This window comes from Burkholderia sola (genome assembly GCF_905400185.1).
Classification (GTDB): Bacteria; Pseudomonadota; Gammaproteobacteria; order Burkholderiales; family Burkholderiaceae; genus Burkholderia; species Burkholderia sola.
The window spans coordinates 3,021,034-3,077,818 of record NZ_FR989675.1 but is presented as its reverse complement, the minus strand read 5'-3'; the positions used below and the strand labels follow the sequence as shown (position 1 = coordinate 3,077,818).

Sequence of the window (56,785 nt, the reverse complement as noted above, 5' to 3'; positions counted from 1 at the left end):
AAGTACCTGCACGACGAGCTCGACCTGATGCGCGAGGCCGCGAACGGCAGCCAGCTGCGCCGCAACTTCGCGGGCCTCGACCTGCTGCTCGTGCCCGAGATGTTCTGGGATTTCTCGACGTCGCAGGTGCTCGTGATGGAGCGCATGACCGGCGTGCCGATCAGCCAGGTCGAGACACTGCGCTCGGCCGGCGTCGACATCAAGAAGCTCGCGCGCGAAGGCGTCGAGATCTTCTTCACGCAGGTGTTCCGCGACGGTTTCTTCCATGCGGACATGCACCCCGGCAACATCCAGGTGAGCCTCGACCCGAACACGTTCGGCCGCTATATCGCGCTCGATTTCGGGATCGTCGGCGCGCTGTCCGATTTCGACAAGAACTACCTCGCGCAGAACTTCCTCGCGTTCTTCAAGCGCGACTACCACCGCGTCGCGACGCTTCACCTCGAATCGGGCTGGGTGCCGCCCGAGACGCGCGTCGAGGAGCTCGAAAGCGCGATCCGCGCGGTGTGCGAGCCGTATTTCGATCGCGCGCTGAAGGACATCTCGCTCGGCCAGGTGCTGATGCGCCTGTTCTCGACGTCGCGCCGCTTCAACGTCGAGATCCAGCCGCAGCTCGTGCTGCTGCAGAAGACGATGCTGAACGTCGAGGGGCTCGGCCGCTCGCTCGACCCCGAACTCGACCTGTGGAAGACCGCGAAGCCGTATCTCGAGCGCTGGATGACCGAGCAGATCGGCCTGCGCGGCTGGTACGAGCGGTTCAAGGTCGAGGCGCCGCAGTGGAGCAAGACGCTGCCGCAACTGCCGCGCCTGATCCACCATGCGATGGCCGCGCGCCACGACGCGCCGCGCGCCGCGAGCGAGGAGCTGATGCGTCAGGTCCTCGTCGAGCAGAAACGGACGAACCGGCTGCTGCAGGCGTTGCTGATCTTCGGCCTGGCCGTCGGCGTCGGGGCGCTCGTCGCGCGCGTGCTGCTCGCGCTCGCGTACGGCGCCTGACCGAAAGGAGCCACGCGATGTCCGAACCGAAACAGCCGTCCGCGTCGAGCGCCGCCGATTTCGCGACGCGCGACCCCGGCAGCGCGTCGTTCTGGGACGAGCGCTTCGAGCGAGGCGTGACGCCGTGGGAATTCGGCGGTGTGCCGGACGGGTTTCGCGCGTTCGCGCAGCGGCGCGACCCGTGTGCGGTGCTGATCCCGGGCTGCGGCAGTGCGCAGGAGGCCGGATGGCTCGCGCAGGCCGGCTGGCCGGTGCGCGCGATCGATTTCGCCGCGCAGGCGGTCGCTGCGGCGAAGGCGCAGCTCGGTGCGCATGCGGACGTCGTCGAGCAGGCCGATTTTTTCCAGTACCAGCCGCCGTTCGATGTGCAGTGGGTGTACGAGCGCGCGTTCCTGTGCGCGCTGCCGCCGAGCCTGCGCGCGAGCTATGCGGCGCGGATGGCCGAGCTGCTGCCCGCGGGCGGATTGCTGGCCGGTTATTTCTTCGTGGTGGCGAAACCGAAAGGGCCGCCGTTCGGGATCGAGCGAGCCGAACTCGACGCGCTGCTCGCGCCGCACTTCGAGCTGATCGAGGATCTGCCCGTGACCGATTCGCTGGCCGTGTTCGACGGGCACGAGCGCTGGCTCACGTGGCGTCGCCGCTGATGCGCGCGCGTCGCGGCCGTTGCCGGAGCGGGCCGGGGTTTCGGCTATAATTCAAGGTTTTGCAAGCCGTTTCCAGTTTCTGCGGGAAAAATATCATGCCGATCTACGCCTATCGATGCGAAGCGTGCGGTTTCGCGAAGGACGTGCTCCAGAAGATGAGCGACGCGCCGCTGTCGCAATGCCCTGAATGCGGGAAGGATGCTTTTCGCAAACAGGTGACTGCCGCCGGTTTCCAGCTGAAGGGCTCGGGGTGGTATGTCACCGATTTTCGCGGCGGCTCGGGCGGCGCCAGCGCACCGGCGACCGCGTCGGGCGACGCGGCGCCGGCGGCACCCGCGGCGGAAGCCGCACCGGCCGCGGCCGCGCCGGCTGCGACGAGCAGTTCGGGCAGTGCGGGCAGCACCACGACGACGAGCGCCGCGCCGGCACCGGCTGCGGCGCCCGCCGCCGGCACTTGATCGTCGCGGCCCGGCCGGGTCGCGACCAACCCGCGCTTCCGGCGCGGTTCATTGACGGCAGATGATGAAAAAGACGACCCTGAAAACGGTGTTCCTGACCGGCTTGCTGGTTCTCGTCCCGCTCGCGATCACGCTGTGGGTGCTCGGCCTCATCATCGGCACGATGGACCAGACGCTGCTCCTGCTGCCCGAATCGTGGCAGCCCGAGCGGATGCTCGGCTTCCATCTGCCGGGGATCGGCGCGGTGCTGACGCTCGCGTTCATCTTCGTCGTCGGACTGGCCACGCAGAACTTCATCGGCCAGAAGCTCGTCACGTGGTGGAACGCGGTCGTGCGTCACATCCCGGTCGTCGGGCCGATCTACACGAGCGTCAAGCAGGTATCGGACACGCTGCTGTCGAGTAGCGGCAACGCATTCCGCAAGGCGCTGCTGATCGAATACCCGCGCCGCGGCTCGTATACGATCGCGTTTCTGACCGGCACGCCCGGCGGCGACGTGGTCAACCATCTGACGGAAGAGTACGTGAGCGTGTACGTGCCCACGACGCCGAACCCGACGTCGGGCTTCTTCCTGATGTTGCCGAAGAGCGAAGTCATCGAACTCGACATGTCGGTCGATGCCGCGCTCAAGTACATCGTCTCGATGGGCGTCGTGGCGCCTTCGGCGCCGGCTCCGGCGCCCGCCCGTCGTCCCGTCGAGCCGCCGCTGTAAGTAAAGAATCATCGCCCGGGCCGCGCGTTGCGGCGCCCGTTGATCAAACCGAACGAAAGCAAACATCATGTCGATGCGTACTGAATACTGCGGTCTCGTGACCGAACACCTGCTGGGCCAAACCGTGTCGCTGTGCGGCTGGGTGCAGCGCCGCCGCGATCACGGCGGTGTGATCTTCATCGACCTGCGCGATCGTGAAGGCCTCGTGCAGGTGGTGTGCGACCCGGATCGCGCGGAAATGTTCGCGACCGCCGAAGGCGTGCGCAACGAGTTCTGCGTGCAGATCAAGGGCCTCGTGCGCAACCGTCCGGAAGGCACGGTCAACGCCGGCCTGAAGAGCGGCAAGATCGAAGTGCTGTGCCACGAACTGAACGTGCTGAACGCGTCGGTCACGCCGCCGTTCCAGCTCGACGACGACAACCTGTCGGAAACGACGCGCCTCACGCACCGCGTGCTCGACCTGCGCCGCCCGCAGATGCAGCACAACCTGCGCCTGCGCTACCGCGTCGCGATCGAGGCGCGCAAGTATCTCGACGAGCAGGGCTTCATCGACATCGAAACACCGATGCTGACGAAGAGCACGCCGGAAGGCGCGCGCGACTACCTCGTGCCGTCGCGCGTGAACGCCGGCCAGTTCTTCGCGCTGCCGCAGTCGCCGCAGCTGTTCAAGCAGCTGCTGATGGTCGCGAACTTCGACCGTTACTACCAGATCACCAAGTGCTTCCGCGACGAGGATCTCCGCGCCGACCGTCAGCCGGAATTCACGCAGATCGACTGCGAAACGTCGTTCCTCGGCGAGCAGGAAATCCGCGATCTGTTCGAAGACATGATCCGTCACATCTTCAAGACGACGATCGACGTCGAACTCGACGCGACATTCCCGGTGATGCCGTACTCGGAAGCGATGGCGCGTTTCGGTTCGGACAAGCCGGACCTGCGCGTGCAGCTCGAATTCACCGAGCTGACCGACGCGATGAAGGACGTCGATTTCAAGGTATTCAGCACGCCGGCCAACGCGAAGGACGGCCGCGTCGCGGCGCTGCGCGTGCCGAAGGGCGGCGAGCTGTCGCGCGGCGACATCGACGGCTACACGGAATTCGTGCGCATCTACGGCGCGAAGGGCCTCGCCTGGATCAAGGTCAACGAGAAGGCGAAGGGCCGCGACGGCCTGCAAAGCCCGATCGTGAAGAACCTGCACGACGCGTCGATCGCGGCGATCCTCGAGCGTACCGGCGCTGAAGACGGCGACATCATCTTCTTCGCGGCCGATCGCGCGAAGGTCGTCAACGACAGCCTCGGCGCGCTGCGCTTGAAGATCGGCCATTCGGAATTCGGCAAGGCGAACGGCCTCGTCCAGGCCGGCTGGAAGCCGCTGTGGGTCGTCGACTTCCCGATGTTCGAATACGACGACGAAGACGCGCGCTACGTCGCCGCGCACCACCCGTTCACGAGCCCGAAGGACGAGCACCTCGAGTATCTCGAGACCGACCCGGGCCGCTGCCTCGCGAAGGCGTACGACATGGTGCTGAACGGCTGGGAAATCGGCGGCGGCTCGGTGCGTATCCACCGCGAGGAAGTGCAGAGCAAGGTGTTCCGCGCACTGAAGATCGGCGCGGAAGAGGCGCAACTGAAGTTCGGCTTCCTGCTGGACGCGCTGCAGTACGGCGCGCCGCCGCACGGCGGTATCGCATTCGGTCTCGACCGCATCGTCACGATGATGGCCGGCGCCGATTCGATCCGCGACGTGATCGCATTCCCGAAGACCCAGCGTGCGCAGGATCTGCTCACGCAGGCGCCGAGCCCGGTCGACGAGCGTCAGCTGCGCGAGCTGCACATCCGTCTGCGTCAGCCGGAGCAGCCGAAGGCGTAACGCGTTTTCGCACCCGGTCGTGCGCGCGGCGACGCGCGCGCGACATCCAACGAAAAGGCGCCGTGGTGCGCCTTTTTCGTTTTTTGCGGTACAGTCGCAGCACTTGCCGCACGTTCGGGCACAGGCCCCGCGCACGGCCCTGTGCCGCATGAAACCAAGATGACGAAGCCGCCGAAAATCCCCGAATCCGTTCTCGTCGTGATCTACACGCCCGAACTCGACGTGCTCGTGATCAAGCGTGCCGACCAGCCCGATTTCTGGCAATCGGTCACCGGCTCGAAGGACGCGCTCGACGAGCCGCTCACGCTCACCGCCGCACGCGAAGTGGCCGAGGAAACCGGCATCGCGGTCGGCACGCCGGACGTGCCGGCCACCGCGCTCGTCGACTGGCATCACCGGATCGAATACACGATCTATCCGCAATACCTGCATCGCTATGCGCCGGGCGTCACGCGCAACGTCGAGCACTGGTTCGGCCTGTGCGTGCCGCATCGCGTCGACGTGACGCTGTCGCCGCGCGAGCATGTCGACCATGCGTGGCTGCCGTTCCGCGAGGCGGCCGCGCGCTGCTTCTCGCCGTCGAACGCCGAGGCGATCCTGCAATTGCCCGCGCGCGTGGCCCTCATGCGTGCGCCGCACGGTTCGTCCGCATGAATGCGGAGACCCGCAAGCGCTTCGCGCAATTGCGGCAGATGTTCCTGCAGGAGCGCGGCTCCGCGTCGCGGCTCGCGTTTACGGCCGGCAACACCGTGCGGCTGTGCGAAACCGGCGGTGAATTCTTCCACGCGCTGATCGATCGGATCGACGCCGCCCGCGAGCAGGTGATGCTCGAAACCTACATCTTCTGCGACGACGAGGCCGGCCGCCCGGTGTCGGACGCGCTGATCCGCGCGGCGCAGCGCGGCGTGCGCGTGCGCGTGATCACCGACGGCATCGGCACCGCCCGCCTGCCGCTGTTCGACACATGGGCCGAGGCCGGCGTCGAGCACTGCATCTACAACCGCTTCCTGTTCGGCCGCTTCGGCTTCTCGCGCACGCACCGCAAGCTCGCGGTGATCGATCACGCGGTCGCGTTCTGCGGCGGCATCAACATCGTCGACGACTACACGCAGGGCAGCGCGACGCTGCCGTTCCCGCGCTGGGATTTCGCGGTCGAGATGGCCGGGCCCGCGGTGTCCGACGTGCGCGCCGCGTTCGAGCTGCAGTGGCACCGGATCCGGTTCGGCCACAAGCCGTATGCGCAGTACGCGGCCGGGCTGCATGGCGGCGAAGCGTTCCCGGACATGTTCCGGCGCTGGATGCGCAGCCACCGGTGGATCAAGGCCGGCGCGCTCCGGGTCGTGACCGAGCCGAGCGTCGCGTTCGTCGCGCGCGACAACGTCGTGAATCGCCGTGCGATCGAGAAAGCCTACCTCGCGGCGATCGGCCAGGCGCGCCAGCGGATCCTGCTCGCGAATCCGTACTTCATGCCGGGCCGCAAGCTGCGCCGCGCGCTGACGGGCGCGGCCCGCCGCGGCGTCGACGTGCAGGTGCTGATCGGCCGCAAGGAATTCACGGCGCTCGATACGGCCGTACCGTTCCTGTATCACGCGCTGTTGCGCGCAGGCGTGCGCGTCGCCGAATACGACAAGACGATCCTGCACGGCAAGGTCGCCGTGATCGACGACAACTGGGCGACGGTCGGCTCGTCGAATCTGGACGCGCTGAGCCTGATGCTGAACAATGAAGCGAACGTCGTGCTGGTGCGCTACGATGCAGTGACGAACCAGTTGCGCGACGCGATCGCCACCGCGTTCGCCGAAGGCCGGGAAATCGACGCCGCGCACTACGCCGCGCGCCCGCGCGTCGAGCGGCTGCTGAACTGGCTGGCGTACAACACGTACCGCCTCGTGATGAAGGCGCTGACGGTCGGCGGTTACGACTGACGCAGACTAAGTATTCGCTTCAAAAAATCTGTCCGCACGTTCGTGCGGAAAAGCCGCTCCGGTCCCGCCGGAATCGCGCAAAATAGCGGCTCGGTTAGACACCGGTTTCTAATAATTTCCTTGTTTCGCGAGCGGCCGCACTCAATAATAGTACGGCCGTTCGATTTTATTCGAACCCCCGAACGGTTACAGAAATAGCTATGCGAAAAGGCGAACAGACGCGTGCCGCGATACTCGAAGCTGCTTTGGACCTCGCCAGCCGTGACGGGCTGGAGGGGCTGACGATCGGCCTGCTGGCCGAGCGCATGCAGATGAGCAAGAGCGGCGTGTTCGCGCACTTCGGATCGCGCGAAGACCTTCAGGTGGAGGTCGTCCGCGAGTACCACCATCGTTTCGAGAACGAGGTGTTCTTTCCGAGCCTGCGCGAGTCGCGCGGTCTGCCGCGTCTTCGGGCGATGCTGGCGCGCTGGATCGAGAAGCGCATCCAGGAGGTGACGACCGGGTGCATCTACATCAGCGGCGCAGTGGAGTACGACGACCGGCCGGACAGCCCCGTGCGCGAGCAGTTGATCGCGAGCGTGACCGCCTGGCGTGCCGCGTTGCTGCGCGCCATTTCGCAGGCGATGGAAGAAGGGCATCTGCGCGCGGATACGGATCCGGACCTGATGCTCTTCGAGTTGTACAGCTTCACGCTCGGCCTGCATCACGACGCACGCTTCCTGCATTCGCCGGACGCCGTGCGCCTTACGTGGGCCGCGCTGGAAAAGACGATTGTTTCGTATCAGAGCGAGAGCCGTTAGCGGCGCGTGACCCGCCCGCCAGGAGCTCGAGCCGTTGCCCACCTTTGGAGAGAGTCATGGGACAGTACGCCGCGCCGCTGCGCGACATGCAATTCGTGTTGCACGAGCTTCTGAACGTCGAAGCCGAAGTCAAGCAAATGCCCAAGCATGCGGACCTCGACGCCGACACGATCAACCAGGTCCTCGAGGAAGCGGGCAAGTTCTGCTCCGAGGTACTGTTCCCGCTGAACCAGGTCGGCGACCGCGAAGGCTGCACGTATGAAGGCGACGGCGTCGTGAAAACCCCGACCGGCTTCAAGGAAGCGTATCGGCAGTACGTCGAGGCCGGCTGGCCGGCGCTCGGCTGCGATCCGGACTACGGCGGCCAGGGGCTGCCCGCGTTCGTGAACAACGCGCTCTACGAAATGCTGAACTCGGCGAACCAGGCATGGACGATGTATCCGGGCCTGTCGCACGGCGCGTACGAATGCCTGCACGCGCACGGCGCGCCGGAACTGCAGCAGCAATACCTGCCGAAGCTCGTGTCGGGCGAATGGACGGGCACGATGTGCCTGACCGAGCCGCACTGCGGCACCGACCTCGGCATCCTGCGCACCAAGGCCGAACCGAACGGCGACGGCTCGTACTCGATCAGTGGCACGAAGATCTTCATCTCGAGCGGCGAGCACGACATGTCGAAGAACATCGTCCACCTCGTGCTCGCGCGCCTGCCGGACGCGCCGCAAGGCACGAAGGGGATCTCGCTGTTCATCGTGCCGAAGTTCATTCCGGACGCGTCGGGCGAGCCGGGCGAGCGCAACGGCATCAAGTGCGGGTCGATCGAACACAAGATGGGCATCCACGGCAACTCGACGTGCGTGATGAACCTCGACGGCGCGAAGGGCTGGATGGTCGGCGAGCCGAACAAGGGCTTGAACGCGATGTTCGTGATGATGAATGCCGCGCGCCTCGGCGTCGGCATGCAGGGCCTCGGCCTCACGGAAGTCGCGTACCAGAACTCGCTGACGTACGCGAAGGAACGCCTGCAGATGCGTTCGCTCACGGGCCCGAAGGCACCGGACAAGCCGGCCGATCCGATCATCGTGCACCCGGACGTGCGCCGCATGCTGCTCACGCAGAAGGCGTACGCGGAAGGCGCGCGTGCATTCACGTACTGGTCCGCGCTGCAGATCGACAAGGAACTGTCGCACGCCGACGAAGCCGTGCGCAAGGAAGCAGCCGACCTCGTCGCGCTGCTCACGCCGATCATCAAGGCGTTCCTGACCGACAACGCGTTCGAGTGCACGAACCACGCGATGCAGATCTACGGCGGCCACGGCTTCATCTCCGAATGGGGCATGGAGCAGTACGTGCGCGACGCACGGATCAACATGATCTACGAAGGCACGAACTCGATCCAGTCGCTCGACCTGCTGGGACGCAAGGTGCTCGGCGACATGGGCGCGAAGCTGAAGAAGTTCGGCAAGCTCGTGACCGAATTCGCGGAAGCCGAAGGCGTGAAGCCCGAGATGGCCGAGTTCATCAACCCGCTCGCCGACATCGGCGACAAGGTACAGAAGCTGACGATGGAAATCGGCATGAAGGCGATGCAGAACCCGGACGAAGTCGGCGCGGCCGCCGTGCCGTACCTGCGTACCGTCGGCCATCTGGTGTTCTCGTACTTCTGGGCGCGCATGGCGCGTCTCGCGCTCGACAAGGAAGCGTCGGGCGACCGTAGCGGAGACCCGTTCTACAAGTCGAAGCTCGCGACGGCCCGCTTCTACTTCGCGCGCCTCCTGCCCGAGACGGCGGCGACGATCCGCGCCGCGCGCGCCGGTTCGAAGACGATGATGGAAGTCGACGAATCGCTGTTCTGACGCGAGTCCGGGCGGTGCGCGCCGCGCGCCGCGCCGCCCGAACGCAACGGTTCCTGGTACTCACTTCGCCGTGCAGCCCTCACATTCCGCGCTGCACGACACTATCCGGAGACATCCCGTGAGCAATTTCCTGATTCGCAAGGTCGCCGTGCTGGGCGCCGGCGTGATGGGCGCGCAGATCGCCGCGCACCTCGTCAACGCGCGCGTGCCGGTGCTGCTGTTCGACCTGCCGGCCAAGGAAGGCCCGAAAAACGCGATCGCGCTGAAGGCGATCGAGAACCTGAAGAAGCTGTCGCCCGCGCCGTTCGGCGTGAAGGACGACGCGAAATACCTCGAAGCGGCGAACTACGAAGACGACATCGCGAAGCTCGCCGAATGCGACGTCGTGATCGAGGCGATCGCCGAGCGGATGGACTGGAAGCACGACCTGTACAAGAAGGTCGCACCGCACATCGCGCCGAACGCGATCTTCGCGACCAACACGTCGGGCCTGTCGATCACGAAGCTGTCCGAAGGATTCTCGGACGAGCTGAAGGCGCGCTTCTGCGGCGTGCACTTCTTCAACCCGCCGCGCTACATGCACCTCGTCGAGCTGATCCCGACCGCGCATACGCGCCCGGAGATCCTCGACCAGCTCGAAACCTTCCTGACGAGCGTCGTCGGCAAGGGCGTCGTGCGCGCGAAGGACACGCCGAACTTCATCGCGAACCGCGTCGGCATCTTCTCGATCCTCGCGGTGATCACCGAGGCCGCGAAGTTCGGCCTGCGTTTCGACGAAGTCGACGACCTGACGGGCAGCCGCCTCGGCCGCGCGAAGTCGGCGACGTTCCGCACCGCGGACGTGGTCGGCCTCGACACGATGGCGCACGTGATCAAGACGATGCAGGACAACCTCGCCGACGATCCGTTCTTCCCGGTCTACCAGACGCCTGCCGTGCTCGCCGAACTGGTGAAGCAGGGCGCGCTCGGCCAGAAGACGGGCGGCGGGTTCTACAAGAAGGAAGGCAAGGCGATCAAGGTGCTCGACGCGAAGACGGGCAGCTACGTCGATTCGGGCGCGAAGGCGGACGAAACCGTCGGCCGCATCCTGAAGCGCCCGCCGGCGGAACGCCTGAAGCTGCTGCGCGAGACGGATCATCCGCATGCGCAGTTCCTGTGGTCGATCTTCCGCGACGTGTTCCACTACATCGGCGTGCATCTCGAGTCGATCGCCGACAACGCGCGCGACGTCGACCTCGCGATCCGCTGGGGCTTCGGCTGGAACGAAGGCCCGTTCGAAGGCTGGCAGGCTGCCGGCTGGAAGCAGGTCGCCGAGTGGGTGCAGGAAGACATCGCGGCCGGCAAGGCGCTCGCGAACGTGCCGCTGCCGTCGTGGGTGCTCGAAGGCCCGGTCGCCGAGCAGGGCGGCGTGCACACGGCCGAAGGCTCGTGGGCGCCGGCATCGAAGCGCTTCGTGCCGCGTTCGGACCTGGCCGTGTACCGCAAGCAGGTGTTCCGCGCGCCGCTGCTGGGCGAAGCCGGCGCCGATCCGAAGACGTACGGCAAGACGCTGTTCGAGACCGACGCGGTGCGCGCGTGGGTCGACGACCGTGCCGGTGAGGACGACGTCGTGATCGTGTCGTTCAAGTCGAAGATGAACACGATCGGACCGAGCGTGATCGACGGCCTCGTGCAGGCGATCGAACTCGCGGAGCAGGACTACAAGGGCGTGGTGATCTGGCAGCCGACGTCGCTGAAGCTCGGCACGCCGGGCGGCCCGTTCTCGGCCGGCGCGAACCTCGAAGAGGCGATGCCCGCGTTCATGATGGGCGGCGCGAAGGGCATCGAGCCGTTCGTGAAGAAGTTCCAGGAAGGCATGCTGCGCGTGAAGTACGCGAACGTGCCGGTCGTCGCGGCCGTGTCGGGCATCGCGCTCGGCGGCGGGTGCGAACTGATGCTGCACAGCGCGAAGCGCGTCGTGCACGTCGAGAGCTACATCGGTCTCGTCGAAGTGGGCGTCGGCCTCGTGCCGGCCGGCGGCGGCCTGAAGGAAGCGGCGCTGCGCGCAGCGGACGCCGCGGCGGCCGCGAACGCGACCACCGACATCCTGAAGTTCGTCACGAAGTCGTTCGAGAACGCGGCGATGGCGAAGGTGTCGGCGTCCGCGCACGACGCGCGTGCGATGGGCTACGTGAAGCCGTCCGACACGATCGTGTTCAACGTGTTCGAACTGCTCGACACCGCGAAGAAGGAAGCGCGTGCGCTGGCCGACACCGGCTACCGCGCACCGCTGCGCGCGAAGGACGTGCCGGTTGCGGGCCGTTCGGCGATCGCGACGATCAAGGCATCGCTCGTCAACATGCGTGACGGCCGCTTCATCAGCGACCACGACTACCTGATCGCGAGCCGCATCGCCGAAGCCGTGTGCGGCGGCGACGTCGAAGCCGGCAGCCTCGTCGACGAGGAATGGCTGCTTGCGCTCGAGCGCCGCGCGTTCGTCGAGCTGCTCGGCACGCAGAAGACGCAGGAACGGATCATGGGCATGTTGCAGACCGGCAAGCCGGTGCGTAACTGAGCGAGCAGACAAGGAGTCTGAAATGAGCAAACAACTGCAAGACGCATACATCGTCGCCGCCAGCCGCACCCCGATCGGCAAGGCCCCGCGCGGTGTCTTCAAGAACACGCGCCCCGACGAGCTGCTGGTTCACGCGATCAGGTCGGCGGTCGCGCAGGTGCCCGGTCTCGACACGAAGGTGATCGAGGACGCGATCATCGGCTGCGCGATTCCGGAAGCCGAGCAGGGGCTGAACGTCGCGCGCATGGGCGCGCTGCTCGCGGGCCTGCCGCAGACGGTCGGCGGCGTGACGGTCAACCGCTTCTGCGCGTCGGGCATCACCGCGCTCGCGATGGCGGCCGACCGCATCCGCGTCGGCGAATCGGACGCGATCTTCGCGGGCGGCTGCGAATCGATGAGCATGGTGCCGATGATGGGCAACAAGCCGTCGATGTCGCCGCACATCTTCGATCGCAGCGAAGACTTCGGCATCGCGTACGGGATGGGCCTGACGGCCGAGCGCGTCGCCGAACAGTGGAAGGTGAGCCGCGACGACCAGGACGCGTTCTCGGTCGAATCGCACCGCAAGGCGCTCGCCGCGCAGCAGGCCGGCGAATTCGGCGACGAAATCGCTGCGTACACGCTCACCGAGCGGTTCCCGAACCTCGCGACCGGCGAAGTCGACGTGAAGACGCGCGAGATCAAGCTCGACGAAGGTCCGCGCGCGGATACGTCGCTCGAAGGCCTCGCGAAGCTGCGCACGGTATTCGCGAACAAGGGCTCGGTCACGGCCGGCAACAGCTCGCAGACGTCGGACGGTGCGGGCGCGCTGCTCGTCGTGTCGGAGAAGGTGCTGAAGGAGTTCAACCTGACGCCGCTCGCGCGCTTCGTGAGCTTCGCGGTGCGCGGCGTGCCGCCGGAAATCATGGGGATCGGCCCGAAGGAAGCGATTCCGGCTGCGCTGAAGGCCGCCGGCCTGAAGCAGGACGATCTCGACTGGATCGAGCTGAACGAGGCGTTCGCCGCGCAGTCGCTGGCGGTGATGCGCGATCTCGGCCTCGATCCGTCGAAGGTCAACCCGATGGGCGGCGCGATCGCACTGGGCCACCCGCTCGGCGCGACCGGCGCGATCCGCGCGGCGACCGTCGTGCACGGCCTGCGCCGCCGCAACCTGAAGTACGGGATGGTCACGATGTGCGTCGGCACCGGCATGGGCGCCGCGGGCATCATCGAACGCCTGTAAGCAGGACGCGACGACAAGCGACGACGGTGCGCGGGCCACGAGCTCGCGCACCGTTTTTTTCATTCCGGTAGAGACAGTCAAAGGAGACGGTTGTGGCCGACATTCAAGTGGAACGCGCCGACGGCGTGATGACGATCACGATCGCGCGCCCGGCGAAGAAGAACGCGCTGACGGCGGCGATGTACCAGACGATGGCCGATGCGCTCGCCGACGCGCAGGAAGACAAGGCGACGCGCGTGATCCTGCTGCGCGGCAGCGACGGTAATTTCAGCGCGGGCAACGATCTCGAGGATTTCCTGAAGTCGCCGCCGAAGGACGACACCGCATCGGTGTTCCAGTTTCTGGCGCGGATCAGCAGCGCGAGCAAGCCGGTCGTGGCGGCGGTGCCCGGCATCGCGGTTGGGGTCGGCGTGACGATGCTGCTGCACTGCGATCTGGTTTATGCGGCCGACACCGCGACGTTCTCGCTGCCGTTCGTGCAGCTCGGGCTGTGCCCGGAAGCCGCGTCCAGCGCACTGCTGCCGCGCCTGGCCGGCCATCAGGTCGCCGCCGAGAAGCTGCTGCTGGGCGAGGCGTTCGACGCGCTGGAAGCGCACCGGATCGGTATCGTCAACCGCGTGCTGCCGGCGGCCGAGCTCGACGCGTTCGCGGCGAAGCAGGCGGCGAAGCTGGCGGCGCTGCCGGCGGCATCGCTGCGTGTGACGAAGGCGCTGCTCAAGGAGACGGGCGGCGTGGCGACGCCCGCGCGGATGGCCGAGGAAGCGCGCCATTTCGCCGAGATGCTGCGCGCGCCGGAGGCCCGCGAGGCGATGACGGCGTTCTTCGAGAAGCGCAAGCCGGATTTCCGTCAGTTCGACTGACGGAACGGGTCGCGCCGGCGGTGGCTCGCCGGTGCGCGGTTGGGAGAGCGATCAGGCCGTGCCGTAGTCGACGTGGCCCGTTTCGCGGCAGAAGCTGACGAGCCGCAAGCCGGCCGCCTTCGCGATTTCGATCGCGAGCGACGACGGCGCGGAGATGGTCGCGACCAGCGGGATGCCGACCCGCGCGGCCTTGCGCACGAGCTCGTAGCTCGCGCGGCTCGACAGGAACACGAAGCCGTCGGTGGTATCGGCGCGCGCCAGCACGAGCGAGCCGATCAGCTTGTCGAGCGCGTTGTGGCGGCCGACGTCCTCGAATGCCGTGCGGATCGCGCCTGTTGCATCGCACCACGCGGCCGCATGCAGGCCGCCGGTCAGTTTCGTCAGCGCCTGATGCGACGGTAACGCATGCGCGGCGCGCGCCAGCGCGTCGGGCGCGAGGCGCGCGAGAAAACCGGTATCGGGCACGCGTTCGGGCGCGAGGTCGAGCAGGTCGATGCTCTCGATGCCGCAGACGCCGCAGCCCGTGCGCCCCGCGAGCGCGCGGCGCCGGTCCTTCAGCGCGGCGAACGCCTGCTGGACGACTTCCAGATGAACTTCCGCATGCGGCAGCGGCGCGTCGGCGTGCAGGATCACCTCGATGTCCTTGATGTCGCTGCCGCGCGCGACGATCCCTTCCGAGATCGCGAAGCCGACCGCGAACGCTTCGAGCTCGCATGGCGTGCACATCATCACCGCGTGCGAGATGCCGTTGAAGACGAGTGCGACCGGCCATTCCTGGCCGACGAAGTCGTGCGCGGGTTCGACCGCGCCGCCGCGCGTGCGGCTCACGGGCAGCTCGATCGCGCCGCGCGGTTCGTCGCGCAACGCGTCGCGCAGTTCGTCTGATTGGGTCGGATTCACGAGCACTCCCGTTGATTCGAGGCACGGCCGGCGACGATCGTGCCGCCGGCCGCGCGCAGAGGTTCTAAAATACCCCAGGCAAGCCGGCCGCGCCGGCATCCGCCACGTCAGGTAACGACCATGGGACTCAGCGACGCTCCGTTGCTCTTCAACTTCGAACACGATTCGTCGGAAAACTTCACGTACATCCCGATGATCGTGCGTTTCAATCTCGACCGCTTCGGCCTGCGGATTTCGCTCGACCAGTGGCAACTGCTGCCGCTCGAGGACCGCAAGCTGCTCGCGCGCTTTCCGGCCGACGACGACACCGCGATCGAGCCCAACTTCGATCACGCGCTGTTCGAAATGCTGCGCACGCACGCCGATCTGGAGCCGTCATGGTTCCAGCCGGACGAGCAGCCGGCCTGGCGCGCCGTCGACGCGGTACCGGAGTCGCTGGTACAGCAGAGCGCGCTGGCCGGGCTGCCGGCACCCGCGCTCGCGCACTGGCAGCGGCTCGCGCCGTTCCAGCGCTACGTGCTGGTCAAGCTGTCGCGCAAGCCGACGCTGAATCACGATTTCGTGCCCGCGATGCGGGAGTTCGGGCTGACGGCCACGCACTGACGGCCACGCACTGACGGCCGCCTGCCGCACCGCGGCGCTTGCCCGCCGTCAGAGCGGCGGCAGTTGCCGCGGCTTGCGGTCAGGGCCGGTCGCGACGTAGGTGAGCGTCGCTTCGGTGACTTTCACGACTTCGCCCATCAGGCGCATGCGCTGCGCGTACACCTCGACGTCGACCGTGATCGACGTGTTGCCGGTGCGCATGATGGTGGCGTAGAAGCTCAGCAGATCGCCGACGAATACCGGCTGCTTGAACACGAACGAATTGACCGCGACCGTCGCGACGCGGCCGTTCGCGCGCTGGCTCGCGGGAATCGAGCCGGCGATGTCGACCTGCGACATGATCCAGCCGCCGAACACGTCGCCGTGAACGTTCGCATCGTGCGGTTGCGGGACGACGCGCAGCGCGGGCTGCTTCTGCGGGAGTTCGAGGGTCGAATCGGTCATGGCGGGGGCTTTCATCCTGTAATAAACGAGCCGCCGCGCGCAGGCTGGCCGGCGAGGCCGCCGGCAGCGGCGCGAAGCGGCTTCTGCGACAATACAACGTTCGCAAATTGTACGAGAAAGCGCGCGAGCCGGCCGCCGATACGCGCGTCCCGCATTGCCGCAGGACCTTTCCCCATGCGCCGATTTCCCGCTTCCGGCGAGCCCGCGCCGGCTTCGACCGGGCCTCGCAACGACTGGCAGACCATCCGGTCGCTGCTGCCGTACCTGACCACCTACAAATGGCGCGTCGCGCTCGCGCTCGGCTGCCTGATCGGGGCGAAGGTCGCGAACCTCGGCGTGCCGGTCGTGATGAAGCGCATCGTCGATCACCTGTCCGCCGTGCAGCAGCTCACCGCGCTCGGCCGTGCCGAGCAGTCGGCCGGCATCGTGCTCGCGGGCGGCGTCGGGCTGCTGGTCGTCGCGTATGCGCTCGTGCGGCTGTCGACGTCGCTGTTCACCGAACTGCGCGAAATCCTGTTCTCGAAGGTCACCGAGAGCGCGGTGCGCCAGCTCGCGCTGCAGGTGTTCCGGCATCTGCACGGGCTGTCGCTGCGGTTTCATCTCGAGCGCCAGACGGGCGGCATGTCGCGCGACATCGAGCGCGGCACGCGCGGCATCCAGCAACTGATTTCGTATTCGCTGTACAGCATCCTGCCGACGCTCGTCGAGGTCGGGCTCGTGCTCGGCTTCTTCGTGGTCAAGTACGAGGCCTACTACGCGTACGTGACGTTCGCGGCGCTGGTCACGTACATCGTGTTCACCGTGAAGGTCACCAACTGGCGCACGCATTTTCGCCGCACGATGAACGAGCTCGATTCGCGCGCGAACTCGCGGGCGATCGATTCGCTGATCAACTACGAGACGGTGAAGTACTTCGGCAACGAGGCGTGGGAAGCGCAGCGCTACGACGAGAACCTGAAGCGCTACCGGAAGGCCGCGATCCGCTCGCAGAACTCGCTGTCGGTGCTGAACTTCGGCCAGCAGGCGATCATCGGCACGGGGCTCGTGTTCATCCTGTGGCGCGCGACGCAGGGCGTGCTCGCGGGCAAGCTGACGCTTGGCGATCTCGTGCTGATCAACACGTTCATGCTGCAGCTGTACATTCCGCTGAATTTCCTCGGCGTCGTCTATCGCGAGCTGAAGCAGAGCCTGACCGACATGGACCGGATGTTCGGGTTGCTGTCGGCGCCGAAGGAAGTGGCCGACCGGCCCGATGCGCCGCCGCTCGCGGTGGCCGGCGCGCAGGTGCGCTTCGAGCACGTGAACTTCGCGTACGAGCCGTCGCGGCAGATCCTGCACGACGTGACGTTCACGATCGAGGCCGGCACGACGACCGCGGTGGTCGGCCACAGCGGGTCGGGGAAATCGACGCTGTCGCGGCTGCTGTTCCGCTTCTACGATCTCGACCGGCAGGCGGGCGGCGCGATCCGGATCGACGGGCAGGACATTCGCGACGTCACGCAGGAATCGCTGCGCGCGTCGATCGGGATCGTGCCGCAGGACACCGTGCTGTTCAACGACTCGATCTACTACAACATCGCGTACGGTCGGCCGACGGCGACGCGCGACGAGGTGGTCGCGGCCGCGCGCGCCGCGCACATCCACGATTTCATCGAAGGGTTGCCGAAGGGCTATGACACGCCGGTCGGCGAGCGCGGGCTGAAGCTGTCGGGCGGCGAGAAGCAGCGCGTCGCGATCGCGCGCACGCTGTTGAAGGACCCGCCGGTGCTGCTGTTCGACGAAGCGACGTCGGCGCTCGATTCCCGCTCGGAACGCGCGATCCAGCGCGAGCTCGATCAGATCGCGCGGCATCGCACGACGCTCGTGATCGCGCACCGTCTGTCGACGGTCGTGCACGCGCAGCAGATCCTCGTGATGGACCACGGGCGGATCGTCGAGCGCGGCACGCACGACGAACTCGTGCGCGCGGACGGGCTGTATGCGCAGATGTGGGCGCTGCAGCAGCAGCGCGCGGCGGCGGGCGGGGAAGAGGCCGAGGCCGCGTAACGGGGCGTGGCGGCCTGGCGGCGTGCCGCGTGCCGTGGCGCGCAGCGCAAGGGCGGCGCGACGGGGGCGTCGCCGCCCGTCGTCCGATCAGCCCGCGGCGGCGCGCAGCCGTGCGTCGAGTTCGCCGAGCTGCGCGGGCGTACCGACGTTCTCCCAGATCCCTTCGTACAGTTCGCCGGTCGCGCGGCCGGCTTCGATCGTCGCGCGATAGTACGGCGTCAGCGCGCGCCGCGTGCCGGGTGCGACGTCGCGGAACATCCGCGTGTCGTACAGGCCGATGTTGCCGAACGTGAAGCGCGCGGCGCCGTCGAGCGCGAGACGGCCGTCGTCGCCGAGCGCGAAGTCGCCGGCCGGATGGAACGGCGGGTTCGGCACCATCACGAGGTGCATCGCCGGCGTGTCGAGCGCGGCCATCCGGGCGGCGCGCGGCGCGAGCGTCCGGTAGTCGAACGCGCAGTATACGTCGCCGCTGACCGCCGCGAACACCGTCGGCTGCCCGTCGCGTTCCAGCAGCGGCAGCGCCTGCGCGATGCCGCCGGCGGTTTCGAGTGCGTCGCCCTCGGCCGAATACGCGAGCCGCACGCCCCAGCGCGAACCGTCGCCGAGCGCGGCCTCGATCTGCTCGCCGAGCCACGCGTGGTTGATCACGATCGTGTCGATGCCCGCCCGCGCGAGCGCCTCGATCTGCCACACGATCAGCGGCTTGCCGCCGGCTTCGAGCAGCGGCTTCGGGCGGGCGTCGGTCAGCGGACGCATCCGTTCGCCGCGTCCGGCGGCGAAGATCATCGCCGTGGTGAGGGTAGTGCTCATGTTCGACTGGGTGTGGGGACGGTCAGAACGTGTAGCCGACGTCGGCCGGCGCGTTGCCCTCGAGCTCGTCGAGCAGCTTCGCGAACGGCACGAGCGGGCGATAGCGCAGCGCGACCTTGCGTGCATACGCGAGGAAGCGCGGCAGGTCGTTCAGGTAGTGCGGCTTGCCGTCGCGGTAGTTGATGCGCGCGAACAGGCCGAGGATCTTGATGTGGCGCTGCAGCCCCATCCATTCGAGCTGGCGGTAGAACTCGCCGAAATCCGCGTCGACCGGCAGGCCGGCCTTCTTCGCCTTTTCCCAGTAGTACGCGAAGCAGTCGAGCTCGAACTCCTCGTCCCAACTGATGAACGCGTCGCGCAGCAGCGACACGACGTCGTACGTCAGCGGCCCGTAGACGGCGTCCTGGAAGTCGAGCACGCCCGGGTTCGGCTCGCAGACCATCAGGTTGCGCGGCATGAAGTCGCGCAGCATGAAGCCTTGCGGCTGCGCGTGCGCGCTCGCGACCAGCAGCGCGAACGTGCGGTCGAGCGTGCCGCGCATCGCGTCGGTGACCGGCTTGCCGAGGTGGCGGCCGACGAACCATTCGGGCAGCAGCTCCATTTCGCGGCGCAGGAACGCTTCGTCGAACGGCGGCAGCACGTCGGGTGTCGACGCGAGCTGGAAGCGGATCAGCGCGTCGAGGGCGTCACGCATCAGCGGACGGGCCGCGCCCGGATCGGCCGGATCGAGCACCGAGATGTACGACGTGCGGCCGAGATCGGTCACGAGCATGAAGCCCGCGTCGAAATCGTGGGCCAGCACGTCCGGCACGTGATCGCCGGCCCCGGCGAGCAGCCGCGCGACCTGGACGAACTCGCGGCACTTCTCGGGCGGCGGCGCGTCGACCGCGATCAGCGTGCCGCCGGGGCGCGTGGCCGACGCGACGCGGAAATAGCGGCGGAAACTGGCGTCCGACGACGCGGGCGCGAGGGTCGACAGATCGAGCGCGTAGCGCTCGGCGAGCGGGTGCAGCCACGCGGTGAGCGCGTCGAGGCGGGCGTCGGGCTGGGATGCGGCGGATGGGGGCGTCATGAAACTCGGCGGAGGGGGGAACGTCTTGCCATATAATACCCCACGACTTTTTTGACGCGCCCCGCGTCAGCTTCCGCCGTGCAGGCCCGCGGCCTGTCGCGCCGTCCGCCCGATCGCCTCCCCGGTTTGCGAAGAGCCGCAGTCGCGGCTCGACGGCGCGGCCCGCCGCGCGTGAAGGTGCCGTGCAGGCGCGGTTGACAAGGGGCGATTCGCCAAACGATAGATGCCGCCCAAACCGCTATTCCCGAATGTTTTCCCCGGTGACGGGGCGCCGCGCAAACGGCGGCTCGCGCTCGCGCTCCTGGCCGTGCCCGGCCTCGTGCCGGCCGTGTCGTACGCGCAGCTGTCGGGCGCGGCTGCGCAGCCGCAGCCGCTCGACTCGCCGTGGGATCTGCGTCTCGCGCCCCAGCTCGAGGATCATCCGCTGAAGGACGGCGCGAAGCCGGCCGCCTTCGTCATTGCCGACCATACGAGCGGCACCGCCGAGCAGGACCTCGCCGCGAAGGGTTCGGCCGAGCTGCGGCGCGGCGACGCCGTCGTGAAGGCCGACGCGATCCACTACGATCAGGATACCGACATGGCCGATGCGTACGGCCAGGTCAAGGTGGTCAATGGCGGCACGTCGTTCGCCGGCCCCGAGGCGCACCTGAAGATCGAGGCGAACCAGGGCTTCATGACCGCGCCGAAGTATCACTTCAACGTGACGGGCGGGTCGGGCAGCGCGGAGCGCGTCGACATGGTCGACAACGAGCGCTCGGTGTTCGTCAACGGTACGTACACCGCGTGCCAGTGCTCGACGAACCCCGCGTGGTACATCAAGGGCAGCCGCTTCGACTTCGATACGGGCGCCGACGAGGGCACCGCGCGCAACGGCGTGCTGTTCTTCCAGGGCGTGCCGATCTTCGCGAGCCCGTGGATGACGTTCCCGCTGTCGGGCGAGCGGCGCAGCGGCCTGCTGCCGCCGACGTTCTCGGTGAACTCGAACAACGGCTTCGAGCTGTCGCTGCCGTACTACTTCAACATCGCGCCGAACCGCGACCTGACGCTCACGCCGCGCATCATCTCGCGGCGCGGCGTGATGACCGAAGCGACGTTCCGCTATCTGTCGCCGTCGTATTCGGGTACGTTTACGGCCAATTACCTGCCGGACGACCGGCTCGCGCATCGCAACCGCTACGCGATCTACTGGCAGCACCAGCAGAACTTCGGCGGCGGCTTCGGCGGCTACGTCTACTTCAACAAGGTCTCGGACAACACGTATCCCGAAGACCTCGGGTCGGCGAACCAGTTCATCAACGGTACGCAGACGCTGTACCAGCAGGAAGCCGGCCTCACGTACAACAACGGCCCGTGGTCGGTGCTCGCGCGCTACCAGCACTGGCAGACGCTGCCGCCGTCGATCGCGCCGTACAGCCGCGAGCCGCAGTTGAACGTGAAGTACACGAAGTACAACGTCGGCGGGTTCGACTTCGGCGCGGAAGCCGACTATTCGCGGTTCCGCATCACGACCGCCGATGCGACCCAGGGCGACCGGGTCGTCTTCAACCCGTACATTTCGTACGGCGTGTACGGTCCCGGCTATTTCGCGGTGCCGAAGGTCCAGTACCACCTGGCGTCGTACGACCTGAACTACCTGTCGTCCGCCACGCCGAACAGCCCGAAGCGCTTCACCGAGTCGATCCCGACCGTGAGCTTCGATTCGGGCCTGATCTTCGACCGTTCGGTGCGCCTGTTCGGCCAGGACTTCATCCAGACCCTCGAGCCGCGCCTGTACTACGTGTACACGCCGTATCGCGATCAGTCGAACGCGCCGCTGTTCGACACCGCGGAATCGGACTTCGGCCTCGCGGAGATCTACCAGCCGAACACGTTCGTCGGTAACGACCGGATCGCCGATGCGAACCGGATCACGGCCGGCCTGACGTCGCGCTTCATCGACCCGCGCACCGGCGACGAGCGCGCGCGGTTCGTGATCGCGCAGCAGTACTACTTCGCCGATCAGCGCGTCACGCTGAACCCGGGGCAGAGCGCCGTGCTGGCGCGCCACTCGGACCTGATCGTCGGCGCCGCGCTGAAGCTCGGCTCGGGCTTCATGTCGGAAACGGCGTTCCAGTACAACCAGAACAACAACCAGCTCGTGAAGTCGAGTATCGGTTTCGGCTACAGCCCGGGCGAGCGCCGCGTGATCAACGTCGGCTACCGCTATACGCGCACGAATACCACGCTCGACAACCAGCCGATCAACCAGTTCCTGGTGTCCGCGCAGTGGCCGCTCACGCGCCGCCTGTATGCGATCGGCCGGTTCAACTACGACTTCGCCGGAGATCGCGTGGTCGACGGTCTGGTCGGCTTACAATACGACGCGGATTGCTGGGCGCTCGGGGTCGGGGTGCAGCGGGCCGCGAACGGCATCAATTCGTCGGGACAGCAGAACTCGTCGACGCGCTTCATGATGCAGCTGACGCTCAAGGGCTTGTCGACCATCGACAACGGCCTCGTGTCCGCATTCCGCGCCGGGGTGCCGGGCTACACGCCGTTGCCGCCGCCGCCGCCGCCGATGTCCCGCTTCAGCAACTACGAGTAACGCCGGCATGTCTGCACCGGTCAGCACGATTTCAATGGAGTTTCAGTGGCAATGAAGAAAACCCTTCGTTTCGCGGCAGTCGTGTCCAGCCTCGCCGCGTCCGCCGCGCTGCTCGCCGCCGCGCCGGCCGCGGCGCAGGCACTCGGTTCGCAAGGTGCGCAGCTCGCCGACGAAGTCGTCGCCGTGGTCAACAACGACGTGATCACGGGCCGCGAACTCGACCAGCGCGCCGGCCTGATCGCACGCCGCCTGCAGCAGCAGAACGCGCCGGTGCCGCCGGCCGACCAGCTGCGCGCGCAGGTGCTGAACCAGATGGTGCTCGAACGTATCCAGGTGCAGAAGGCCAAGGACGACGGGATCCGCATCGACGACGCGACCGTGCAGGCCACGCTGCAGCGTCTCGCGCAGGCGAACGGGATGACGCTCGACCAGTATCGCGCGCGCCTCGAGGCGCAGGGCGTGCCCTGGAGCATCTTCACGAGCGACGCGCGCACCGAACTGATGCTGTCGAAGCTGCGCGAGCGCGAGGTCGACGGCAAGATCACGGTGTCGGACGCCGAGGTCGCGAACTACATCGCGAGCCAGCGCGGGCCGAACGCATCGCAGCAGCAGGACCTGCGCTTCCAGCACATCTTCATCAAGGCGCCCACCAACGCGCCGCAGGCTGACATCGAAGCCGCGCAGAAGAAGGCCGAAGCGCTGCTGCAGCAGGCGAAGTCGGGCGCCGATTTCGAGCGCCTCGCGAAGAACAACTCCGAAGCGAACGACGCGAAGAAGGGCGGCGATCTCGGCTTCAAGGCGCCGAGCGCGCTGCCGCCCGACGTCGTCGACGCCGCGTCGAAGCTGCGCCCGGGCGAGGTCAACCCGACGCTGATCCGCGTGCCGGACGGCTTCGAAATCGTGCGCCTCGTCGATCGCCGCCAAAGCCAGGGCGCGAGCGCCGCGGCGCCGAAGATCGTCCAGACGCACGTGCGCCACATCCTGCTGCGCGTCGGCGAAGGCAAGTCGGAAGGCCAGGCGCGCCAGCAACTGGCCGACATCCGCAAGCAGGTCGAGGCCGGCGGCGATTTCGCGAAATTCGCGCGCACCTACTCGCAGGACGGTTCCGCGTCGCAGGGCGGCGATCTCGGCTGGATCAGCCCGGGCGAGACCGTGCCGGAATTCGAGCGCGCGATGAACAACCTGCAGGACGGCCAGATCAGCCAGCCGATCCGTACCGAATACGGCTATCACCTGATCCAGGTGCTGAACCGCCGCGAGGCGGAAGGGTCGGTGCAGCAGCAGATGGACATCGCCCGTCAGGCGATCGGCCAGCGCAAGGCCGAGCAGGCGTATGCCGACTGGCTGCGCGAGTTGCGCGATTCGTCGTACGTGCAGTACAAGATCGGCGGCGTCGGCCCGGCGAACTGAGCGAGCCTCGGATGACCACGCCCGCGCTGCAGATCGCGATCACGACCGGCGAACCCGCGGGGGTCGGCCCGGAGCTGACCGTGCAGGCGCTGCGTGACGCCGCGCAGCGCTGGCCCGATGCGCATTTCACCGTGCTCGGCGATGCCGCACTGCTCGACGCGCGTGCGGCCGCGGTCGGCGTCGACGCGGCCACACTGGCCGGCGGCGTGCAGGTGTCGGTCGCGCATCACGCACTGGCGGCGCCCGCGCAGGCGGGCAAGCTGGACGCGGCGAACGGCCGCTACGTGCTCGGGCTGCTCGACGCGGCGATCGACGGTGCGCTGGCCGGCCGGTACGACGCGATCGTTACCGCGCCGCTGCAGAAGAGCACGATCAACGACGCGGGCGTGCGGTTCACCGGCCATACCGAATACCTGGCCGAACGCACGCACACGCCGCGCGTCGTGATGATGCTGGCCGGCACCGGCCACCGGCCGCTGCGCGTCGCGCTCGCGACCACGCACCTGCCGCTGAAGGACGTATCGGCCGCGCTGACGATCGACGGGCTCGTCGAGACGCTCGCGATCATCGATCGCGACCTGCGGCGCGATTTCGGTCTCGCCGCGCCGCGCATTCTCGTGACGGGCCTGAACCCGCACGCGGGCGAGAACGGTTATCTCGGCCGCGAGGAGATCGACGTGATCTCGCCGGCGCTGGCCCGCGCGAACGCGCAACACATCGACGCACGCGGCCCGTATCCGGCCGACACGCTGTTCCAGCCGCGCCATCTGGCCGATGCCGATTGCGTGCTCGCGATGTTCCATGACCAGGGTCTGCCCGTGCTGAAGTACGCGACGTTCGGCGAGGGCATCAACGTGACGCTCGGGCTGCCGATCATCCGCACGTCGGTCGATCACGGCACCGCGCTCGATCTGGCCGGCACGGGCCGCGCGGATCCGGGCAGCATGATCGCCGCGCTCGATACGGCCGTCACGATGGCGCGCCATCGCCGCGCAGCCTGACGCTGCCGGTTTACCCCATTCGTCGTATTTTTCGTTTTACTCAGTCGATGTCGAACAGCAGACAGCACCAAGGCCATTTCGCGCGCAAGCGCTTCGGGCAGAACTTCCTCGTCGATCACGGCGTGATCGACTCGATCGTCGCGACGATCGGCCCTGCACGCGGCCAGCGGATGGTCGAGATCGGCCCCGGGCTCGGCGCGCTGACCGGGCCGCTGATCGAGCGGCTCGCGACGCCGGAGTCGCCGCTGCACGCGGTCGAGCTCGACCGCGATCTGATCGGGCGCCTGCAGCAACGCTTCGGCGCGCTGCTGGAGCTGCACGCGGGCGACGCGCTCGCGTTCGACTTCCGCTCGCTCGCGATGCCCGGCGACAAGCCGTCGCTGCGGATCGTCGGCAATCTGCCGTACAACATCTCCAGTCCGCTGCTGTTTCACCTGATGACGTTCGCCGATGCGGTGATCGACCAGCATTTCATGCTGCAGAACGAGGTCGTCGAGCGGATGGTCGCGGAGCCGGGCACGAAGGCGTTTTCGCGGCTGTCGGTGATGCTGCAGTACCGCTACGTGATGGAAAAGATGCTCGACGTGCCGCCGGAATCGTTCCAGCCGCCGCCGAAGGTCGATTCGGCGATCGTCCGGATGATTCCGTACGAGCCGCACGAACTGCCGGACGTCGATCCGGCGCTGCTCGGCGAAATCGTCACCGCCGCGTTCTCGCAGCGCCGCAAGATGCTGCGTAACACGCTGGGCGACTACCGCGAGACGATCGATTTCGATGCGCTCGACTTCGATCTCGCGCGCCGTGCGGAGGACGTGAGCGTGGCCGAATATGTCGGCGTGGCGCAGGCGCTGGCGGCGGTGCGCAAGGCCGGATGACGTGCGTGGCGCGAGCCGCCCACCCGCTGTATCGAAGAGAGCTGCCCGACGGGCAGCTTTTTTGTTGCCCGCGTGTATTTGCGCCGGTCGTCACATCCGCCGGCGCGGCGGCGCGTTGACGAGCGCGATGCCGGTCAGCACGAGCGCGGCCGCGGACATGAAGCGCCAGCCGACCGATTCGCCGAGCAGCAGCACGCCGAACGCGACGCCGAACAGCGGCGACAGGAACGTGAACACGGACAGCCGCGACGCGCTGTAGCGCGTCAGCAGCCAGAACCACGACAGGTAGCTGACGAGCGCGACGATCACCGACTGATACGCGAGGCTCGCGAGCGCGACCGGTGTGATCCGCGCGAACGACATCTGGCCGAACAGCGCGGCGAGCGCGACCAGCACGACCGCCGATACCGCGAGCTGGTAGAACAGCGTCTTGCTCGCGCTGGCCCGCGCAAGCGCCGTCGAGCGCACGACGACCGTCGTCGCGGCCCACATCGCGCCGCCGAGGATCCCGAGCGCGTCGCCGGCGAGCCCTGCCAGCACCGATGCGCCGGGCGCGCGCGGCTTCAGGAAGCCGTCCGCGAACGCGAGCGCGATGCCGGCGAATGCGAGGCCGACGCCGGCCCATTGCGTGCGCTGCAGCCGCTCGCCGGGTGCGAACAGGTGCAGGCCGAGCGCGGTGAAGCACGGCGCCGTGTACAGGAAGATCGCCATGTGCGACGCGCTCGTCAGCGTCAGCCCGAAGAACACGCAGATGAATTCTCCGGCGAACAGCGCGCCGGCCGCGAGGCCCGCACCGAATGTGCCGTCCGCCTGAAACAGCGGCGTGCCGCGCGTGCGGGCCCAGCCCCACAGCAGCACCGCGGCGATCACCGAGCGCAGCCCGGCCTGGAACATCGGCGCGATCGCGGCGTTCGTGCTCTTGATCGCGACCTGCTGGAAGCCCCAGATCGCGCACAGCAGCATCATCAGGCCGACGGCGCGCGTATCGAGTGCGCGGCGCACGCGGGCGGCGGCAAGCGCGGTCATCGGCGCGCCTCGCTGGTCGGGCCTTGCGGCACGGAGGTCAGGCGGGCGGCGCGTCCGGCGCGCTCGAATCGACGGTTTCGCACGGCAGTGGGGCGGCAAGAAAAAATGGGTGGTCGCGGTCGGGCGGCGGCGCGCATGCCCGCTTTTGGTGCGAAGTGGAAGGATGTTACCCGATCGACGCGGTGCCCGGGCGAGCCGGATCGTGCCGCTTTCAGTCGTTGCGCGCTTGCTCGCGCCGAGGCAGCCGATACGCGGCATCGGCCGCGTGCTTGTTGGGCCGTTCCCGGCTAGGCGCCCCCGGCTAGGCGCCCCCGGCGAATTTCACCCGACTCCGGTAGAATTTCCGGCTCTGGAAAGTCCCCACAGGAGTACAACACATGCGTTTGCTGCATACGATGCTGCGAGTCGGCGATCTCGACCGCTCGATCAAGTTCTACACCGAATTGCTCGGCATGAAGCTGCTGCGTCGCGAGGATTATCCGGAAGGCAAGTTCACGCTCGCGTTCGTCGGCTACGAAGACGAAAGCACGGGCACCGTGATCGAGCTGACCCACAACTGGGAGACGCCGTCCTACGATCTCGGCAATGGCTTCGGCCATCTGGCGGTGGCGGTCGACGATGCGTACGCGGCCTGCGAGAAGATCAAGGCGCAAGGCGGCAAGGTCACGCGCGAGGCAGGCCCGATGAAGCACGGCACGACCGTGATCGCGTTCGTCGAGGATCCGGACGGCTACAAGATCGAGTTCATCCAGAAGAAGGCGCACTGAACGCCGGATGAGCGGTTCGCGGCGCGTGGCGCGTCGCGGGCAACGAAAACGGGCGATGCGGCGTGATCCGCATCGCCCGTTTGGCGTTTACGTCGTGACCGATCGCATCAAAGCGACGGCAGTAGCTCGGGCGGGTGATGCTTGAGCGTGTGCCGCGCTTCGCGGAACTCGGGGAAGATCGATTCGACGGTCTGCCAGAAGGCCGGGCTGTGGTTCATCTCGCGCAGGTGCGACAGCTCGTGCGCGACGACGTAGTCGATGATCGACATCGGGAAATGGATCAGCCGCCAGTTCAGGCGGATCTTGCCGTCGCTCGAGCAACTGCCCCAACGCGTCGCGGCCGACGACAGCGCGACCATCGAATACGTGACGCCGAGCTTTTCCGCGTAGACCACGAGGCGTTCGCCGAAGATGCGTTTCGCTTCGCCCTGCAGCCAGCCCTGCACGCGATCCTTGATCTGCTGCATGTCGGCCTGCACGGGCAGCGGCAGCGACAGCCGCAGCGCGTCGGCATCGAACGCGACGGCGCCCGCGCCGAGCGCGATCGTCACAGTCTTGCCGAGATACGGCAGTTGCGCGCCGTCGCGCCAGTCGATCTGCGGCAGCGCGCGCTGCTCGGTGCGCGTCTTCCATTCCGCGAGCTTCGCGAAGATCCAGCGTTGCTTTTCGGCGATCGCCGCTTCGATGTCGGCGAGCGTGACCCAGCGCGGCGCGGTGATCGACAGCCCGCTGCCGTCGATCGTGAAGCCGATCGTGCGGCGCGCCGAGCGCTTCAGCCGGTATTCGAGCACGCGGCTGTCGAGCGCGAACGTGCGCACGCGCGAGCGATCGGGCGCCGGGCCCGGATCGAGCGGCGCGGCGGGGGCGGCTTCGGGCGGCGCCGGCGGGGCGGCAGGCGCCGACGGCGCGGCGGCCGGCCCGTCGAAGAGCGGCAGATCCATCTGGCGATGATCGAGGGCCACGACGGCAGGCCGTGGCCGCGGACGCTGTTTCATCAGTTCGCTTCTTTTTGTCGTACGCAACGGCTGCAATCCGGGGCGTCAGGCGCGCGCGGCATCGCGCGTGCCGGCGTTGCCCGCCTGGCGATACGCGTCGGGATCGATGCGGCGCATTTCCGCTTCGATCCATGCTTCGACCTGCGAGTTCAATGCATCGGGCGTCAGCCCTTCGCTGGGGATCGGCTTGCCGATCGACACCGTGACGACGCCCGGGAATTTCGTGAACGAGTTGCGCGGCCACACACGACCTGCATTGTGCGCGATCGGCACGACCGGCGTGCCGGTTTCGATCGCGAAGCGCGCGCCGCCCGTCTTGTACTTGCCCTGCTTGCCCACCGGCGTGCGCGTGCCTTCGGGGAACATGATCATCCATGCGCCTTCCGACAGGCGCTTCTTGCCCTGGCGGATCACCGAATTGAACGCGTTCTTGCCTTCCTTGCGGTTGATGTTGACCATGTGCAGCAGCCCGAGCGCCCAGCCGAAGAACGGCACGTACAGCAGCTCGCGCTTGAACACGTAGCACAGCGGCTTCGGCATCAGCGCCGGAAACGCAAGCGTCTCCCACGCGGACTGGTGCTTCGACAGCAGCACGGCCGGGCCGTCGGGCAGGTTCTCGAACCCTTCGATCCGATAGCGGATGCCGTTCAGCCAGCGCACGACCCACAGCGTCGACTTGCACCAGCCGGCCGCCATCCAGTAGCGCGCGTCGGGGCGCATGAACGGGAACGCGATGAAGCACGCGGTGGCGTACGGCACCGTGTACAGGATGAAGTAGATCAGCAGCAGCAGGGAGCGGACGAAGCGCATCGGCGTGAGTCTGGTGTTGGGGAGGATGCGCGCGGCAGCCGCATCACTCGTGTTCGTGTGAAAGAAAATCGAGCGCGAACGCGCGCAGGTCGTCGTGGACTTTCGTGCCGTCCGGCAGATTGCCTGCGGCGAGCGTTTTCTTGCCCTTGCCGGTCAGCACGAGATGCGGCTGGAAGCCGACCGCGACGCCGGCCTGCAGGTCGCGCAGCGAATCGCCGACGACCGGCGTGTGAGCGGGATCGATCTCGAAGCGCTCGGCGATCATCTGCATCATGCCGGGTTTCGGCTTGCGGCAGTCGCAGTGATCCTCGGCCGTGTGCGGGCAGAAGAATACCGCGTCGATGCGCGCGCCGACCGCGGCTGCCGCGCGATGCATTTTCAGGTGCATCTCGTTCAACGCGGCCATGTCGAACAGCCCGCGGCCGATACCGGACTGGTTGGTCGAGACGACCACGCGATAGCCCGCGTGGTTGAGCCGGGCGATCGCCTCGAAGCTGCCGGGCAGCGCGATCCATTCGTCGGGCGTCTTGATGAACGCATCCGAATCGACGTTGATCACGCCGTCCCGGTCGAGGACGACGAGCTTTCGGTTGGGGCTGGTCGGCATCGTGCGGCCCTTATGCGGCGAGCTTCGAGATGTCGGCGACGCAGTTCATCTGCTGGTGCAGCGCGGACAGCAGTGCGAGACGGTTCGCGCGCAGCGCCGGATCTTCCGCGTTCACCATCACGTCGTTGAAGAACGTGTCGACCGGCGCGCGCAGCGCGGCGAGCGCCGACAGCGCGCCCGTGTACGCACGCGCCTCGAGCTGCGACTGCACGTGCGGCGTGACGGCCGCGAGCTGTTCGTGCAGCGCCTTCTCGGCCGCCTCGACGAGCAGCGTCGGCTGCACCGCGCCGTTCGCGCCGCCTTCCGATTTCTTCAGGATGTTCGAGATCCGCTTGTTCGCGGCCGCGAGCGCTTCGGCTTCCGCGAGGCGCGTGAATTCGCGCACCGCGTCGAGGCGCGCGACGAGGTCGTCGATGCGCGTCGGGTTCAGGCTCAGCACCGCGTCGATTTCGCCGGCCGAATAGCCGCGCTCGCGCAGCAGGCCGCGCAGGCGATCCATGAAGAACGCGAAGATCGCGTCGGTCGATTCGGCGACGCCCGGCACGCCTTCGAAGCGTGCGTGCGCCGTGCGCAGCAGCGATACGAGATCGAGCGGCAGTTGCTTCTCGAGCAGCAGGCGCAGCACGCCGAGCGCGTGACGGCGCAGCGCGAACGGATCCTTCTCGCCGGTCGGCGCGAGGCCGATGCCCCAGATGCCGACGATCGTTTCGAGCTTGTCGGCGAGCGCGACGGCGGTCGACACCGGCGTGGTCGGCAGCGCGTCGCCGGAGAAGCGCGGCTGGTAGTGCTCGGCGCACGCGAGCGCGACGTCGTCGGCTTCGCCGTCGTGGCGCGCGTAGTACGTGCCCATCGTGCCCTGCAGCTCCGGAAACTCGCCGACCATGTCGGTCAGCAGGTCGGCCTTCGCGAGGCGCGCGGCGCGCTTCGCGTGCGCGGTATCGGCGCCGATCGCCGGGGCGATCTCGCCCGCCAGCGCCTCGAGGCGCTCGACGCGTGCGAGCGCCGAACCGAGCTTGTTGTGATAGACGACGTTCGCGAGCTGCGGCACGCGCTCGGCGAGCGGCTTCTTCTTGTCCTGCTCGAAGAAGAACTTCGCATCGGCGAGGCGCGGGCGCACGACGCGCTCGTTGCCTTCGATGATCTCGCCCGGCGTCTTCGTGTCGATGTTCGACACGATCAGGAAGCGCGAGCGCAGCTTGCCCGCGACGTCGGTCAGCGCGAAATACTTCTGGTTCGTCTGCATCGTGAGGATCAGGCATTCCTGCGGCACCTGCAGGAATTCGTCCTCGAAGCGGCACGGGTAGACGACCGGCCATTCGACCAGCGACGTCACTTCGTCGAGCAGCGACTCGGGCATCACGACCGTGTCGCCGTTCGCATGTTCGTTCAGCTGCGTGCGGATCGTTTCGCGGCGATCGGCGAAGTGCGCGATCACGCGGCCCTTGTCGCGCAGCGTGTCGGCGTATGCGCGCGCATGCTGGATCGCGACCAGGCCGTCCGACAGGAAGCGGTGGCCGAGCGTGGTGTCGCCGGCGTCGACGCCGAACGCGGTGACGGGCACGACGCGATCGTCGTGCAGCACCGTCAGCCGATGCACAGGGCGCACGAACTTCACGTCCGAGCCGTCCGGGCGCTGGTACGTCATGAATTTCGGGATCGGCAGCTTCGCGAGCGCTTCGTCGAGCGCGGCCTGCAGGCCGTCGGCGAGCGTGGCGCCGGCCGCCGAGTAGTTGATGAAGAATGCTTCGGCCTTGCCGTCCTGCGCGCGCTCGAGATCGGCGATCGACGCGTTCGGGTGGCCGAGCGCCGCGAGCTTCTTCGCGAGCGGCGCCGTCGGCTTGCCTTCGGCGTCGAGCGCGACCGACACGGGCAGGACCTTTTCGCGGACCTGTCTGTCGGGTGCGACGGCGCGCACGTTCTGCACGACGACCGCGAGGCGGCGCGGCGTCGCGTAGCGTTCGAACACGAGTTCGCCTTCGATGAGGTCGCGCGCGGCGAGGCGTTGTGCGATACCTTCGGCGAATGCGTCGCCGAGGCGTGCGAGGGCCTTCGGCGGCAGCTCTTCGGTCAGCAGTTCGACGAGCAGGGGGGCGGGATGATTGTGCGTCATATCTGGAATAAATCTCGTCTCGTCAGTCCTGATCGATCTTGCGTTCGACCTTGAGCGGCGGCGCCCACGCCGGCTGCGCGGCGTCCTGGGCGTCGGTGGTGAGGCCCGGCACGCCCGGCGGGTTGCCGAGCATCGGGAAGCCGAGCTTCTCGCGCGAGTCGTAGTAAGCCTGCGCGACGAGACGCGACAGTGCGCGGATGCGGCCGATGTACGCGGCCCGCTCGGTGACCGAGATCGCGCCGCGCGCGTCGAGCAGGTTGAACGTGTGACCGGCCTTCAGCACGAGCTCGTACGCGGGCAGCGCGAGCTGCGCGTCGATCATCTTCTTCGCTTCCGCTTCGTAGCTGTTGAAGAACGTGAACAGCAGGTCGACGTTCGCGTGCTCGAAGTTGTAGGTCGACTGCTCGACCTCGTTCTGGTGGTACACGTCGCCATACGACAGGCGGCGCAGTTCGGGGCCGTTCGGGCCTTGCTCTTCCCACTCGGTCCACACGAGGTCGTACACGTTCTCGACCTTCTGCAGGTACATCGCGAGGCGCTCGAGGCCGTACGTGATCTCGCCGAGCACCGGCTTGCATTCGAGGCCGCCGACTTCCTGGAAATACGTGAACTGCGTGACCTCCATCCCGTTCAGCCACACTTCCCAGCCGAGGCCCCACGCGCCGAGCGTCGGGTTTTCCCAGTCGTCCTCGACGAAGCGCACGTCGTTCTGCTTCAGGTCGAAGCCGAGCGCTTCCAGCGAGCCGAGGTACAGGTCGAGGATGTTTTCCGGCGCCGGCTTGAGCACGACCTGGTACTGGTAGTAGTGCTGCAGGCGGTTCGGGTTCTCGCCGTAGCGGCCGTCCTTCGGGCGGCGCGACGGCTGCACGTACGCGGCGCGCCACGGCTCGGGGCCGACCGCGCGCAGGAACGTGTGGACGTGCGACGTGCCCGCGCCGACTTCCATGTCGATGGGCTGGAGCAGGGCGCAACCCTGCTTGTCCCAGTAGGACTGCAGCGTCAGGATGATTTGCTGAAACGTAAGCATGAAGAGCCTTCGTGGCGCTGGCGCTCCGTTGCGGGCGGCGCTCCGGGCGGGCCCGGAGGGTCGGCTCGCGCGGCGGCGCGGCTTGTTAGTGTGCTGAAACGCGTAATTTTACCGGATCGGCGACCGGATGCGGCCGGAAGGCCGATGCGGGCACCGCCGGCCTGTTTCCGGCGGCCTGCGCACCCATCGCCCGCATGCGTCGCGCAGCCGCGTGCGGGCCGCCGCGACGCGCATGCCGCGGCGCTTCGCGCGGGCGGTAAGATGCGCGTATTGCGGCGCGCGCGATGCGTGCCGCGTCACCGCTTGCCGACGCTCACCGCATGGACGAACCGACCGACATCCTGATTCCGCTGCTTCCGCCGTTCCTCGTGCTGCTCGGACAGGCCGCCGACGCGCAGGCGCGCGGCGAGCATGCCGCGCACGAACTGTGGCTTGCCGCCGCCGCGCATCTGCATGCGGTCGATGCGTCGGCGATCGCGCAGCTCACGGCCACGCTCGTCGCGCGGCAGCGCACGGACGACGCGATTGCGCTCGCCGAATGCGCGGCGCGCGCGCAGCCGGGCGCGGACGCGTACTTCAACCACGGCTACGCGCTGCAGATGGCCGGCCGTCACGCGGATGCGGTCGCGCCGTACCGCGCGGCGCTAGCAATCGATGCCGGCTGGCCGTCGCTGCGCAACAACCTCGCGATCGCGCTGCGCTTGTCGGGCGGCGAGCGCGCGGAAGAGATCGCGCTGCTCGACGCGGCCGTGAAGCACGATCCGCAGGACGTGCAGGCATGGATCAATCTCGTCGTCGCGCGAATCGCGATGCAGGACCTCGACGGTGCGCTCGCGAGCGCCGCGCGGCTCGCCGATCTCGCGGCCGACAACGCGCTCGCGATGAACAACGTCGCGATGGCGATGAAGGAGGCGCAGCGCTGGGACGACGCCGAGCGCCATGCGGCGCGTGCGTGCGAGCTGGCGCCCGACGACGCGTCGTTCCGCTTCAATCTCGCGATCATCCAGCTCGTGCGCGGCAATTACGCAGCCGGCTGGCGCGGCCACGAGGCACGCTGGGACGGCGCCGGCGAATTGCGCGGCCGCCGGCCGGCGCTGCCTGGCCCGCGCTGGCAGGGCGAGCCGCTCGCCGGCAAGACGCTGCTGGTATGGGGCGAGCAGGGGCTCGGCGACGTGCTGCAGTTCTGTCGCTTCGTCGCGCCGCTCGCCGAACGCGTGCATCGCGAGGGCGGCCGGCTCGCGTGGAATACGTTTCCGGCGCTCGGCACGCTGATGCAGCGCAGCCTCGGCGCGCACGCGGACGTGTTCGGCGCGGGCGGCGGCGTCGACGCGCTGCCGGCATTCGATTACGAAGTGCCGCTGATCGGCCTGCCGCTGATGCTCGGCATGGAGGCGTCGACGCTCGCCGCGTCGGTGCCGTACCTGCGGGCCGAGCCGGCCGCACGAGACGCATGGCGCGCGCGGCTCGCGGGCGACGGCCGGTTGAAGGTCGGGCTCGTGTGGACGGGCAGTGCGGGCCACCAGCGCAATCCGTTCCGGCGCGTCGGGCTCGAGCGCTACACCGATGCATTTCGCGGGATCGACGGCGTCACGTTCTATTCACTGCAGCCGGGGGCGGACGCGGATGTCGCCGCCGCGCGCGCGGCCGGTTTCACGATCGAAGACCACACGGCCGAATTGACGAGTTTCGACGATACGGCCGCATTCATCGGCGCGCTGGATCTCGTGATCACGGTGTGCACGTCGGTCGCGCACCTGGCCGGCGCGCTCGGCGCGCGCACCTGGGTGTTGCTCGACGTGAATCCGCACTGGCCGTGGCTGCTCGATCGCCGGGACAGCCCGTGGTATCCGACCGCGACGTTGTACCGGCAGCCCACGTTCGGCGCGTGGGCGCCGGTGATGGAGGAGGTGCGCCGCGACCTGCGGAGCCTCGCCGCGCAGCCCGAGCAATCGGATCGATCGTCCCGGCAGGCCTGAACGGCCGGCCGGTTCGCGGTCACGCGCGGCCGCCGGGCGCGACGGCGGCCCGCCGCGTCACGCCGCTTCGTCGCCGCCGGGTTGCCGGCCGTTGCGCCGGCGCAGCCCGGGCCCTAACGTGAAGCCGAACGCGAGCAGCACGAACGACACCGCGAGCACGATGTTGTTGCCGCTCGTCACGTACGGCGTGAAGCCGCTCGTGCCTTCGATCCGCACGTCGAGCGAGCCGATCGTGAACGGCTTCAGCTGGCCAAGCACGCGCCCGTGCGCGTCGATCGCGGCCGTCATCCCCGTATTGGTCGAACGCAGCATCGGCCGGCCCGTCTCGAGCGAGCGCATCCGCGCGATCTGCAGATGCTGGTCGAGCGCGATCGTGTCGCCGAACCACGCGAGGTTCGTCACGTTGACGAGCACGCCGGGCGGCTGCGGGTTGTCGCGGATCGTCGCGGCGATTTCCTCGCCGAACAAGTCCTCGTAGCAGATATCGGCCATCACCGGCTGGTTGTGCACGAGGAACGGCTTCTGCACCGGCGCGCCGCGCGCGAAGTCGCCGAGCGGCATCTTCATCAGGTTGACGAACCACCGGAAGCCCCACGGAATGAATTCGCCGAAGGGCACGAGGTGGTGCTTGTCGTAGTGATAGATGTCGCGCGAATTCGGCGTCACGCCGTACAGGCTGTTCGTGTAGTCGACGTAGTGGCCGTCCTCGGTCACCGACGCGCCGACCGCGCCGAACAGCACGGCCGACCCGGTCGTGTCGCTGAATTTTCGGATCGCGACGGCGAACGGCTCGGGCAATTCCTGGATCATCACCGCGATCGCGGTCTCGGGCGTGACGATCAGGTCGGCCGGTTTCTCGACGATCATCTGTGTGTACATCTTGATCGCCGCGTCGATGCCTTCCTGCTCGAACTTGATGTCCTGCTTCACGTTGCCCTGCAGCAGCCGCACGGTGAGCGGCGCGTTCGCGGGCACGGTCCACGTGACCTGCGACAGCCCGAGGCCGGCCGCGACGAGGGCGACGGCGATGCCGGCCGGCGCGGCGATGCGCACGCGGGCGTTGCCGCCGGATGCGCCGGCTTCGCCGTCACGCACCAGCGACGGCCGCGCGGCGGCGAGCGCCTGCACGACGAGTGCGGCGAACAGCGCGAGCACCCACGCGATCCCGTACACGCCCACCACCGGCGCGAAGCCCGCGAACGGGCCGTCGACCTGCGGGTAGCCGCTGCCGAGCCACGGAAAGCCGGTGAACACGGTGCCGCGCAGCCATTCGCCGAGCGCCCACGCGCTCGCGAACGCAAACGCGCCGTGCCAGGTCGGCGAGAACGGCCGCGGGTCGGCCTCGCGGCGATGCCATGCATGGCCCGCGCAGAACGACCACAGCCCGGCCGAAAACGCCGGGTACAGCGACAGGTAGAGCGCGAACAGCACGAGCGCGCCGCCCGCGAGCGGCGCGGCCATCTCGCCGTACACGTGCATGCTGATGTAGAGCCACCAGACGCCGCTGATGAAGTTGCCGAAGCCGAACGCGCCGCCGGTGAGCGCGGCGCTGCGCCAGTTCGACGTGCGCGTCAGCTGCGCGAAAAACCAGACGAATACGACGAGCTGCAGCCAGCCGCCGTGCGGCGTGGGCGCGAAGCTGAGCGTATTGGCCGCGCCGGCGAGCAGCGCGGCCGGATAGTGCCAGCGCGGCAGCGCGCGGCCGGGCGCCGGCGCGAGAAGGCCGCCAGCCGGGCGGGACGGAATCGGATCGTCCATGTGAAGCGGAAGAGGGCGAGCGGTTGAAGGAGGCGCGGCTGGCGCGGAGCGGTCAGTCTTCGTGCGAGGTTTCGGCGCGACGGCTGGCGAGCGGGTTGCGGCGCACCAGCAGCACGTGAACCTGGCGCGCATCGCCGCGCTGGATTTCGAACACGAGGTTGCCGAGCTGCAGCTTCTCGCCGCGGTGCGGCACGCGTCCGAAATGATGGGTGATCAGGCCGCCGATCGTGTCGACCTCGTCGTCGGGGAAATCGGTGCCGAACGTCTCGTTGAACTGCTCGATCTCGGTGAGCGCGCGCACGCGGTAGCGGCCGTCCGGCCCCGAGATGATGTTGCCGGCTTCCTCGTCGAAGTCGTATTCGTCCTCGATGTCGCCGACGATCTGTTCGAGCACGTCCTCGATCGTGATCAGGCCCGCGACGCCGCCGTATTCGTCGACGACGATCGCCAGGTGGTTGCGGTTCACGCGGAAGTCGTGCAGCAGCACGTTCAGGCGCTTCGATTCCGGAATGAACACGGCCGGGCGCAGCATTCCGCGCACGTCGAATTCTTCCTCGGCATAGAAGCGCAGCAGATCCTTCGCGAGCAGCACGCCGATCACGTTGTCGCGGTTCTCCTCGTACACCGGGTAGCGCGAGTGCGCCTTTTCGAGGACGAACGGGATGAAATCCTCGGGCTTGTCGGCGATGTTGATCGCGTCCATCTGCGCGCGCGGCACCATGATGTCGCGGGCGCACAGATCGGAGACCTGGAACACGCCTTCGATCATCGACAGCGAATCCGCGTCGATCAGGTTGCGTTCGTGGGCGTCCTGGAGGATTTCCAGCAACTCGCCGCGGGATTCGGGCTCGGGCGAGATGAAGTCGGTCAGGCGCTCGAGCAGCGAGCGCTTTTCTTGCGGTTTGTCGGTTGGCTTACGACTGGGATACGAATCGTTCATGGTGGTGCGCCCGGGTCATGCCGGGGCGCGCGGTCACGGAGTAGGCAAGGATACACCAAGGGCACGACGCGACCGTGTCACCCGGCCGTACGGCCAGGGTGGACGGCTCGCGCGGGCCCCGCTCGCGGACGGCCGCGCCGGGCGCGACGTCGTCGTCGGGTCCATCCTATCGCAGAAAGCGTCGGCGGGGCGCGGCGGCAAAAAAATGGCGGCGGGCAGGGCGGCGCGGCCGGACGCGGGCAACGGCCGGCGACGGCGGCATTCCGTCGCAGGCGGCGCACGCGTCGCGCGCCGTTCAGAACCGCATGCCGGCCGAGCAGCCGCCGGCGGCCGCGCCGTTGGTCGCGGCGCCGCCGCAGCCGAGTATGCCGCAGCCGGACAGCGCGACGCTCGCGGCGACGAGCAGCACGGCGATCCTGCAACGCGACCGGCGTGACGATTTCATCGGGCGTGTCCTCGTGTGGATGCGCGGGCGGCGCGGGGTCGCATGGCGGCCGCCCGCGCGGTGTGCCGGATCATCGGCATCGCGCCAGCAACCCTTCGAGCGCGCGGTCGGGGATGCCGCTCGCGCGCAGTGCGTCCACCGTGCGGCTCACGTAGTCGAGCGTCGTGCCGTAGCGGCCGGCCGCGCAGCGGAACACTTCCTTGACGACGGGGTCGGTCAGCTTGCCCGTATAGGTCGGTGCGTCGCGGCGCATCACGAACGCGAGCGCGTTCACGCGTTCGCCGGTCTCGAGCGAGCACGGCAGCCACGCGGGCCGGTACGAGCCCATCGGCATTTCGCGCTTCCACAATGTCTCGAGATGCGGCTGCGCGGTCGGGCCGGAGAGCCGGAATGCGATGCCCGAGCACGAGCCGCCGCGATCGAGCGCGAGCACGAGGCCCGGCCGTTCGGGGGTGCCGCGATTCACGCGCGACCACAGGTAGAGCCCGCGATGGTAGCCGTGCACCTTGCCGCGTACGGCGGCGACGGTCGGCAGCCCGGGATTCCAGATCAGCGAGCCATAGCCGAACAGCCAGAGATCCTGCCGGCCGTCCCAGTCGCGCATCGTCTGCGCGAGCGACGCCGCGAGCTCGTCTTCCGTCAGCAGGCGTCCTTCGCCGATCGACGGCGGGTAGGCGGGCGGCAGCATCGCGGCGTGGCGCATCGGGCGGACGGCTTACTGGTACGGGTTCGGGAAACCCAGTTTCGCGAGGATGTCGATTTCGAGCGCTTCCATTTCGGCCGCGTCCTCGTCGCTCGTCTCGTGGTCGTAGCCCTGCGCGTGCAGCGCGCCGTGTACCAGCAGGTGCGCGTAATGGGCCGCGAGCGGCTTGCCTTGCTCGTGCGCTTCCTTCTCGACGACCGGGCAGCACAGCACGAGGTCGCCGATCACGGTGCCGTCGGGCGCCGCGTCGTACGCGAAGGTCAGCACGTTGGTCGGATAGTCCTTGTGGCGGTAGCCGGCGTTCAGCGTACGGCCTTCGTTCTCGCCGACGAAGCGCACGGTGAGCTGCGCGCTCGCGAACAGCGCCGGCTCGATCCATTCGGCGATCAGCTTGCGCTTCGGCAGCGTCTTGCGCACGTCGCTCGTGATCTCGTCGCCGTACTGCACGGACAGGTCGAATTCCAGCGCGCGCGGCTCGTCTTCGGGGTCGTCCTCGCGCGGCGCGAACTCGGCGCCGACGTGCAGCGTCACGCTGTCGTAGTGCTCGGGCTGCAGCGCGAGCTTCGCACGCATCGCCGGATCGTTGTGCTGCGCGACGATCGCGACGGCCGCGTCGCCCGAGCTGCCCGACAGGTCGAACATCAGGCTGCGGCCGTCCGGGAAGTCGATCCGCAGCCCTTGCGCGTTGACGGTCCGGGCTTTGCCCTTCGCGTCGAACAGCGAAAGGCGGGGGGATTCGGACGCGGCGGACGGGGCGCGGCCGGACTTGCGGGAACGAGAGGATTTCATGACGCGTGCGGCGATTGGGACGCGTTGAGGATACACCAAACGGCCGATCGCGCCCGAATTCGGACCGGGCGGCGCCCGGGCAAAAGAAAGCCCGGCGCGCCGTCTGGCGGGCCGGGCCGGGCAGCGCTCGGGCGCCGCCGCTCAGCCGTCCTGGTGCTGCGCGTGGAACTCGTCGTACGCCTCGACGATGCGTGCGACGAGCGGATGGCGCACGACGTCCGCGCTCGTGAAGCGCGTAAGCGCGATGCCGCGCACGCCGCCGAGCACTTGCTGCGCCTCGACGAGGCCGCTCTTGTGGCCGCGCGGCAGGTCGACCTGGCTCGTGTCGCCGGTCACGACCGCCTTCGAGCCGAAGCCGATCCGCGTGAGGAACATCTTCATCTGCTCGGGCGTGGTGTTCTGCGCCTCGTCGAGGATGATGAACGCGTGGTTCAGCGTGCGGCCGCGCATGTACGCGAGCGGCGCGATCTCGATCATCTGGCGCTCGAACATCTTGGCCGTCTTGTCGAAGCCGAGCAGGTCGTACAGCGCGTCGTACAGCGGCCGCAGGTACGGGTCGACCTTCTGCGCGAGATCGCCCGGCAGGAAGCCGAGCCGCTCGCCGGCCTCGACGGCCGGGCGCGTCAGCACGATCCGCTTGACCTGGTCGCGCTCGAGCGCGTCGACCGCGCACGCGACCGCGAGGTAGGTCTTGCCGGTGCCGGCCGGCCCGATGCCGAACGTCACGTCGTGCTGCAGGATCTGCTTCAGGTATTCGCGCTGGGCGGGCGTGCGGCCGCGCAGGTCGGCGCGCCGCGTGTAGAGCTTCGGCCCCGGCTCTTCCTCCGGTTCGCTGGCGTCGAGCTGCGCGACGGGCTCGTCGAACGGATGATCGGGGTCGCCGCGAAAGCGCACGTCGAGCGTGTCCTGGCGGCCGTTGCCGGCCGTGTGGCGCACTTCGACCAGCGCAAGCTGGATGTCGTCGACCGACAGCGGATCGCGCGCGCGGTTGTAGAAGTTTTCGAGCGCGGCGAGCGCGAGCTTGGCGCCGCGCCCGCGGATCGTGATCCGGTGGCCGCGCCGCGCGAGCGTGACGTCGAGCGCCTGTTCGATCTGCCGCAGGTTCTCGTCGAGCGGGCCGCAGAGGTTGGCGAGGCGCGCGTTGTCGTCGCGCGGGGCGGTGAATTCCAGTGCTTGGACGGTCTTCAAAGTAGCGTCGGGCTCCTGTCGGGCGTCGGTCGGTCAGTGGGTGGCCGCGCTCGCGTCGTCGCTGACGAGCACGAGCTCGCCGCGCAGCGAGTGCGGGTACGCATGGTTGATCTTCACGTCGATCATCTGGCCGATCAGGCGCGGGTGCGACGCGAGCGGCGCCGGGAAATTCACCACACGGTTGTTCTCGGTGCGGCCCGCGAGCTCGTTCGGGTCCTTGCGCGACGGGCCCTCGACGAGGATCCGCTCGACCTTCCCGACCATCGACTGGCTGATGCGCGCGACGTTCTCCTCGATCGTCGCCTGCAGATGTTGCAGGCGTTTGAGCTTCACTTCGCGCGGCGTGTCGTCGGCGAGGTTCGCGGCCGGCGTGCCGGGGCGCGGGCTGTAGATGAACGAGAAGCTCGTGTCGTAGCGCATCTCGTGCACGAGCGCCATCATCTTGTCGAAATCGTCCTCGGTCTCGCCGGGGAAGCCGACGATCATGTCGGTCGACAGCGACAGGTCCGGGCGGATCGCGCGCAGCTTGCGGATCACCGACTTGTATTCGAGCACCGTATAGCCGCGCTTCATCGCCATCAGGATGCGGTCGGAGCCGTGCTGCACCGGCAGGTGCAGGTGGCTCACGAGCTTCGGCACCTTCGCGTACGTGTCGATCAGGCGCTGCGTGAATTCCTTCGGGTGCGACGTCGTGTAGCGGATCCGCTCGATGCCGGGGATGTCGGCGACGTATTCGATCAGCGTCGCGAAATCGGCGATGTCGGACGAGCCGGCGGTCAGTGCGCCACGATAAGCGTTCACGTTCTGGCCGAGCAGCGTGACTTCGCGCACGCCCTGGTCGGCGAGGCCGGCCACTTCGGTCAGCACGTCGTCGAGCGGGCGCGACACTTCATCGCCGCGCGTGTACGGCACCACGCAGTAGCTGCAGTATTTCGAGCAGCCTTCCATGATCGACACGAACGCGCTCGGTCCCTCGACGCGCGCGGGCGGCAAGTGATCGAACTTCTCGATTTCGGGGAACGTGATGTCGACCTGCGCGCGGCCGCTCGCGCGGCGCGCGTCGATCATCTGCGGCAGGCGGTGCAGCGTTTGCGGGCCGAACACGAGGTCGACGTACGGCGCGCGCGACACGATCGACGCGCCTTCCTGGCTCGCGACGCAGCCGCCGACGCCGATCAAGAGGCCCGGCTTCGCTTCCTTCAGCTCGCGCACGCGGCCGAGATCGGAAAACACCTTTTCCTGCGCCTTTTCGCGCACCGAGCAGGTGTTGAACAGGATGATGTCCGCGTCTTCCGGCGTGTCGGTCTTTTCGAGGCCTTCGGCCGCATTGAGCACGTCCACCATCTTGTCCGAGTCGTACTCGTTCATCTGGCAGCCGAAGGTCTTTACGTAAACTTTCTTGGTCATGGGGATTCGCCGTTCGCAGTGGTTGACCTGGGGGCGTCGTCAAGGGTGAATCGGGACGGCCGTGCGCGGCACGCGAATGGCGCGCATCGGACAGGAAAGGCCGTCGGGAAAGCCTTCCATTATAGCTTTTCATGCCACGACGGACGGGCGGCCGGTTGCGGGCGCGCGACGCCGGTTTTCACGTTCCGACCCCGGAGTGGTGGCGAGGCGGCCGTCAGCGGCACGCGTTCAGCAGGTCGTCGAGCGCGGCTTCCTCGCGCGCGAAGCGCTCGGCGAGAAAATCGAGCAGCACGCGCACGCGCGGCGCCATGTAGCGCTTGCTGTGATAGATCGCGTGCAGCGGCGCGTCCTGGTGCCGCCAGTCGGGCAGCAGCACGCGCAGCCGGCCCGCGCGGACGTCGTCGGCGATGTCCCACAGCGACTTCAGCGCAATGCCGTGGCCGCGCAGTGTCCATTCGCGGGTGAGGCCGCCATCGTTGGTCTCGAATGCGGTCGACACCGGCACCGTGTGAACCTGCACTTCGTCGCCGCGCGTGAAGTGCCAGGTGTTCATCGGGCCGGACGCGATCGTGATCACGTTGCACGGAAAGCGGGCCAGATCGTGCGGATCGGCCGGCACGCCATGGCGTTCGACGAACGACGGCGCCGCGCACAGCACGCGCCGGTTGGTCGCGAGCCGGCGGGCGATCAGCGCGCCGTCGGGCGGCGCGGCGAAGCGGATCGCGAGGTCGATCTCGTCCTGCCACAGGTTCGACGACGAATCGGACGCTGTCAGCGAGAACGTGACGCCCGGATGCAGCGTCGTGAATTCGTGGAGCCAGTCGAGCAACTGGTGGCGGCCGAAATCGGACGTCGACGACAGCCGCACCTTGCCGCTCACGACGTTGCGGCCTTCCTGCAGCATCGCGTCCGCGTCGTCGAGCGCCTGCAGCGCCTGGCGGCAGCAGTTCAGGTACAGCTTGCCTTCGTCGGTGAGCCGCAATTGCCGTGTCGAGCGTTCGAACAGGCGCGTCGCGATCTTTGCCTCGAGCTTCGCGAGCCGCGCGCTCGCGGCGGCTGGCGTGAGGTTCAGCTTGCGCCCGGCGGCGGACAGGCTGCCGAGTTCGGCAGCCTCGACGAACAGCCGGATGTCGCCTAGTCGGTCCATGCGATTTTCCAGAAATATTTGAAAATGGTTCAAATGCCACGCCAATTATCAAATATAGGCGTCTTCGGGACAATGCGCGCACATCCCGCTTTCTTGTGCGGTGCGGCACCGACCGGGCGCCGCAGCCGCCGTCTTCCGGAGAACGTCATGCCCATTCCGCTCCTGGCGCTCGCGATCAGCGCCTTCGCCATCGGCACCACCGAATTCATCATCATGGGCCTCTTGCCCGAAGTCGCGCACGACCTCGCCGTGTCGCTGCCGTCGGCCGGCCTGCTCGTCACCGGCTACGCGCTCGGCGTCGCGGTCGGCGCGCCGCTGCTCGCGGTGCTGACGAGCCGCATGCCGCGCAAGGCCGCGCTGCAACTGCTGATGGCGATCTTCATCGTCGGCAACGTGCTGTGCGCGACCGCGTCCGGCTACGCGATGCTGATGGTCGCGCGCGTCGTCACGTCGTTCGCGCACGGGTCGTTCTTCGGCATCGGCGCGGTGGTCGCCGCGTCGCTCGTGCCGGCCGACAAGCGCGCGAGCGCGATCGCGCTGATGTTCACCGGGCTCACGCTGTCGAACGTGCTCGGCGTGCCGTTCGGCACGTTCGTCGGCCAGGTGCTCGGCTGGCGTGCATCGTTCTGGATCGTCGCCGCGCTCGGCGTGCTGGCGCTCGGCGGCGTGGCCGCGCTGGTGCCGAACCGCCACGACAGCGGGCCGGTCGGCCTCGGCCACGAAGTGCGCGTGCTGAAGGAGCCGCAGGTGTGGCTCGCGCTGCTGATGACCGTGCTCGGCTTCGGCGGCGTGTTCGTCGTGTTCACGTACATCGCGCCGATTCTCGAGACCGTGTCGGGCTACTCGCCGCGCGCGGTCGCGCTGATCCTCGTGCTGTTCGGCGCGGGGCTGACGATCGGCAACACGATCGGCGGCAAGCTCGCCGACCGCGCGCTGATGCCGTCGCTGATCGCGATCCTCGTCGCGCTGATGGCCGTGATGGCCGTGTTCGCGAAGACGAGCCACCTGCCGGTCGCGGCGGCCGTCACCGTATTCGTGTGGGGGATCGCCGCGTTCGCGACGGTGCCGCCGCTGCAGGCGCGCGTGGTCGAGAAGGCCGCGAGCGCGCCGCATCTCGCGTCGACGCTGAACATCGGCGCGTTCAACGTCGGCAATGCGGGCGGTGCGTGGCTCGGCGGCGTCGCGCTGGAACACGGCTTCGCGCTCGATGCGCTGCCGTGGGTCGCGGTCGCGGTGACGTTCGCGGCGCTGGTCGTCACGTGGCTCGCGATGCGGCTCGATGCGCGCGGGCCGGCGCGCGGCGCGGCGCCCGCGGCACCGTGAGCGTCGCCACGGCGCGCCGCGCGGCGATGCCATAGCGGCAGGAAAAGGTTCGCGAGAAACGCATTCCTCCGCGATGCTGATAACGGTGTGAAGATAACTTCGTTTGCCCGTACCAGGCCGGGTGATAGCGTCTCGATACGCGCCAACGACCGGCGCAACCCGATTCCGATTCCGGCTTACCCCTACGCAGGGCCGCGCAGCGGCCCGGAGGCCATGCTATGTCTTCATCCCTGGCGCTCGTGCGCGACGTGTCTTCCTTCGAGTCCGGCAATGCCGCCGACGGACGCGGTGCCGCGTCGCTCGACGCCCTCGAACAGGTCGTCGGCGTGAACCTCGCGCGCTTGCGCGCCGAGCGGCAACTGTCGCTCGATGCGCTCGCGCGGCTGTCCGGCGTGTCGCGCGCGATGCTCGCGCAGATCGAATCCGCGCGCAGCGTGCCGTCGATCAAGGTGCTGTGCAAGATCGCCGCGGCGCTGAAGGTGTCGGTCGCCGCGTTCCTGCGGCGCCATGCGGTGAACGGTTTCGAGCATCTGGCGGCCGAGCGCGCGTCGCGCGTCGTCAGCTCGAACGGCCGTTTCTCGGCACGTGCGCTGTATCCGGAAGGCGAGCCGGCGGCGGCCGAATTCCACGAGCTGCGGATCGCGCCGCTGCATACCGAGCCCGGCGCGCGCCGCGCGCCCGGCACGACGGTCAACCTCGTCGTCAGCGAAGGCACGCTCGAAGTGAGCGTGCACGACCGTCGCCAGTTGCTCGCGACCGGCGACGCGATCGTGTTCGACGCCGACCAGCCGTACAGCCTGCGCAACCCGGGCGACAGCGAAGCGCGAGCGTTCCGCGTGACGGTGAGCCCGGAGGTGCCGCCGCGCTGGCTCGTGCCCGACGCGGCGCACGCGGCGGTCAACTGATCGCGCAGGCGGCGCGACGCGGCTGCGCTCCGCGCTTTTCGCACGATCGTGGCTCCGTCCGCCGGCCGTTCGGACGATGCCGTTAGACGGGGTCGTCAGTAAGGTTTTACGCTGCGCGTCGCGCGCGGCTGTTGTATGCTTGGCCCGCCGATGACGGGGTGTTCCCGTCCGGCAATCAGTGCGTCTTCAGGGCGGGGCGAAATTCCCCACCGGCGGTAGGCTGGCGTAAGCCGGCGAGCCCGCGAGCGCCCGCGCATCCGCGCGGGGTCAGCAGATCTGGTCGAATGCCAGAGCCGACGGTCACAGTCCGGATGAGAGAAGATGTGCAGATAGTCATGTCCGTCAGGGCCGCTTCGCGCTGCACGCGAAGCGGGTTGTCGTTCTGTCTGTTTGCAATGCCCTGAAACGTTTTTCGCCCAAATCGTATTTGCGAGGAGCGTTTCACATGTCCTTGATGTCCGTTTCGTCGGCGCCTGCCGACGCCTTTGCCGATCTCCCGTTGCTGGATGCCGAACCGGTGCCGCCGCGCATTGCCGCCGCGCTCGACGCGATGCGCGCAGGTCGCGCGGTCGTGCTGCAGGACGACCACGACCGCGAGAACGAAGCCGACCTGATCGTCGCCGCCGAGCGCATCACGCCCGAGACGATGGCGCTGTTGATCCGCGAGTGCAGCGGCATCGTCTGCCTGTGCCTGACCGACGACACGGTGCGCGCGCTCGAACTGCCGCCTATGGTGCAGACCAACGAAAGCCGCAACGGCACCGCGTTCACCGTGTCGATCGAGGCGCGCGAAGGCGTGCATACCGGCGTGTCGGCCGCCGATCGCGTGACGACGATCCGCGCGGCGATCGCCGACGGCGCGAAGCCGCACGACATCGTGCGCCCCGGCCACGTGTTTCCGTTGCGTGCGCAACCGGGCGGCGTGCTGGCGCGCCGCGGTCACACCGAAGGCACGGTCGACCTGTCGATCCTCGCGGGCCTGAAGCCGGCCGGCGTGCTGTGCGAGCTGATGAATCCGGACGGTACGATGACGCGCGGCGACGATGTCGAGCGCTTCGCGCAACGGCACGGGCTGCCGATGCTGACGATCGCGGAACTCGTCGCGTTTCGCGAGGCGCTGGCGGCGGCGCGCGAACGCTGCTGCGAGCCGGCCTGAGTGGAAGGAAGGCGGGCGCGTTCGCGCGCCCGTGGCGCGGCCGGATCGACCCGATCCGGCCCGACTGACGATCAGGACTGCACGTCGCCGAATTCGCCGCGCATGCCGGCTTCGACGAGCGCCGGCAGTTCGTCCATCCTGCGCATGATCCGCGTGATGCCCATCGCGCGCAGCGCGTCCGCGTAGTTGTCGGGGATGTGGCTCGCGCCGACGAACGCGATCGTCTTCATCCCGGCCGCCCGCGCGGCATTCAATCCCGAGATGCTGTCCTCGACGACGACGCAGCGCGCCGGCGCGACGCCGAGTGTTTGCGCCGCGTGCAGGTAGACGTCGGGGTAGGGCTTCGGCCGCGCGACCTGTTCGGAACTGAATACCCGCTCGCCGAAGATCTCGGTGAGCGACGCGCGCTTCAGCGAGCTGCGCACGCGCACGAGCCGGCTGTTCGACACGACGGCGGCCGGCAGCGTGACCTTCAGCAGCGCGTCGCGCACGCCGCTGATCGGCGCGAGCGATTGCGCGAGCGCGATTTCGATGTTGTGCTCGATGGTCTCGATGAAGTTGGCGGGCATTTCGACCCCGAAGCGGGCTTCGATGCCGGTGAGGAAACGCGACGTCTGCTGGCCGAATGCCGACTTCGCGGCGGCTTCGAAATCGAGGTTCGGGAACGTGGCGGACAGCGTGTCGAGCAGCACGCGGTCGGCGATGACTTCGCTGTCGACGAGCACGCCGTCGCAGTCGCAGATGAGGTGATCGAGCATGGTGATGAAAACGCGGAATATCGGCGACGCCGATCGATTCGCCATCATACGTGCTTTCACGCGCCGGCCGCGCGACGTGGCGGCACATTTGCCCGATGCGGCCGTGCCGTTGCGGCCGGTCGTGCCGGAGTGCCGCCGGCCATGCGGCAGCGGCGACCCGTTTGCGCGGGTCGCCGCCGTTCACGGCGTCACAGCGCGATCACGCGCCCCGTTTTCCACGACGCCATCGCGGCTTCGGCCAGTTCGAGCGCGGCGAGCCCGTCGTCGATCGTCGTCCGGACCGGCGCGCCGTCGCGCAGCGCGTCGACGAAGTGCGCGATCTCGGCCGCATATGCGTGCCGGTAGCGTTCGAGGAAGAACGGCTCCGGCACGTCCGTCGCGATGCCGCCCGCGAGCCATGCACTCACCTCGGTCGGCCGCACGTTGCCGGCCTGCAGCATTCCGTGGCTGCCGAGCAGCTCGAAGCGCTGGTCGTAGCCGTAGGCCGCACGCCGCGACGTGTTGATCTGGCACAGCAACCCGCGCCGCGTGCGGATCGTCACCGCGGTCGAATCGATGTCGCCGGCGTCGTGCACGGCCGGATCGGTCAGGCAGCTGCCCGTCGCATGCAGCGTCTGCGCTTCGTCGCCGAGGATCCAGCGGAACACGTCGAAGTCGTGGATCAGCATGTCCTTGAAAATGCCACCCGAGCGGCGGATGTAATCGGCCGGCGGCGCGCCCGGATCGCGGCTCGTGACGACCAGCATTTCCGGCGCGCCGATCTCGCCGCGCTCGACGCGCGCCTTCAGCGCCGCGAAGGTCGGGTCGAAGCGGCGCTGGAAGCCGATCATGCAGGTCACGCCGGCGCGCCGCACGACGTCCGCGCACGCACGCGAGCGTTCGACGGTGAGGTCGACCGGCTTCTCGCAGAACACCGCCTTGCCGGCGTTCGCGGCGGCGACGATGAGGTCCGCGTGCGTGTCGGTGCTCGACGCGATCACGACCGCCTTTACCGACGCGTCGCCGAGCGCGCGCTCGATGTCGGCGACCTGCGCGCCGTGCGTGCCGGCGAGCGCTTGCGCCGACGGCGCGTGCCGGTCGATCACGTATTTCAGTTTCGCGCCCGGCTGGCGCGCGAGATTCGCCGCGTGGATCTTGCCGATGCGGCCCGCGCCGAACAAAGCGAATTCGATCATTCCGTTCTCCCGTGGATTGTGTCGTCTTGCCGATGCGCTCAGCGATCCGCCAGTTCGCCGCGCACGTAGTCGATGCTCGCCCGCAACCGGTCTTCGATGTCGTCGGCTTCGGCGATCTCGCTCGCGAACGGCTCGAACGACAGCGCACCGCTGTAGCCGCGCGCGAGCAGTTCGCGCAGTTGCCGGATGTTGCCGAGCCGGTCCGCGCCGCCGACCAGCACGCGGTGGCCGTCGCGCATCCGGTCGACCGGCAGCTCGGCCTCCTCGACGCCCGAGATGTGCACGAGGCCCGTCAGGTTCGGGAAGACGATGTCCTCGCCGGCGAGGTGATGGTGGAACGTGTCGTGCACGAGCCGGAACACCGGCTCGCCCGCTGCCGCGTAGATGCCCTTCACCGCGTCCGATTTGCGGCGCAGCGCGCATTCCTCGAAGCCGAGCGGCTCGATGAAGCCGAGCAGGCCGCGGGCCGCGAGGATCGGCTTCAACGCCTTCAGCGCCGTCACGAGATCCGCGTGGCGGGCGTCCGCGCCGCGCGTGTCGGCGCGGCTGTTGGTCGGGCACAGCACCAGCGCACGCGCGCCGCATTGCGCCGCGTAGTCGGCCAGCACGGTCGCTTCGTCCGCGCGCTCGGCGTTCCATTGCTCGAAGCGCTGCAGCGCGTTGATCGTCTGGATCGTCACGCCGCCGGCTTCGGCCGTCGCGCGGACGGCGGCGGCCGGCGTGCCGTCGGCGAGCTCGACGCCGTCGAGATCGTTGCGGATCTCGATCGTGTCGACGCCGAGGCGCCGGCACAGCGCGACGTAGCGGTCGAGCGGCAAGCGCGGCGCGCTCATCCGGTTCAGCGAAAAGTGGAGGGCGTGCTTCATCGTTCTGTCCTTGAGGCGTGAGTGGTGCAGGGTTCGGATTCGGTGCCGGCTCGCGCGGCGAGTGTGTGCCACGTATCGCGCAGCCATTGCGCACACGCGACGTTGTTGTCGAAGATCGAATAGCGTGCGCCGCCGCCGTAGTCGGGAAACGGGATGAACTCGCAACTGATCTGTTCGAGCCGTGCCGGCTGCACGTGAGCGTGAACCTGCATCTGCGCCTGCAGCAACTGGCGCAGCGCGGCCTTCCACGTGTCGAGCGCGTCCACGCGCCATTCGCCGTGATACGCGCCCGGCGCGGGTGCGACGAACGGGTACTGGATGCCACGGCCGGGCTTGCCATCCGCGCGGCGCATCCAGCGGTTGTCGGGGTTGTTCGGGCTCACGCTGCGCGCATGCGCATGCCGGACCCAGCCGCGCGCGATCCAGTCCGCGTAGATCGCGGTGGGCGACGCCGGGTCGAGCATCGCGCGGCCGCCGTCGACCGGTTCGCGCAGGCCCGCTGCGTCGAGCTCGGCGCGGTTGCCGATCTTGAACAGCAGATGCGAATGATCGAGCGTGATCCGGAACGGCGCGCCGGCCTGCTCGACGTGCCGCGCGACGCGCGCCACGCGCGCGAAATCCTCGCTCCACATGTCGACGTGCACTTCGAGGCTCGGCAGGCAGCCGACCGGCTCGCCCCATGCATAGGCGCGCAGGTAGAAATCGGCGACTTCGCGATCCGACAGCCGATGGCCGTCCGCATGATGCGCGAACAGCTGGCCGTTGAGCACCGTGCTGCCGAAGCGTGCGCCCGCCGCGACGATCTCGGCGATATGCGCTTCGTCGCGGCCCGCGCACCAGATGCCGCCGATCACGCGAATCGGCAGCGCGTGGCGATCGACCAGCGCGAAATACGGCGACAGGTCCTCGCCGCGCGCCGGATTCTTTTCGATGTAATCGAACACGCCGGCAGCGGCGACCTTCCGGAAGCGCTCGGCGGGCGTGGGCGGCGGCAGCCCGTCGTGTTCGAGCACGCCGTCGAGGTTCACGCCGATGAGGATCGGTTCAGCCATCGTCTCCTGTCCGTTGTCGTCCGTCGATGGCTGTCCAATGTACGGATGCGCGGCGCGGGCCGCATGACAAACGTTGACGAAAAATCGCCAATGCCGCGGTCGATTTTTTCGCCGTGCGCAGACGGTGCGTCGCACGGCGCGATTCACGCCTGCAGGTATGCGCTCGTCCTCACGTTCGCCAGGCAGAACACGCGGAATTCGACGGGGTCGTCCGGCGGCGACTGTTCGACGATGCCGCACGCATGCAGCACGTGCTGCAGCGCGGAAATCGCCTGTCCGTCCGGATCCTGGTCGATCGCGAGATCCATCGCGCCGGCTTCGATGAAGGTGCGGTGCAGGTCGATCATCTCGTGGCCGATCCACACGACGCGTCCGAGCGCGCCGGCCTTGCGCAGCGCCGCTTCGATGCCGGTCGACCCGGCGCCGCTGTTGTAGATCGCGACCACGTCGTCGTGCGTGTGCAGCGCCTTCGTCACCGCTCGGTAGCAACGATCGTCCTGGTCGAGCGTCTCGACCGGCGCGTCGTCGCAGCGGATGGCGGCGAACGCGTCGGCGAGCTGGTCGCGGCAGCCGGCCATCCGGTCGGCGTGCGCGCGGTAGCCCATGCGCCCGCCGAGCAGCAGCACGCGGCCGGGGCGTGCCGCGAGGCGGCCGATGTAGTAGCCGGCCGTGCGTCCCGCGCGGTAGTTGTCGATGCCGGCGAAGTGCGCGCGTTCGATGCCGCCGATGTCGGTGACCATCGTGACGACGGTCTCGCCACGCGCGATCGCGCCGGCCAGCGCATCTCGCATGCGGGCCGTGTCGTGCGCGGTGACGATCAGCGCCGCGCGCCGGTACGCGGGCCGCTCGATCAGCGCGGCGGCGCGCGCGTCGTCGGCGGCGGGCAGGATCGTCCGGTGCACGACCACGCGCCGGTCGAGCATTTGCAGCGAACGCTGCAGCGCCTGCTGCAATCGTCGGAAGAACGGCGCGTCGGTGTCGGGCAGCAGCACGTCGACGTGGATCAGCCCGTGCCGCGTGTCGGGCAGCTGGCGCGGTACGCCGAGCTGGCGAGCGGCCGCCACCACGCGTTCGCGCGCCTGCGCGGAGACGCTGCCGCGCTCGTTCAGCACGCGATCGACGGTCGTCGTGCTGACGCCGGCGAGCACCGCGATCTCGTCGAAGCGTGCGGTGCGCTTGCGCCAGCGCGGCCCGGATTCACCTGCCATGGTCGTCTCCATCGTGAGGGTCGCCATCGACCGCGTGGCGTTGTCGGGAACGCTAAAGCGATGGCGAAATTTCGTCAACGTTTCGATTGAGGCGGGGCGACCGGTCGCCTAATTTCGGTCTTATGCGAAGCGTTTGCCGCGCTTCCCGCGCACAAGACCCCCAGGAGACAGACGTGGCCCATACCGACGACCCGGCACGCGAACGCACGGCGGCGCGCCGTCAGGCATACCGAATGATTGGCGGCGCCGGCGATCGCGCGGCGGCCGCCGGGCTCGTCAACGCCGCGTGGTACCGATGCGCGGTGCCGCGACCTCTGATGAAGCAACTGATGCAGCGCGGCGATGCGCGTGCGATCCGCGACACGCTGATCTGGTACGCGGCGATTGCGCTCAGCGGCGCGCTCGCATGGCTGGCGTGGCGCGCGCATTCGGCGTGGGCGATTCCCGCGTTCTTCTTGTACGGCACGCTGTACTGCAGCCCGGCCGATTCGCGCTGGCACGAATGCGGGCACGGCACCGCGTTCCGCACGCGCTGGATGAACGACGCGCTGTACCAGATCGCGTCGTTCCAGGTGTTCCGCCGCGCGACCGCCTGGCGCTGGAGCCATGCGCGCCATCACACCGATACGCTGGTCGTCGGGCGCGACCCGGAAATCGCCGCGCCGAAGCCGACCGACTGGCTCGCGCTCGCGCTGAACGTCGTCGCGCTGAAGCACGTGGCCGGCGAGCTGCGCAAGATGATCGCGGTGTCGTTCACGGGCCGGCTCGACGACGAGGAGCGCACCTACGTGCCCGAATCGGAATGGCCGAAGGTCGTGCGCGAGTCGCGCATCCATCTCGCGATCTACGCGCTCGTGACGGGCGCCGCGGTCTACTGGCGCACGATCCTGCCGCTGCTCTACATCGGGCTGCCGAGCCTCTACGGCGCGTGGCTGTACCTGTACTTCGGCCTCACGCAGCACGCCGGCATGCCCGAGAACGTGCTCGATCACCGGCGCAACTGCCGGACCGTGATGATGAATCCGGTGTTTCGCTTCCTGTACTGGAACATGAACTATCACGTCGAGCACCACATGTTCCCGATGGTGCCGTTCCATGCGCTGCCGAAGCTGCACGACGCCGTGAAGGCCGACATGCCGCCGCCGTACCGCAGCACGCTGGCCGCATATGCGGAGATCGTGCCGGCGCTGATCCGGCAGACGCGCGATCCGTCCGATTACGTCGTGCGGCCGGTGCCGGATGCCACGCGTGCATGACCGCTATCGAACCTGCCAACGAAGGAGACACACCATGACGCAATGGATCGACACCGGCGCGCTCGACGACATCGACGACGAAGATGTCGCGCGCTTCGATCATGCTGGCCGCACGTACGCGATCTACCGGATCGACGGCGAGGTGTATGCGAGCGACGGCCTGTGCACGCACGAGCAGGTGCATCTCGCGGACGGGCTCGTGATGGATCACGTGATCGAATGCCCGAAGCACAACGGCCGCTTCGACGTGCGCGACGGCCGGCCGCTGTCGGCGCCCGCGTGCGAGAAGCTGCGCACGTACCGCGCGAAGATCGAAGACGGCCGCATCCTGATCGAGGTATGACGCGATGATGAGCGACCGGGTGATGGCGATCGTCGGCGCGGGCCATGCGGGCGGCCGCGCGGCGCAGGTGTTGCGCGCGTGCGGCTGGCGCGGGCGCATCGTGCTGATCGGCGCGGAGCCGCATCCGCCGTACGAGCGGCCGCCGTTGTCGAAGGGCGTGCTGACGGGCGAGCGCAGCGCGGCGCAATGCCGGTTGCGCGAGGCGCAAGCCTGGGCGGCCGATCGCATCGAGCGGGTCGTCGCGACCGTCGAGCGCATCGATCCGGATGCACGCGAAGTGCGCGTGTCCGGCGGGCACGTGTTCGGCTACGACGCGCTGCTGCTGGCCACCGGCGGCCGTGCGCGCCGCCTGGCCATCCCCGGCGCGGCGCTCGACGGCGTAGTCGCGTTGCGCACGCTCGACGATGCGGCCGCGCTCGGCGCGCGGCTCGTGCCCGACGCGCGGATCGTGTTGATCGGCGGCGGCTTCATCGGTCTCGAAGTCGCGGCGTCGGCGCGACGGCGCGGCTGCCGCGTGACCGTGCTCGATGCGGCGCCGCGGCTGCTCGGTCGCGCGGTGCCGGAAGCCATTGCGACGCGCGTGCATGCGCTGCACGACGAGCAGGGCGTGGCGATTCGTCTGAACCGGACACCGATTGCGATCGAGCGAACCGCGGGCGGGGCGCTGGCCGTCGTGCTCGACGACGGCGACACGCTGCTCGCCGACACGGTCGTGGCCGGCATCGGCATCGAACCGGCCGACGAACTGGCGCGCGACGCGGGCCTCGCGGTCGAGCGCGGAATCGTCGTGAACGCGCGGCTCGAGACGTCGGCGCGCGGCATCTACGCGGCCGGCGACGTCGCGGTGTTTCCGAGCGCGTTATCGGGATTGCCGATTCGACAGGAGACGTGGCACGGCGCCGATACGCAGGCGCACGTCGCCGCCCGCAACATGCTCGGCGCGAACGAACCGTATCGCGACATACCGTGGTTCTGGTCCGATCAATACGATGCGCAGTTGCAGGTGGCCGGGGAGCCGGCGCTCGGCACGCAGTCGGTCGCGCGCGTGCTCGGCGACGACGCGGAAATTCATTTCCATTTCGATGCGGGCGCACGGCTCGTCGCGGCCAGCGGTTTCGGCCGTGCAGCGGGATTCGTGAAGGAAATGCGCGTCGCGAGGATGCTGGTCGAACGCGGGATCGACGTGACGCCGGCCGCGGTCGCGGACGTCGCGGTGAAGCTGAAATCGCTGATGGCGGCCGTGAATGACCGGTAGACGAAAAGAAGGGAGTGAAGCGCGCGGCAGCGCACGCCGCGCGCTTCGTCCACACCGCGATCAGGCCATCGCGTGCAGGCGCAGATACAGGCCGGCCGCCGCGGCGCCGCCGAGCAGCGGGCCGATTACCGGCACCCACGCATAGCGCCAGTCGCTGTCGCGCTTGCCCGGGATCGGCAGCAGCGCATGCATGATGCGCGGCGACAGGTCGCGCGCGGGGCTCATCGCATAGCCGGTCGGGCCGCCGAGCGAGATGCCGATGCCGAGCACCAGCAGGCCGACGGGCAGCGCGTCGAGCGCGCCGAGGCCGACTTGCGGCGACGCGAGATACAGCACGCCGAGAATCAGCACGAACGTGCAGATCGCTTCGGTCAGCACGTTGTGTGTGGTGCTGCGGATCGCCGGCGCCGTGCAGAACACCGCGAGCTTCAGGTCCGCATCGGCTTCCTTCGCGAAGTGCTGGCGATACGCGAGCCACACGAGCAGCGCGCCCGCCATCCCGCCGAGCATCTGCGCGAGCACGTAGCCGCCGACTTTCGACCATGCGAACTTGCCCGCGAGCGCGAGGCTGATCGTGACGATCGGATTCAGGTGCGCGCCGCTGAACGACGCGGTCACGTAGACCGCGACGAATACCGCCATCGCCCAGCCCATCACGATCACGATCAGGTCCGCGCCTTTGCCCTTGGTCTTTGCCAGCAGCACGTTTGCGACCGCGCCGTTGCCGAGCAGCACGAGGATCGCGGTGCCGATGAATTCTGCAATATAAGGTGACATGATTGTCTCTCGAAATCACGGCGGACTCGCGCGCTGCGCGGTCCGCCGATGTTGTTGTATGTCGTTTGAAGTCGTTCGGATTACTGGGTGTCGTCGGCCCATGCCTTCGCGGCGCGTACCGCGCGCTGCCAGCCGGCCATGCGCTGTTCGACCTGCTCCTTCGGCATCGACGGTGCGAAGCGGCGATCGAGCTGCCACTGGTCGCGCACTTCATCGAGGTTCTTCCAGTAGCCGATCGCGAGGCCCGCGAGATAGGCCGCGCCGAGCGCGGTCGTCTCGGTGATTTGCGGGCGCACCGCGTCGACGCCGAGCAGGTCGGCCTGGAACTGCATCAGCAGGTCGTTCGCGCTCGCGCCGCCGTCCACCCGCAGCTCGCCGATGCTGATGCCCGAGTCGGCTTCCATCGCGGCCAGCACGTCGAGCGACTGGTACGCGATCGCATCGAGCGCCGCGCGCGCGAGGTGCGCGGCGGTCGTGCCGCGCGTGACGCCGAACACCGAGCCGCGCGCCCGCGCGTTCCAGTGCGGCGCGCCGAGGCCGGCGAACGCGGGCACGAGGTAGACGCCGTCGGTATGCGGCACGCTCGCGGCGAGCGCTTCGATTTCGGCGGCCGTCTTGATGAGGCCGACGCCGTCGCGCAGCCACTGCACGACCGCACCCGCGATGAAGATGCTGCCTTCGAGCGCGTACTGCACGTCGTCGCCGATCTGCCACGCGATCGTCGTGACGAGGTTGTTCTTCGACTCGATCGGCTTGTCGCCGGTGTTCATCATCAGGAAGCAGCCGGTGCCGTAGGTGTTCTTCACCATGCCCGACGTCGTGCACATCTGGCCGAATAGCGCCGCGTGCTGGTCGCCGGCGATACCCGCGAGCGGGATCTTCGACGCGAACACGGTGGTCTTCGTGTGGCCGTAGATCTCCGACGACGCCTTCACTTCCGGCAGCATGCTGCGCGGAATGTCGAGCAGTTCGAGCAGTTCGCTGTCCCACTCGCGCGTGTGGATGTTGAACAGCATCGTGCGCGACGCGTTGGTCACGTCGGTCACGTGCAGCTCGTGCTTCGTGAAGTTCCACACGAGCCAGCTGTCGACGGTGCCGAACGCGAGCTTGCCTTGGCGCGCCTTGTCGCGCGCGCCCGGCACGTTGTCGAGGATCCAGCGGATCTTCGTCGCGGAGAAGTATGAGTCGATCGGCAGGCCGGTCTTCGCGCGCACCTTTGCTTCGAGCCCTTGCTTCTTCAGCGAGTCGCAGAAGTCGGCAGTGCGGCGATCCTGCCAGACGATCGCGTTGTAGACGGGCTGGCCCGTCTCGCGATCCCAGACGATCGTCGTCTCGCGCTGGTTCGTGATGCCGATCGCGGCGATCGACGTGCCG

The 56,785-nt window shown here is 68.2% G+C and carries 51 protein-coding genes and 1 riboswitch (2 of these 52 running past the window's edge); of the genes, 26 read left to right on the top strand and 25 right to left on the bottom strand.

Annotated elements, in window-relative coordinates; translation table 11 throughout:
• From ubiB to KR541_RS14145, 12 genes are all read left to right on the top strand, one after another.
• Positions 1-996, top strand: the 3' portion of a protein-coding gene (gene ubiB / locus KR541_RS14200) for a ubiquinone biosynthesis regulatory protein kinase UbiB (RefSeq protein WP_050014696.1). The gene continues 582 nt to the left of window position 1, outside the view; only the last 996 of its 1,578 coding nucleotides appear in the window; the start codon falls outside the window, past its left edge; the stop codon is at positions 994-996.
• A 17-nt stretch (positions 997-1,013) separates the two neighbouring features.
• Positions 1,014-1,640 (top strand): class I SAM-dependent methyltransferase, encoded by a 627-nt coding sequence (locus tag KR541_RS14195; RefSeq protein ID WP_050014695.1) that lies wholly within the window; start codon positions 1,014-1,016, stop codon positions 1,638-1,640.
• A gap of 95 nt (positions 1,641-1,735) precedes the next feature.
• A complete protein-coding gene (locus KR541_RS14190; RefSeq protein WP_089488807.1) occupies positions 1,736-2,098 on the top strand; it encodes an FmdB family zinc ribbon protein in 363 nt (120 codons plus the stop codon).
• 61 nt (positions 2,099-2,159) lie between these two features.
• A complete protein-coding gene (locus KR541_RS14185; RefSeq protein ID WP_006477842.1) occupies positions 2,160-2,810 on the top strand; it encodes a DUF502 domain-containing protein in 651 nt (216 codons plus the stop codon).
• Positions 2,811-2,877: 67 nt separating this feature from the next.
• On the top strand, positions 2,878-4,680 hold the full coding sequence (gene aspS / locus KR541_RS14180; protein WP_011657896.1) for an aspartate--tRNA ligase: 1,803 nt from the start codon (positions 2,878-2,880) through the stop codon (positions 4,678-4,680).
• Between the two features lie 159 nt (positions 4,681-4,839).
• On the top strand, positions 4,840-5,334 hold the full coding sequence (gene nudB / locus KR541_RS14175; RefSeq protein WP_089488935.1) for a dihydroneopterin triphosphate diphosphatase: 495 nt from the start codon (positions 4,840-4,842) through the stop codon (positions 5,332-5,334).
• A complete protein-coding gene (gene clsB, locus KR541_RS14170; protein ID WP_050014688.1) occupies positions 5,331-6,605 on the top strand; it encodes a cardiolipin synthase ClsB in 1,275 nt (424 codons plus the stop codon). The genes nudB and clsB overlap by 4 nt, the downstream gene beginning before the upstream one ends.
• A 200-nt stretch (positions 6,606-6,805) precedes the next feature.
• Entirely contained in the window at positions 6,806-7,405 is a 600-nt protein-coding gene (locus KR541_RS14165; RefSeq protein ID WP_050014686.1) for a TetR/AcrR family transcriptional regulator, read from the top strand.
• A 56-nt stretch (positions 7,406-7,461) separates the two neighbouring features.
• On the top strand, positions 7,462-9,261 hold the full coding sequence (locus KR541_RS14160) for an acyl-CoA dehydrogenase C-terminal domain-containing protein (RefSeq protein WP_050014685.1): 1,800 nt from the start codon (positions 7,462-7,464) through the stop codon (positions 9,259-9,261).
• A gap of 118 nt (positions 9,262-9,379) precedes the next feature.
• On the top strand, positions 9,380-11,815 hold the full coding sequence (locus KR541_RS14155; RefSeq protein WP_050014682.1) for a 3-hydroxyacyl-CoA dehydrogenase/enoyl-CoA hydratase family protein: 2,436 nt from the start codon (positions 9,380-9,382) through the stop codon (positions 11,813-11,815).
• Between the two features lie 22 nt (positions 11,816-11,837).
• Positions 11,838-13,037 carry an acetyl-CoA C-acyltransferase gene (locus KR541_RS14150; protein WP_050014680.1) on the top strand — a complete coding sequence of 400 codons (1,200 nt, stop codon included), beginning with the start codon at positions 11,838-11,840 and terminating at the stop codon, positions 13,035-13,037.
• 92 nt (positions 13,038-13,129) lie between these two features.
• Positions 13,130-13,897, top strand: a complete 768-nt coding sequence (locus tag KR541_RS14145; RefSeq protein ID WP_050014678.1) for an enoyl-CoA hydratase — start codon at positions 13,130-13,132, stop codon at positions 13,895-13,897.
• A gap of 51 nt (positions 13,898-13,948) precedes the next feature.
• Here KR541_RS14145 and fdhD read toward each other — a convergent pair whose 3' ends face one another.
• On the bottom strand, positions 13,949-14,803 hold the full coding sequence (gene fdhD / locus KR541_RS14140; RefSeq protein WP_089488805.1) for a formate dehydrogenase accessory sulfurtransferase FdhD: 855 nt from the start codon (positions 14,801-14,803) through the stop codon (positions 13,949-13,951).
• Between the two features lie 114 nt (positions 14,804-14,917).
• Here fdhD and KR541_RS14135 point away from each other — a divergent pair, with 114 nt between their 5' ends.
• Positions 14,918-15,400 (top strand): nitrate reductase associated protein, encoded by a 483-nt coding sequence (locus KR541_RS14135; RefSeq protein WP_216089594.1) that lies wholly within the window; start codon positions 14,918-14,920, stop codon positions 15,398-15,400.
• Between the two features lie 48 nt (positions 15,401-15,448).
• On the opposite strand, the gene KR541_RS14130 is transcribed toward KR541_RS14135, so the two are convergent.
• Positions 15,449-15,844 carry an acyl-CoA thioesterase gene (locus KR541_RS14130; RefSeq protein WP_006485741.1) on the bottom strand — a complete coding sequence of 132 codons (396 nt, stop codon included), beginning with the start codon at positions 15,842-15,844 and terminating at the stop codon, positions 15,449-15,451.
• Between the two features lie 174 nt (positions 15,845-16,018).
• On the opposite strand from KR541_RS14130, the gene KR541_RS14125 reads away from it, so the two are divergent.
• Positions 16,019-17,890: an ABCB family ABC transporter ATP-binding protein/permease gene (locus KR541_RS14125; protein ID WP_050014675.1), complete on the top strand. Its 1,872-nt coding sequence runs from the start codon at positions 16,019-16,021 to the stop codon at positions 17,888-17,890.
• A gap of 87 nt (positions 17,891-17,977) precedes the next feature.
• On the opposite strand, the gene murU is transcribed toward KR541_RS14125, so the two are convergent.
• Both murU and KR541_RS14115 read right to left on the bottom strand, forming a co-directional pair.
• Positions 17,978-18,700, bottom strand: coding sequence for an N-acetylmuramate alpha-1-phosphate uridylyltransferase MurU (gene murU, locus KR541_RS14120; protein WP_050014674.1), 723 nt, complete (start codon positions 18,698-18,700; stop codon positions 17,978-17,980).
• A gap of 22 nt (positions 18,701-18,722) precedes the next feature.
• Positions 18,723-19,772, bottom strand: a complete 1,050-nt coding sequence (locus KR541_RS14115; RefSeq protein ID WP_050014669.1) for an aminoglycoside phosphotransferase family protein — start codon at positions 19,770-19,772, stop codon at positions 18,723-18,725.
• A 223-nt stretch (positions 19,773-19,995) separates the two neighbouring features.
• Between KR541_RS14115 and KR541_RS14110 the strand changes: the two genes are divergently transcribed.
• From KR541_RS14110 to rsmA, 4 genes are read left to right on the top strand one after another with little or no spacing between them, the layout of a single operon-like run.
• The gene (locus KR541_RS14110; RefSeq protein ID WP_050014668.1) at positions 19,996-22,356 is read left to right on the top strand and encodes an LPS-assembly protein LptD; all 2,361 of its coding nucleotides are present in this window, start codon (positions 19,996-19,998) and stop codon (positions 22,354-22,356) included.
• Between the two features lie 51 nt (positions 22,357-22,407).
• Positions 22,408-23,766, top strand: coding sequence for a peptidylprolyl isomerase (locus KR541_RS14105; RefSeq protein WP_050014667.1), 1,359 nt, complete (start codon positions 22,408-22,410; stop codon positions 23,764-23,766).
• An 11-nt stretch (positions 23,767-23,777) separates the two neighbouring features.
• Positions 23,778-24,767 carry a 4-hydroxythreonine-4-phosphate dehydrogenase PdxA gene (pdxA, locus tag KR541_RS14100; RefSeq protein WP_216089593.1) on the top strand — a complete coding sequence of 330 codons (990 nt, stop codon included), beginning with the start codon at positions 23,778-23,780 and terminating at the stop codon, positions 24,765-24,767.
• Between the two features lie 47 nt (positions 24,768-24,814).
• Complete coding sequence (rsmA, locus tag KR541_RS14095) at positions 24,815-25,642, top strand: 16S rRNA (adenine(1518)-N(6)/adenine(1519)-N(6))-dimethyltransferase RsmA (protein WP_050014664.1); 828 nt, start codon at positions 24,815-24,817, stop codon at positions 25,640-25,642.
• Between the two features lie 90 nt (positions 25,643-25,732).
• Here rsmA and KR541_RS14090 read toward each other — a convergent pair whose 3' ends face one another.
• Positions 25,733-26,668, bottom strand: a complete 936-nt coding sequence (locus KR541_RS14090) for a DMT family transporter (protein ID WP_216089592.1) — start codon at positions 26,666-26,668, stop codon at positions 25,733-25,735.
• 377 nt (positions 26,669-27,045) lie between these two features.
• Between KR541_RS14090 and gloA the strand changes: the two genes are divergently transcribed.
• Positions 27,046-27,435, top strand: a complete 390-nt coding sequence (gene gloA, locus KR541_RS14085) for a lactoylglutathione lyase (protein WP_050014660.1) — start codon at positions 27,046-27,048, stop codon at positions 27,433-27,435.
• A gap of 107 nt (positions 27,436-27,542) precedes the next feature.
• Here the strand turns inward: gloA and KR541_RS14080 are convergent, their stop codons facing one another.
• From KR541_RS14080 to glyQ, 5 genes are read right to left on the bottom strand one after another with little or no spacing between them, the layout of a single operon-like run.
• On the bottom strand, positions 27,543-28,430 hold the full coding sequence (locus KR541_RS14080) for a M48 family metallopeptidase (RefSeq protein ID WP_050014658.1): 888 nt from the start codon (positions 28,428-28,430) through the stop codon (positions 27,543-27,545).
• Positions 28,431-28,475: 45 nt separating this feature from the next.
• Positions 28,476-29,240 carry a lysophospholipid acyltransferase family protein gene (locus KR541_RS14075; RefSeq protein ID WP_050014656.1) on the bottom strand — a complete coding sequence of 255 codons (765 nt, stop codon included), beginning with the start codon at positions 29,238-29,240 and terminating at the stop codon, positions 28,476-28,478.
• Positions 29,241-29,283: 43 nt separating this feature from the next.
• Complete coding sequence (gmhB, locus tag KR541_RS14070; protein ID WP_050014654.1) at positions 29,284-29,847, bottom strand: D-glycero-beta-D-manno-heptose 1,7-bisphosphate 7-phosphatase; 564 nt, start codon at positions 29,845-29,847, stop codon at positions 29,284-29,286.
• 10 nt (positions 29,848-29,857) lie between these two features.
• Complete coding sequence (gene glyS / locus KR541_RS14065) at positions 29,858-31,957, bottom strand: glycine--tRNA ligase subunit beta (protein ID WP_216089591.1); 2,100 nt, start codon at positions 31,955-31,957, stop codon at positions 29,858-29,860.
• A gap of 22 nt (positions 31,958-31,979) precedes the next feature.
• Complete coding sequence (gene glyQ / locus KR541_RS14060; RefSeq protein WP_006477868.1) at positions 31,980-32,984, bottom strand: glycine--tRNA ligase subunit alpha; 1,005 nt, start codon at positions 32,982-32,984, stop codon at positions 31,980-31,982.
• 320 nt (positions 32,985-33,304) lie between these two features.
• On the opposite strand from glyQ, the gene KR541_RS14055 reads away from it, so the two are divergent.
• Complete coding sequence (locus KR541_RS14055; RefSeq protein WP_204383406.1) at positions 33,305-34,960, top strand: tetratricopeptide repeat protein; 1,656 nt, start codon at positions 33,305-33,307, stop codon at positions 34,958-34,960.
• A gap of 57 nt (positions 34,961-35,017) precedes the next feature.
• On the opposite strand, the gene lnt is transcribed toward KR541_RS14055, so the two are convergent.
• The 8 genes from lnt to KR541_RS14015 form a co-directional block, all read right to left on the bottom strand.
• Entirely contained in the window at positions 35,018-36,718 is a 1,701-nt protein-coding gene (lnt, locus tag KR541_RS14050; protein ID WP_216089590.1) for an apolipoprotein N-acyltransferase, read from the bottom strand.
• A gap of 52 nt (positions 36,719-36,770) precedes the next feature.
• Positions 36,771-37,658, bottom strand: coding sequence for a CorC family transporter (locus KR541_RS14045; protein ID WP_021160150.1), 888 nt, complete (start codon positions 37,656-37,658; stop codon positions 36,771-36,773).
• A 295-nt stretch (positions 37,659-37,953) separates the two neighbouring features.
• Positions 37,954-38,103, bottom strand: coding sequence for a hypothetical protein (locus KR541_RS14040; protein ID WP_162838123.1), 150 nt, complete (start codon positions 38,101-38,103; stop codon positions 37,954-37,956).
• A gap of 70 nt (positions 38,104-38,173) precedes the next feature.
• Positions 38,174-38,806: a gamma-glutamylcyclotransferase gene (locus KR541_RS14035; RefSeq protein WP_050014645.1), complete on the bottom strand. Its 633-nt coding sequence runs from the start codon at positions 38,804-38,806 to the stop codon at positions 38,174-38,176.
• Between the two features lie 12 nt (positions 38,807-38,818).
• Positions 38,819-39,595: an rRNA maturation RNase YbeY gene (ybeY, locus tag KR541_RS14030; protein WP_050014643.1), complete on the bottom strand. Its 777-nt coding sequence runs from the start codon at positions 39,593-39,595 to the stop codon at positions 38,819-38,821.
• Between the two features lie 141 nt (positions 39,596-39,736).
• Positions 39,737-40,783 (bottom strand): PhoH family protein, encoded by a 1,047-nt coding sequence (locus KR541_RS14025; protein ID WP_050014641.1) that lies wholly within the window; start codon positions 40,781-40,783, stop codon positions 39,737-39,739.
• A gap of 33 nt (positions 40,784-40,816) precedes the next feature.
• Positions 40,817-42,190 carry a tRNA (N6-isopentenyl adenosine(37)-C2)-methylthiotransferase MiaB gene (gene miaB, locus KR541_RS14020; RefSeq protein ID WP_050014637.1) on the bottom strand — a complete coding sequence of 458 codons (1,374 nt, stop codon included), beginning with the start codon at positions 42,188-42,190 and terminating at the stop codon, positions 40,817-40,819.
• A 214-nt stretch (positions 42,191-42,404) separates the two neighbouring features.
• Positions 42,405-43,337, bottom strand: a complete 933-nt coding sequence (locus KR541_RS14015; protein WP_050014635.1) for a LysR family transcriptional regulator — start codon at positions 43,335-43,337, stop codon at positions 42,405-42,407.
• Between the two features lie 147 nt (positions 43,338-43,484).
• Between KR541_RS14015 and KR541_RS14010 the strand changes: the two genes are divergently transcribed.
• The 3 genes from KR541_RS14010 (at position 43,485) to ribB (ending at position 46,721) form a co-directional block, all read left to right on the top strand.
• On the top strand, positions 43,485-44,660 hold the full coding sequence (locus tag KR541_RS14010; RefSeq protein WP_050014634.1) for an MFS transporter: 1,176 nt from the start codon (positions 43,485-43,487) through the stop codon (positions 44,658-44,660).
• A gap of 218 nt (positions 44,661-44,878) precedes the next feature.
• A complete protein-coding gene (locus KR541_RS14005; protein ID WP_050014630.1) occupies positions 44,879-45,565 on the top strand; it encodes a helix-turn-helix domain-containing protein in 687 nt (228 codons plus the stop codon).
• Between the two features lie 178 nt (positions 45,566-45,743).
• A riboswitch (FMN riboswitch) is annotated at positions 45,744-45,892 on the top strand.
• Positions 45,893-46,010: 118 nt separating this feature from the next.
• Positions 46,011-46,721, top strand: a complete 711-nt coding sequence (ribB, locus tag KR541_RS14000; protein ID WP_050014629.1) for a 3,4-dihydroxy-2-butanone-4-phosphate synthase — start codon at positions 46,011-46,013, stop codon at positions 46,719-46,721.
• A gap of 71 nt (positions 46,722-46,792) precedes the next feature.
• Here ribB and KR541_RS13995 read toward each other — a convergent pair whose 3' ends face one another.
• The 5 genes from KR541_RS13995 to KR541_RS13975 all read right to left on the bottom strand — a co-directional run bounded on the left by KR541_RS13995 (position 46,793) and on the right by KR541_RS13975 (position 51,780).
• Positions 46,793-47,479 (bottom strand): HAD family hydrolase, encoded by a 687-nt coding sequence (locus KR541_RS13995; RefSeq protein ID WP_124594599.1) that lies wholly within the window; start codon positions 47,477-47,479, stop codon positions 46,793-46,795.
• A 188-nt stretch (positions 47,480-47,667) separates the two neighbouring features.
• The gene (gene iolG, locus KR541_RS13990; protein WP_050014627.1) at positions 47,668-48,654 is read right to left on the bottom strand and encodes an inositol 2-dehydrogenase; all 987 of its coding nucleotides are present in this window, start codon (positions 48,652-48,654) and stop codon (positions 47,668-47,670) included.
• Positions 48,655-48,692: 38 nt separating this feature from the next.
• Positions 48,693-49,520: a TIM barrel protein gene (locus KR541_RS13985; RefSeq protein ID WP_050014625.1), complete on the bottom strand. Its 828-nt coding sequence runs from the start codon at positions 49,518-49,520 to the stop codon at positions 48,693-48,695.
• Positions 49,517-50,572: a xylose isomerase gene (locus tag KR541_RS13980; protein WP_089488798.1), complete on the bottom strand. Its 1,056-nt coding sequence runs from the start codon at positions 50,570-50,572 to the stop codon at positions 49,517-49,519. The genes KR541_RS13985 and KR541_RS13980 overlap by 4 nt, the downstream gene beginning before the upstream one ends.
• Positions 50,573-50,715: 143 nt before the next feature.
• Entirely contained in the window at positions 50,716-51,780 is a 1,065-nt protein-coding gene (locus tag KR541_RS13975) for a LacI family DNA-binding transcriptional regulator (protein ID WP_089488933.1), read from the bottom strand.
• A gap of 173 nt (positions 51,781-51,953) precedes the next feature.
• On the opposite strand from KR541_RS13975, the gene KR541_RS13970 reads away from it, so the two are divergent.
• Genes KR541_RS13970 through KR541_RS13960 form a run of 3 tightly spaced genes read left to right on the top strand, consistent with a single transcriptional unit; the run spans position 51,954 to position 54,634 of the window.
• Complete coding sequence (locus KR541_RS13970) at positions 51,954-53,036, top strand: fatty acid desaturase family protein (protein ID WP_216089589.1); 1,083 nt, start codon at positions 51,954-51,956, stop codon at positions 53,034-53,036.
• Positions 53,037-53,070: 34 nt separating this feature from the next.
• A complete protein-coding gene (locus tag KR541_RS13965) occupies positions 53,071-53,379 on the top strand; it encodes a non-heme iron oxygenase ferredoxin subunit (protein ID WP_011546150.1) in 309 nt (102 codons plus the stop codon).
• 4 nt (positions 53,380-53,383) lie between these two features.
• A complete protein-coding gene (locus KR541_RS13960; RefSeq protein ID WP_124631530.1) occupies positions 53,384-54,634 on the top strand; it encodes an NAD(P)/FAD-dependent oxidoreductase in 1,251 nt (416 codons plus the stop codon).
• Positions 54,635-54,694: 60 nt separating this feature from the next.
• On the opposite strand, the gene KR541_RS13955 is transcribed toward KR541_RS13960, so the two are convergent.
• Together KR541_RS13955 and glpK are read right to left on the bottom strand one after the other, a co-directional pair.
• Positions 54,695-55,411 carry an MIP/aquaporin family protein gene (locus KR541_RS13955; protein WP_050014615.1) on the bottom strand — a complete coding sequence of 239 codons (717 nt, stop codon included), beginning with the start codon at positions 55,409-55,411 and terminating at the stop codon, positions 54,695-54,697.
• A gap of 80 nt (positions 55,412-55,491) precedes the next feature.
• Positions 55,492-56,785, bottom strand: partial view of a glycerol kinase GlpK gene (glpK, locus tag KR541_RS13950; RefSeq protein ID WP_050014613.1) — the 3' portion only. The gene runs 209 nt beyond the window's last position; the window shows 1,294 of its 1,503 coding nt (coding positions 210-1,503); its start codon lies off the right edge, out of view; the stop codon is at positions 55,492-55,494.

Bases quoted from the DNA above. Each gene is read 5' to 3' on its own strand.
- KR541_RS14090 (WP_216089592.1), bottom strand. From the start codon at position 26,668: ATGACCGCGCTTGCCGCCGCCCGCGTGCGCCGCGCACTCGATACGCGC.
- KR541_RS13995 (WP_124594599.1), bottom strand. From the start codon at position 47,479: ATGCTCGATCACCTCATCTGCGACTGCGACGGCGTGCTCGTCGACAGC.
- murU (WP_050014674.1), bottom strand. From the start codon at position 18,700: ATGAGCACTACCCTCACCACGGCGATGATCTTCGCCGCCGGACGCGGC.
- iolG (WP_050014627.1), bottom strand. From the start codon at position 48,654: ATGATCGAATTCGCTTTGTTCGGCGCGGGCCGCATCGGCAAGATCCAC.
- KR541_RS14015 (WP_050014635.1), bottom strand. From the start codon at position 43,337: ATGGACCGACTAGGCGACATCCGGCTGTTCGTCGAGGCTGCCGAACTC.
- gloA (WP_050014660.1), top strand. From the start codon at position 27,046: ATGCGTTTGCTGCATACGATGCTGCGAGTCGGCGATCTCGACCGCTCG.
- KR541_RS14045 (WP_021160150.1), bottom strand. From the start codon at position 37,658: ATGAACGATTCGTATCCCAGTCGTAAGCCAACCGACAAACCGCAAGAA.
- KR541_RS14055 (WP_204383406.1), top strand. From the start codon at position 33,305: ATGGACGAACCGACCGACATCCTGATTCCGCTGCTTCCGCCGTTCCTC.
- pdxA (WP_216089593.1), top strand. From the start codon at position 23,778: ATGACCACGCCCGCGCTGCAGATCGCGATCACGACCGGCGAACCCGCG.
- nudB (WP_089488935.1), top strand. From the start codon at position 4,840: ATGACGAAGCCGCCGAAAATCCCCGAATCCGTTCTCGTCGTGATCTAC.
- KR541_RS13960 (WP_124631530.1), top strand. From the start codon at position 53,384: ATGATGAGCGACCGGGTGATGGCGATCGTCGGCGCGGGCCATGCGGGC.
- KR541_RS14005 (WP_050014630.1), top strand. From the start codon at position 44,879: ATGTCTTCATCCCTGGCGCTCGTGCGCGACGTGTCTTCCTTCGAGTCC.
- miaB (WP_050014637.1), bottom strand. From the start codon at position 42,190: ATGACCAAGAAAGTTTACGTAAAGACCTTCGGCTGCCAGATGAACGAG.
- KR541_RS14010 (WP_050014634.1), top strand. From the start codon at position 43,485: ATGCCCATTCCGCTCCTGGCGCTCGCGATCAGCGCCTTCGCCATCGGC.
- KR541_RS14105 (WP_050014667.1), top strand. From the start codon at position 22,408: ATGAAGAAAACCCTTCGTTTCGCGGCAGTCGTGTCCAGCCTCGCCGCG.
- KR541_RS13965 (WP_011546150.1), top strand. From the start codon at position 53,071: ATGACGCAATGGATCGACACCGGCGCGCTCGACGACATCGACGACGAA.
- ybeY (WP_050014643.1), bottom strand. From the start codon at position 39,595: ATGAAATCCTCTCGTTCCCGCAAGTCCGGCCGCGCCCCGTCCGCCGCG.
- KR541_RS14075 (WP_050014656.1), bottom strand. From the start codon at position 29,240: ATGCGCTTCGTCCGCTCCCTGCTGCTGCTGATCTACTTCATCCTGTAC.
- KR541_RS14195 (WP_050014695.1), top strand. From the start codon at position 1,014: ATGTCCGAACCGAAACAGCCGTCCGCGTCGAGCGCCGCCGATTTCGCG.
- lnt (WP_216089590.1), bottom strand. From the start codon at position 36,718: ATGGACGATCCGATTCCGTCCCGCCCGGCTGGCGGCCTTCTCGCGCCG.
- clsB (WP_050014688.1), top strand. From the start codon at position 5,331: ATGAATGCGGAGACCCGCAAGCGCTTCGCGCAATTGCGGCAGATGTTC.
- KR541_RS14135 (WP_216089594.1), top strand. From the start codon at position 14,918: ATGGGACTCAGCGACGCTCCGTTGCTCTTCAACTTCGAACACGATTCG.
- gmhB (WP_050014654.1), bottom strand. From the start codon at position 29,847: ATGCCGACCAGCCCCAACCGAAAGCTCGTCGTCCTCGACCGGGACGGC.
- glyQ (WP_006477868.1), bottom strand. From the start codon at position 32,984: ATGCTTACGTTTCAGCAAATCATCCTGACGCTGCAGTCCTACTGGGAC.
- KR541_RS14080 (WP_050014658.1), bottom strand. From the start codon at position 28,430: ATGAAACAGCGTCCGCGGCCACGGCCTGCCGTCGTGGCCCTCGATCAT.
- KR541_RS14125 (WP_050014675.1), top strand. From the start codon at position 16,019: ATGCGCCGATTTCCCGCTTCCGGCGAGCCCGCGCCGGCTTCGACCGGG.
- glyS (WP_216089591.1), bottom strand. From the start codon at position 31,957: ATGACGCACAATCATCCCGCCCCCCTGCTCGTCGAACTGCTGACCGAA.
- KR541_RS14190 (WP_089488807.1), top strand. From the start codon at position 1,736: ATGCCGATCTACGCCTATCGATGCGAAGCGTGCGGTTTCGCGAAGGAC.
- rsmA (WP_050014664.1), top strand. From the start codon at position 24,815: ATGTCGAACAGCAGACAGCACCAAGGCCATTTCGCGCGCAAGCGCTTC.
- KR541_RS14130 (WP_006485741.1), bottom strand. From the start codon at position 15,844: ATGACCGATTCGACCCTCGAACTCCCGCAGAAGCAGCCCGCGCTGCGC.
- KR541_RS14160 (WP_050014685.1), top strand. From the start codon at position 7,462: ATGGGACAGTACGCCGCGCCGCTGCGCGACATGCAATTCGTGTTGCAC.
- KR541_RS14185 (WP_006477842.1), top strand. From the start codon at position 2,160: ATGATGAAAAAGACGACCCTGAAAACGGTGTTCCTGACCGGCTTGCTG.
- KR541_RS13985 (WP_050014625.1), bottom strand. From the start codon at position 49,520: ATGAAGCACGCCCTCCACTTTTCGCTGAACCGGATGAGCGCGCCGCGC.
- aspS (WP_011657896.1), top strand. From the start codon at position 2,878: ATGTCGATGCGTACTGAATACTGCGGTCTCGTGACCGAACACCTGCTG.
- KR541_RS13980 (WP_089488798.1), bottom strand. From the start codon at position 50,572: ATGGCTGAACCGATCCTCATCGGCGTGAACCTCGACGGCGTGCTCGAA.
- KR541_RS14035 (WP_050014645.1), bottom strand. From the start codon at position 38,806: ATGCGCCACGCCGCGATGCTGCCGCCCGCCTACCCGCCGTCGATCGGC.
- KR541_RS14150 (WP_050014680.1), top strand. From the start codon at position 11,838: ATGAGCAAACAACTGCAAGACGCATACATCGTCGCCGCCAGCCGCACC.
- KR541_RS14110 (WP_050014668.1), top strand. From the start codon at position 19,996: ATGCCGCCCAAACCGCTATTCCCGAATGTTTTCCCCGGTGACGGGGCG.
- ribB (WP_050014629.1), top strand. From the start codon at position 46,011: ATGTCCTTGATGTCCGTTTCGTCGGCGCCTGCCGACGCCTTTGCCGAT.
- KR541_RS13955 (WP_050014615.1), bottom strand. From the start codon at position 55,411: ATGTCACCTTATATTGCAGAATTCATCGGCACCGCGATCCTCGTGCTG.
- KR541_RS14165 (WP_050014686.1), top strand. From the start codon at position 6,806: ATGCGAAAAGGCGAACAGACGCGTGCCGCGATACTCGAAGCTGCTTTG.
- KR541_RS14040 (WP_162838123.1), bottom strand. From the start codon at position 38,103: ATGAAATCGTCACGCCGGTCGCGTTGCAGGATCGCCGTGCTGCTCGTC.
- KR541_RS14115 (WP_050014669.1), bottom strand. From the start codon at position 19,772: ATGACGCCCCCATCCGCCGCATCCCAGCCCGACGCCCGCCTCGACGCG.
- KR541_RS13975 (WP_089488933.1), bottom strand. From the start codon at position 51,780: ATGGCAGGTGAATCCGGGCCGCGCTGGCGCAAGCGCACCGCACGCTTC.